Raw genomic sequence first — 55,914 nt, forward strand, 5'->3', positions numbered from 1 at the left:
GGAGGGCCTGGCCGACGGCATGGTGTCGGGCTCGGTGCACTCGACGGCCGCGACGATCCGCCCCGCCTTCGAGATCATCAAGACCAAGCCGGACGCGTCCATCGTCTCCTCCGTCTTCTTCATGTGCCTGGCCGACAAGGTGCTGGTGTACGGCGACTGCGCGGTCAACCCGGACCCGAACGCCGAGCAGCTCGCCGACATCGCCGTCCAGTCGGCCGCGACCGCCGCCCGCTTCGGCGTGGACCCGCGGATCGCGATGCTGTCGTACTCCACGGGCACCTCGGGCTCGGGCGCGGACGTCGACAAGGTCCGCGAGGCGACGAAGCGGGTGCGCGAGGCGCGGCCGGAGCTGAGGATCGAGGGCCCCATCCAGTACGACGCGGCCGTCGAGCCCACCGTGGCGGCGACCAAGCTGCCGGGGTCGGAGGTGGCCGGACAGGCGACGGTGCTGATCTTCCCGGACCTCAACACCGGCAACAACACCTACAAGGCCGTGCAGCGCTCGGCGGGCGCCGTGGCGGTCGGCCCGGTCCTCCAGGGCCTGCGCAAGCCGGTCAACGACCTGTCGCGCGGGGCGCTGGTCAGCGACATCGTCAACACGGTCGCCATCACCGCGATCCAGGCCCAGCCCGCCGCCGGCCCGGCGTCCGCGCCGGCATGACCGGCCGTACGGCCACCGCACGTACGCCCACCCGCCCGACGACCGCCCGCCCGCCCTACGACCGCCCACACGCCCGCACGCCCGTCCGTACGACAGAAAGCACCGCACCGTGAGCGACCCCACCCGTGTCCTCGTCCTGAACTCCGGCTCCTCGTCGGTGAAGTACCAGCTCCTCGACATGCGCGACGGCGCGCGGCTCGCGGTCGGGCTGGTCGAGCGGATCGGCGAGGAGACCTCCCGCCTGGTGCACACCCCGGTGGACGGCGGTGAGCGGCGCGAGCGCACCGAGCCGATCGCCGACCACGAGGCGGCCCTGAAGGCCGTCGCCGGGGAGCTGTCGGCGGACGGCCTGGGCCTGGACTCGCCGGAGCTGGCCGCGATCGGGCACCGGGTGGTGCACGGCGGGCTGAAGTTCTCGGCGCCGACCGTCATCACGGACGAGGTCCTCGCCGAGGTCGAACGCCTGGTGCCGGTCGCCCCGCTGCACAACCCGGCCAACATCACGGGCATCCGCACCGCCCGGGCGCTGCGCCCGGACCTCCCGCAGGTGGCGGTCTTCGACACCGCCTTCCACGCCACGATGCCGGAGCACGCGGCGCGGTACGCGATCGACACCGAGACCGCCGACGCCCACCGCATCCGGCGCTACGGCTTCCACGGCACCTCGCACGCGTACGTCTCGCGGAAGGCGGCCGCGCTGCTGGGGAGGGCGCCGGAGGAGGTGAACGTGATCGTGCTGCACCTCGGCAACGGCGCCTCGGCGTCGGCCGTGGCCGGCGGCCGGTGCGTGGACACCTCGATGGGGCTGACCCCCTTGGAGGGGCTGGTGATGGGTACCCGTTCGGGCGACGTCGACCCCGCGGTCGTTTTCCACCTGGAGCGGGTGGCCGGAATGTCCACCGACGAGATCGACGTCCTGCTGAACAAGAAGAGCGGATTGGTGGGGCTTTGCGGCGACAATGACATGCGGGAGATCCGGCGGCGGATCGACGAGGGCGACGAGCGGGCGCGGCTCGCGTTCGACATTTACATCCACCGGCTGAAGAAGTACATCGGCGCCTATTACGCGGTGCTCGGCCGGGTGGACGCGGTGGTGTTCACGGCGGGTGTGGGTGAGAACGCGGCCCCGGTGCGGGAGGCTGCCGTCGCGGGCCTGGAGGAGCTGGGCCTCGCGGTGGACGCGGGCCTCAACGCGGTGCGCTCCGGGGAGCCCCGGCTGATCTCGCCGGAGTACGCCCGGGTGGCGGTGGCCGTGGTGCCGACGGACGAGGAGCTGGAAATCGCGCAGCAGACCTACTCGCTGGTCACTTCGGAGAGCCATTGAACCGCCGCTGAGCCCCACGATTGAGCGCCGGTCCGCCCATTTGTACATTCCACCAGACGGAATATTCCGCAGTGAAACAAACCGATAGGATCCGCCTTATGCGCCGTTCCAAAATCGTCTGCACACTGGGCCCCGCCGTCGACTCGTACGAGCAGCTGAAAGCTCTCATCGAGGCCGGTATGAACGTGGCCCGCTTCAACATGAGCCACGGATCCCACGCTGAGCACGAGGAGCGGTACCACCGCCTCCGCCAGGCCACCGAGGACACCGGCCGCGCGGTGGGCGTCCTCGCCGACCTCCAGGGCCCGAAGATCCGCCTGGAGACCTTCGCCGAGGGGCCGGTCGAGCTGGTCCGCGGGGACGAGTTCACCATCACCACCGAGGACGTCCCGGGCGACAAGTCGATCTGCGGCACCACGTACAAGGGGCTGCCGGGCGACGTCTCCAAGGGCGACCAGATCCTGATCAACGACGGCAACGTCGAGCTGCGCGTGGTCGAGGTGGACGGCCGCCGCGTCAAGACGATCGTCGTCGAGGGCGGGGTCATCTCCGACCACAAGGGCATCAACCTGCCGGGTGCCGCGGTCAACGTCCCGGCCCTCTCCGGGAAGGACGTCGAGGACCTGCGCTTCGCGCTGCGGATGGGCTGCGACCTGGTCGCCCTGTCCTTCGTGCGGGACGCCGACGACGTCAAGGACGTCCACAAGGTGATGGACGAGGTCGGCCGCCGGGTGCCGGTCATCGCCAAGGTGGAGAAGCCGCAGGCCGTCGAGAACATGCAGGCCGTCGTCATGGCGTTCGACGGTGTGATGGTGGCCCGCGGCGACCTGGCCGTGGAGTACCCGCTGGAGCGGGTGCCCATGGTGCAGAAGCGCCTCATCGAGCTGTGCCGCCGCAACGCCAAGCCGGTGATCGTGGCGACCCAGATGATGGAGTCGATGATCACCAACTCCCGCCCGACCCGCGCCGAGGCGTCCGACGTCGCCAACGCCATCCTGGACGGGGCCGACGCGGTCATGCTGTCCGCCGAGTCCTCGGTGGGCGCGTACCCGATCGAGACGGTCAAGACGATGTCGAAGATCGTCGCCGCGGCGGAGGAGGAGCTGCTCGCCAAGGGCCTGCAGCCCCTGGTCCCCGGCAAGAAGCCGCGCACCCAGGGCGGTTCGGTCGCCCGCGCCGCCGCCGAGATCGCGGACTTCCTGGACGGCAAGGCCCTGATCGCCTTCACCAAGTCCGGCGACACCGCCCGCCGCCTCTCCCGCTACCGCGCCCAGCAGCCGATCCTGGCCTTCACGACGGAGACGTCCACCCGCAACCAGCTCACCCTGAGCTGGGGCGTGGAGTCCTTCGTGGTCCCCCACGTGGACAACACGGACGCGATGGTCGACCTGGTCGACGCCGAGCTGCTGAAGCTCCAGCGCTACAACGCGGGCGACACCATGGTCATCACCGCCGGCTCCCCGCCCGGCGTGCCGGGCACGACCAACATGGTCAGGGTCCACCACCTGGGCGGCGAGTCCGCGGCCTGACGGCGCCTGCACCTGAACAGGGCGGTGGCCCGGTCCTCTCACGGACCGGGCCACCGCCCTTCGCGCTCCCGGCGTATCCCCGGCCCGGCGGAGACCTCCACAAACGGAGGCCCCAAGAGCCCAGGCCGCCCCGGCACTTGGGCCGTACCGCCCGTAACCGGAGGCACCGGCCCACAGGTGTACCCGGCGGTAAGCAGACCCTTCCCCGGCGGTGAAGAACATGTAATGATCGCCGGACCTTCGGGGGGAAGGCAGGGGGAAACCGTGCGTGGGGAGCGCACAAACGCCGGACCGGTCGCACCGACCAGCGCCGCCCGGCACGACCAAGCACACGTCCACGCCATGCCTGGACGCCTGCGGTACGGGATCTTCGCGCATTTCCTCCTGGGCTGACCCATTTGTCGAGCAGACAGGCTGCGAAGTGCGAAGAGTGCCCCTGCCCGGACGAAAGCGCGCCGAACGCGCCGGACCGGCGAAGAGGATTACGTCAGGCGTTGTCCTGGCGACCACGGCCGCCCTCCTGGGCGGCCTGGTGACAGCCGCTCCCGCGGCGGCCGAGGAGCCGGGCGACAACCCGGCCGACCCGTGGCAGCGGACCAACCGCATCAGCCTCGGGTTCGACGCCCGTGAAGACCGCTGCCGGGCGGCCCGTTACATCAGTTTCGGCGGCAGTGAGATGAAGACCACCGCCGCGAAAGCCTTGGCAGGCACGGACGCCGACGTGACAGCTGCGTTGACGGACTCCATGAACGGCTGGGCTCCGCTGAAACAGGCGCACGATCGCGATCAAGCGGCCGACGTGGCCTACGGCTCCCAGTACCAGACCCGTTACGAAAGCCTCAACGCTGCGAACAAGCCGTACGCCTCCGCCAATTCGTCGGGTGGCCGGGACTACCACGCTCCCGAGTTCGCCGCCGGGGTCCTCTCGCTCCTCGGGGGCACGCGACGGGACATCTACCCCAAGGCGTGGGGAGACTGGGTCCCCCGGGCCGGCGACACGGCAAAGAACAAGGCGATCCAGCTCTTCAAGAGTCTGCCGACCCCGCAGGACAACTGGGAGAGCAGCTACCAGTCGTACGCCGGCAGCGAGTTGCTCGGCCCCGGACACGAGGGTGGCAGCGGCGTCGGCTCCGCCAATGACGTGGCGAACTTCCTGCGCTTCGGCGGCTTCCCCAAGCAGGCACCCGAGCCGGACTCCATGGAGTTCCGCTCCGAGGTCGAGCTGCTGAAGATGGCGTGGGCCGGGTGCGACGTCGCCAACCCGATCGACTTCCACCGGGCGCTTTCCGGTGTAGTCATTCAGGCCCACCTCGAGTGGGAGAGCGAGTACACCGCCCAGGCCAAGGCACGGGCGGACATCGTCGCCGCCGAGATCAAGGCCGCCAAGGAGGTCCGCACGGCAACAGCCGCCATGGTGGAGGCCGTCAACCAGGCATGGCGTGCCGATCAGATCCTGTTCTGGCAGAAGTACTGGGCGGCCCGGCCCGACAGCATCCTCCGGCCCAAGCCCGCGGAATTCACCAAGGCCAATGCGGACCTCGCCGCGGCGCGCAAGGCGGCAGCGGCTCAGGTGCCGATCGCCGACAAGGCAGCCGCCGCGGCCAAGGCGGCCTCCAGCGCGGCCACCACCGCCCAGAACGCGGGTTATGCCCTCGCTGACGCGGCCAAGGCCCCCCGTGGACGAGGTCTGCTGTACGCCCAGCAGTCCGCCCAGGTGACGAAGGCTTCCGCCGCTGCCGCCACCGCTGCGGCGAAAGCCGCGCTCACCGCGTCCAATGCCGCGAAGGCCACGGTCGCGGACAGCAGCACGCTCTACGCGCTGAGCAAGACCCAGGCGCACGCCATCAACACCGAGTTCCGCAAGGCCGCGGCGGTAGAGGCGGCTGCCCAGGCCAAGGCGGCTGCCGACGCCGCGGACAAGCAGGCCAAGGAGGCAGCCGCCAACGCGGCTATCGCCAAGAAGGCCCGGGCGACGGCCGAGGCGGCCGAGAAGACCGCGCAGGCGGGCGCCGCGGAGGCCAGGCGCCAGCGCGGCATCGCCGAGGCGGAGAAGGCCAACGCGGCCCGCGAGCATGCCAACGCCACCTCCGAGCGGCAGAAGGCCGCCGCGGCGGCACAGCGCGCCCAGACCGAGCGCGACGCGGCCGGGCGTGCCCGCGGGTCCGCGGAAGCGGCCGGCGCCGCCGCCGCGGAGCAGCGCGAGGCCGCCGAGGCCGCCGAGGCCCGGGCAGCCCTAGCGCGCTCCAGCGCCGAGGCCGCCGAGCGCGACAAGAACGCGAAGGCCTCACGCGCCTCCGCGCTGGAAGCGGCCGCCGCCGCGGCCGAGGGCACCAGCAGTGCGGGCGAGGCCCGCCAGGCTGCGACCGCGGCCCGCGCCGCCGCCAACGAGGCCACGGGGGCCGCGAGCCGGGCTCGGGCAGCGGCCGACGACGCGTCCACCGCCGCGGTGAACGCCCGTGCCGCCGCCACCCGCGCGCAGGCCGCGGCGTCCCGGTCCCGTGCCGCGGCCGACGCGGCGTGGTCCGCCTACTTGACCACCAGCGCGGCGGCCGCCACCGCACACGCCGCAGCCGCCGAGGCCATCGACGCCGCTGCCGCCGCCAAGGTCAACGCCCGCAACGCCGAGGCCGAGGCGAAGAAGGCCCAGGCTGCCGCGGTCAAGGCCCGTCAGGAGGCAACCGCGGCCCAGGCGGAGGCCGCGCAGACGGCCGCTTGGTCCGCGAAGACCGCGGGCTTCGCCTATGCGACCGGCCAGGCCGCCCAGGCGGCCCGGGACGCAGCCAAGGCCGTGACCAAGGCGGCCGACGAAGCCATCGCACTTGGCTCGCCCTACCGTGAGATGGACGCCTCGGCCGCATTTGCGGTGCTGGTGGGCCAAACGTCCAAGACACTGGCCGAGCAGCAGGCCGCCGCCGCCAAGGCGAAGGCCGACGAGGCCGCCAGGGCGGCGGCCGAGGCGAAGGCCCTCGCTGACAAGGCAGCGGGAGACGCGAAGATCGCCGCGCAAGCCGCCGCCGCTGCCGCTGCCGATGCGGTCCGGGCGCTTCAGGCCGTCGCCGCCGCACGTGCCTCGGCCGCTCAGGCGGCCGTCGACGCGGCAGCGGCGAAGAAGGCCGACACCAACGCGCAGAGGTACGACGCCGAGGCCGGCGCGGACGCCATGTACGCCTCCGCCGCGGCGAATGAGGCCGAGTCGGAGGCAGCCGCCGCCGACCAAGAGGCCACCGATGCCGAGCGTGACGCCGCCGGCGCGCGGGCCAACGCCACGGCGGCGGAGAAGGACGCCGGCAGTGCCCGCCAGACCGCAGCACAGGCGGAGACGGACGCCACCGCCGCCGAGACCGCGGCGACCCATGCGGTCGAGGACGCCACGGAGGCCGACAAGGCCGCCGACCGCGCCGAGGCCGAGGAGCGCGAGCGGGAGCGGCAGGCCGTGAAGGAGCGGCTCGAGGCAAACGGCGGCGACACGGGCGCAGACCTCACCCTGGACGAGGAGGAACTGCTCCGGCGCGAGTGCGGCGAGGAGTGCGTCGCGGAATTCCGTGCCGCCAAGGCGCTCGCCGGCCAGGGCATCATCGACTGGCTCAAGGAGAACGGCGGTGAGATCCTCCTGGAGGAGATCGGTTACCGCGATCTGGAGCGCTGCTTCGGCGAGTTCGACATCGAAAGCTGTCTGTGGACGCTGGTGAAGGCCGTGCCGGTCGCCAAGGCGTGGTCGGTCGGCAAGGCCGTCGTCCGGGTGGCGAGCGGCATCGGCGGGTTCTTGGAGAACTCCGTCAAGGCGAAGCGGACGCTCGACAAGTTCCGGAAGATCATTGACGACGCCAAGCAGGGCAAGGGCAACGCCTGCCCGGTGAAGCCCAAGCCCGCGGCGGTGCGCTCCACCTCATTCGCCGCTCCCGCCGGGGCCCCCACCGCTCGCGCGGCTGCGGCCTCGCAGTACCCGGGTGTCGGCACGATCGTCAACCAGGGCGGCATCACCATCCAGATCTATGCCAACGACCACGCCCCGCCGCACGCACACGTCAAGGGCAAGGGCGACCAAGTGCGGATCGGTCAGAACGGCAGGCCTCTGAAGGGCGAGAAGGAGCTGACCCGGCTCCAGAAGGCCGTGGTCGACGCCAACATCCGTACCATCAGGGAGAACATCCGAGTCGCCATGGAAAGGCACAAGGCAAATGGCGGATGCTGAGCCGCCCGCCGAGCTGCGGGACGCCTTGCGGCAATTGCAGGAGCATCTCGGCAGGCCACTGTCCGACGCTTCCGACAGCCACGCGCGCTGGGAGCTGTACCGGGCGGCGCTCGGAACGGAGACGGCCCGGCCCGCCCTGCTGGCCGCCGTCACCGCCGAACCGGACGGCGCGCTCGCCTCGGGAGTCGTCGGCGAGGCTCTGGAAGGTCTGCCCCGCACCCAGCGGGACACCTGGTTGCGCGCTCTCGCGCCTGAGGTCCGCGCCTTCAGCGAGAAGCGGGCGCAGGAGCTGGGCGTCTTGGAGGACATCCGGTCGGGGGCGCTCGCTCCGGACGACGTTTCCGAGCTGATCGGCGACTGGAGCGATTGGCTCCAGCTCCGGCTCGCCACCGAGTCGCGCGACGCCACGGTGCTGCGGTCCCTGGCCGCCTCAGGCCGTACCAAGCGAATCCGCCGCACGGCCGCTGAATCGCTCGGCTGACACATACACAGCGGAGGGTGGTGTTCCCGGTTTAACGGAGCCGGGAACACCACCGGCCCGACCAGTCAGTAGTCCGGCCGACGGGTACGCGACCTCATCCACGGCTCTGCCCATGACAGCGCGGTGCCGGCGGGAAACAGAAACGGCCTCCCCACCGGTGTGGTGGGGAGGCCGTCAAGCAAGCGGTGCCTCGTGAGGCCGTACGGTCAGCCCTCGATGAAGTTCTTCAGGCCCGGCACCGTCAGGTTGCCACCGAACTGGCCGGCTTGGGTGACCTTCACGTTGGTGAAGAAGGCGTACGGGACGTTCAGCGGGGGCGGTGAGTCGGGACTGAACGTGATCGGGATGAGCCCGAAGAGGTTGCCCTTCAGCTCCTCGGTGTACATCGTGACGGTCCCGCCCGTGATCGTGGACTCCGAGCCGGGGCGCGAGGTGACGTGGCCCGTGCGGCCTTCGGAGTGGACCGTGAGCTGGTGCAGGTCCTTGATGTCGACCTCGCTCGCGGTGAACTTCAGCACCTTCTTGATCTTGCCGCTGCCGGTCTTGACCTCGACGATGCCGTGGTAGTCCAGGCCCCGCAGGGTGAGCTTGGTGCTCTCCAGCCGCCACGGGTCGTCCGGGAGCAGCGGGATGCCGGGCTCCAGTTCGGCGGCGGCCAGGGCCTCGGGGTCGGCGGTCGGGCAGGGGAAGCGCGGCTTGGCGCCCTCGGGGATGTCCTCGTCCTTCTTGGGGTCGAGTCCCTTGACGTCCTCGGGGAGTTCCTCGACCTCGGCCCCGGCCTTGTCGGCCGCTTCCTTGATCGCCTCCTTGGCCGCGTCCGCCGTGTCGGTCGCCTCGTTGTCGGTCGCCGTGCCGCTGTCCTTGCCACTGTCCTGGCCGGCCTCGTCCGCCTTGCCGTCCGGCTCGGCGGGCTTGGCGGGCTCGGACGGCTCGGCGGGCTTGGCCGGCGGCTTCGCCGGGGCGGGCGCCGAGGCGGACGGGGTGGCCGACGGCTGCTCCTCGTCGTCGTCCGGGCCGTCGAAGATGTCCTTGATCTTGTCGCCCAGGCCCAGCGGGTCCAGCGGGTTCCTGGTCTCCGTCTCCGTGGGCTCCGGCGCGGGCTGCTCGGGGGCGCCGGCCTTCGGGTCGGTGGTGTCCTTCTCCGGCTCGCCCGCCGGAGCGGACGCCGACGCGGACGGGGACGGGGAGGCCGACGGGGACGCACCGGCGTCCGGCTTGTCGTCCCGCTCCGGCTGCTCCGGCTGCTTCGACGGCTCGTCCGCCCCGGGCGTGCCGGTCGCGCTCTGCGACGGCTCGGGCTTCGGGGACTCGGCCGGCTTCTCCGACTCCGACGGCTCGTCCGACCGCGTCACACACGGACCGGGCGCGAAGGGGATGTCCTTGTCGTCGGCGAGGGCCAGCTTGGGGGTCATGCCGAGGCCGACCAGTACGGCGGTGGGCATCGCGGCCAGGGCCATCGCCTTGCCGGCCGGTGCCTGAAGCTTCGTCAGCAGCGACTTCCTCGGGGCCGCGTGCTTCGGGCCCTTTCTCGTCGGCTGGTTGTCCTCACCCCGCACTGTTCCTCCCGCCGTTGGCGTCGTTCGTGCTCTCGGTGGCGTTGCTCTGCGGGCCGACGGCCGACAGTTCGTCCGTTCGCGCGTGCTCGTGCTCGGGCTGCGCCGGCTGCACGGCCTTTTCCTCGACGCGTACGCCGGGCGCCCAGGAGGCGGACAGCGCGCCGCCGACAAGGGAGCAGAGGAAGCCGATGAGGAACCCACCGATGTTGGCCACCGGCAGGGACACCAGCGCCAGGACGATGGCCGCGATGCCCGCGAACACCCTGACCACGGAGTGGAACCACATGGTCAGGCCGAGCGTGATCAGCAGGATGCCGATGATCAGCGAGCCCGCGCCGGCGGTGGTGGCCATGGCGATGGTCATGTTGCCGAGTCGGAGGTCGGCGTACGGAAGGTAGGCGATCGGCAGGCCGCCGATCATGGTGAACAATCCGCCCCAGAAAGGCCGGTTGCCCCGCCACGCACGGAAGCGCAGCCGCCAGTAGGTGAATCCGCGGGAACCAGTGGACTCGGCGCTCATGGAAAACAGCTCCCTGGAAGCGGTGGTGCTGGAAAGAAGAAGGGGACAGCCCGGGCGGACAGGTTCGCCTCCGCGCTCCCGCCCGCCCGGCGAGTGCTAGTCCTGGAAGCACTCCTTGGTGCCACGGTGGAGCTTGAGGCTCAGATCCGGCAGCTTGAACGTGCCGGCCGTGGTGGCCCACGCCTTCTGCTCGACGTTCCGCAGCGTCACGTCGTCGGCACGCTGACCGAAGCCGAAGGGGTTCGCCCGGGTCTCAGTACCGGGCTGGATGCCCGGGTCCGTCGGGCTCTTCTTCAGAGCACCGGCGGCCACACCGATGTCGATCTGCCTGAACTCGGCGTCGGCCTTGAGGTTCGAGACATCCAGGTAGATGTCCTCCGCCTGGACCTTGTCCTTCCCGGTACCGGCCGTCAGCTCCAGGCTGACGGTGCCGATCAGCGGCACGTGCGGCGTCACGACGGACTGGCACATGTTGGTGATCGTGGCGGTCTTGAAGCCCGACACCGCCACCGGCGCGGCGAACTTCTCACCCTTGAGGTTCTTGCCCTCGGCGTAGCTGCCGTACTGGACGAACTTGGTGCCCGTGAGCTCCGTGGCCCTGACCTTGAACTCCTGGCCGGAGATGCTGAACGACGCCGCCAGCGCTCCCTGAGCCAGACCGATGCCGATCGCGGCCGTCGCGGCCACGCTGGGCACCATGACGACGGCGAACCGCTTCCATCTGGTCCCACCGCGTATCTGGGACTGCATAGATTTCCTCCTTCTCGGACGTACATCTCCGGAGGGGCCGGGGCCCGTCCTGGGATGGGAGAAGTGCTACGTCCTCGGGAAGGAGAGCGCCCGTGGATCAGGCGCGAGCCGCGTCCGGATCACCGGCGATCACCCCCGAGCGACAACCACTGGCCACGCCTTCGCGCAACCCTGCTGGACAGGCCCTGCCGGGTGGGCAGGAACCCCCCTGTCCGGGCCGGCTTCTTCGGGTGCGCCGGCCCACTCGGTGGGGAACCGCACCCGTGAGCGCGGCTGGTTGCCGGGCTGGTACGGGATTGGACCGAGCGTGGCCGATCGTGGTCCATTCACGTCGCCGACACAAGGGGGTTCGTTACTCGCTAGTAACGGCTGCATAACCACGCCACGACGGGGTGATGTCGACCGGGCACACAGGGTGCTACCGACCGGTTCGACAGAAGGGGAAATCGTGCCCAAAAGCCGGACATAAAGAGGGCGTTGATTTACTGGAAGTAACAGCGGCCGCGTTTACCAAGTTTTGGTAAAGCGCGGCCGCCGTTTGTCACTGTGTCGCCAAATCGCCGCGTCCGCGGCGGTCTTTCAGTGCGTCAGAAGAGCACCCGCGCCAGCGCCGCGCGCGCCCGGGTGACCCGCGGGTCGTCGGGGCCGATCACCTCGAACAGCTCCAGCAGCCGCACCCGCGCCGTGTCGCGGTCGTCGCCCGCCGTCCGGGCCACCGTGTCGACCAGCCGCCCGAAGGCGTCCTCGACATGACCGCCCACCAGATCCAGGTCGGCGGCGGCCAGCTGGGCCGGGACGTCGGCCGGGGCGTCCGCCGCGTTCTTGCGAACCGTCTGGGGGTCCATGCCCTGCACCCGCGAGAGCAGTTCCGCCTGGGCGAGGCCCAGCTTGGCCTCGGTGTTGCCCGGGTCGTCGGCCAGCACGTTCTTGTACGCCTGGATCGCCCCGCCGAAGTCGTTGGCGTCCAGCGCCGACACCGCCGCCTCCAGCAGCGCGTCGTACGGGCCGGCCGGCTGCGCCGGGGCCTCGGCGGCGCCCGCCGCGCCGGGGTCGACGGCGATGCCGGTGAGGCCGAACCGCTCCTCGCCCACCTGGATCAGCTGGTCGAGCGTCTGGCGGATCTGCGCCTCGGGCGCCGCGCCCTGGAAGAGCGGCAGCGCCTGACCGGCGACCACCGCGAAGACGGCCGGGATCCCCTGGATCCCGAACTGCTGCATCAGCATCTGGTTGGCGTCGACGTCGATCTTGGCCAGCACGAAGCGGCCGTTGTACTCCGCGGCCAGCCGCTCCAGCAGGGGGCCGAGCTGCTTGCAGGGCTCGCACCACTCGGCCCAGAAGTCGAGGACGACCGGGACCTCGGTGGAGCGCTGGAGGACATCGCGCTCGAAGCCCGCCTCGTCGACGTCGATCACCAGGGCCGACGGGGGCACCGCCCCGGCGCCGCCCTCCCGGGCGGCCTGCGCGCGGGCCTGCTCGGCCTTCGCCTTGGCCTCTCCGGCCGCCTTCACCGCGGCGAGGTCGACGACGCCGCTCATGGACATGTTCCTAGGCTGCATGGGTACATCCTCCCCCCTCCGCGCGCGTAACCGGAAAGCCGTGGCCGAACCGCGCTCACCCGGCGCGCCCCCCGCCGGTGTGCGGGGCGCCCGGACGGACGCGGTCCAGCGCTTTCGCTGCTCGGCGCCGGGTCCCCACCCGGGCGCCTGTGGTGCGGCACCGGGTCCCCACCCGGGTGCCTGTGGTTGTCGCTCGGGCCGCTCAAAGCCTTTCGCTACGGGTCGTAGCGTAACCCCGATCGGCGGTCCGCGGAGCCCGGGGGGAGCGGTGAAGTGGCTCACATGTACGGCCCGGTGGCACCGGGCGTACTCGCCGGTATGGTCGGGCGTCATGTGCACCAGGTCCACCTCTCCGCGCGGCCGTACCGGCGGCCGCCCCCGCTCGGCGGAGGCCGACGCCGCGATCCTGGAGGCGACCCGGGAGGCGCTGGTCGAGCTGGGCTGGTCCAAGCTGACGATGGGGGACGTCGCCGGCCGCGCCGGGGTCGCCAAGACCACCCTCTACCGGCGCTGGGCGAGCAAGAACGAGCTGGTGGTCGACGCCGTCGCGGTCCTCTTCGACGAGCTGGAGCTGCCCGACCTCGGCAGCCTGGCGGCGGACATCGCGGGCGTGGTGGTGCAGTTCGCCGCCCTCCTGGAGCGGCCCGAGACCAAGACGGCGCTGATGGCGGTGGTCGCCGAGTCCACCCGCGACGAGCCGCTGCGCGAACGGATCCGCGCCTCGATCGTGGACCGGCAGAAGCGGCTGGTGGTGGCGGGCCGGCAACGGGCCCAGGAACGCGGCGAGCTGCCCGGCAGCCCGGCGTCCCCGGGCGGCACGGACGACCTGATCTTCGACGTCGTCGCGGGCGCCGTGGTGCACCGGGCGCTGGTGAGCGCCGAGCCCGTCGACCCGGAGTGGGTCCGGCGCTTCACCGCGCTCCTGCTGGGCGGCCTGGGCGCGGCGGCCCGCACCTGACGGGCCTCCCCCGGACGGGTCCGCTCAGACCTGGTAGCGGCCCGGGGCGAACAGGTGCGGGTGGCCGGCCACCCACTCCGACGTCCGCCGCAGGCCCTCCTCCAGCGACGTCTCGGGCACCCAGCCCGCCCACTCGCGGGCGCGGCGGTTGTCCGAGAGCAGCCGCTCCACCTCGCTGCCGGACGGGCGCAGGCGCCCGGGGTCGACCACGATCTCGACGCCCTCCCGCCCCGAGGCGGTGATCAGCCGGCGCGCCAGGTCGCCGACGGCGATCTCCCGGCCCGTACCGAGGTTGACCACCTCGCCGAGGGCCCGGTCGCAGCCGGCCACGGCCAGGAAGCCGCGCGCGGTGTCGGTGACATAGGTGAAGTCCCGGGTGGGGCTGAGCGAGCCGAGCCTGATCTCCCGGGCGCCGGCGTGCAGCTGGGCGAGGATCGTGGGGATCACGGCGCGCGCGGACTGGCGGGGCCCGTAGGTGTTGAAGGGGCGCACGACGGTGACCGGCAGGTCGAAGGCGTGCCGGTGGGACAGCGCCATCATGTCGGCGCCGATCTTGGACGCGGAGTACGGCGACTGCGGCTGGAGCGGGTGGTCCTCGGCGATCGGGACGGTGCGGGCGGTCCCGTACACCTCGCTCGTGGAGGTGTGGACCATGCGCCGCACGCCGTACCGGCGGCACGCCTCGGCGACGTTCTCGGTGCCGGTGACGTTGGTCTGGACGTACGCGCCGGGCGCGTCGTAGCTGTACGGGATGCCGATCAGGGCGGCCAGGTGGAAGACGGTGTCGCAGCCGGCCACGGCGTCCATGACGCGGCCGGCGTCGCGGACGTCCCCGGCGATCGTCTCGACGTCGTCCATCCGGTGGCGGAGGTTGCCCTTGTCGCCGTACGGCTTGTAGTGGACGAAGGCGCGGACGCGGGCGCCGCGTTCGAGGAGCAGGTCGACGAGGGTGGAGCCGATGAAGCCCTCGGCGCCGGTGACGAGGACGGTGCGGCCGGTCCATTCGGTGGTCATGCGGGTTCCTTTGCGTACGAGGCGAGGTGGAGGACCCGCTCGGCGAGCAGGTCCGCGGCGTGGGCGTGCGGGCCGCGCGGGGCGGCGCCGCTCATCGCGGCCAGCCGGCCGGGGTCGGCGAGCAGCGGCTCGACGAGCGCGGCGAGGCGGTCGGCGGTGGTCTCGGCGTCGGGCAGCAGGAGGCCCGCGCCGGCGTCGGTGAGGACCCGGGCGTTGTGGCTCTGGTGGTCGCCGGGGGCGTGCGGGTACGGGACGAGGACGGCGGGGACGCCGGTGGTGGCGAGTTCGGCGACGGTGGCCGAGCCGGCCCGGCACACCACCAGGTCGGCGGCGGCGTAGGCGAGGTCCATCCGGTCGAGGTAGGGCACGGCGCGGGCGACGGGGTTGCCGGCGAGGGCGGCCCGGGTGGCGTCCAGGGCGGCCGGGCCGGTCTTGATCAGCAGGTGGACGCCGGTGCGGTGGCGCCAGCGGCCGGCCAGGCCCAGCGCGGCCTCGGTGAGGCGGCGGGCGCCGAGGCTGCCCCCGTTGAACAGCACCAGCCGCCCGCCCTCGGGGACGCCGAGGGCGGCCCGGGCGGCCGGGCGCAGCGCCTGCCGGTCGAGGGCGGCGAGCGGGGCGGCGACGGGCATGCCGGTGGTGACGGCGCCGGGCAGGTGGCCGGTGTCGAAGGCGACGGCGATGTGCGGGGTGAGGCGGGCGGCGAACCGGTTGGCGCGGCCCGGCACGGCGTTGGACTCGTGGACGAGGCTCGGCAGCCCGGCCATCCGGGCACCGAGGACGACGGGCGCGCTGGGGTAGCCGCCCATGCCGACGGCGACCTGGGCGCCCTGCTCGCGCAGCAGGGACCGGACTTGTGCGCCGGAGCGCAGCAGGGCGGCGGGCAGCAGGTACCGCCGGGCGCCCAGGGCGGGGTCGAAGGGGATCATGTCGACGGTGTGCAGCCGGTAGCCGGCGGCCGGGATCAGCTCGCCCTCCAGCCCGCGGGTGGTGCCGACGAAGGTGACGACCGCGTCGGGCGCGGCCCGGCGCAGGGCGTCGGCGATGGCGAGGCCGGGGTAGATGTGCCCGCCGGTGCCGCCCGCGCCGATGACGACGGAGAGTGGTGTGCGCATGGACCGGGACGGTTCCGGAGCGGCCTAAGAGGGTTCTAAGAGGCCGTTTTGGCAGGCTGTCCGGTATGAGCGCGAGCGGTGCGGGACGTACGAGTGGGGCAAGGGTCCTGGTGGTCGACGACGACCCGGAGGTGCGGGCGGCCGTCGAGGACGGCCTGGCGGTGGAGGGGTACGACACCCGGGGCGCCGGGGACGGTCTGGCGGCGCTCTCGGAGGTGGCCGCCTGGCAGCCGGACGTGATCGTGCTGGACGTGATGATGCCGGTGCTGGACGGGCTGGCGGTGTGCCGGCGGCTGCGGGCGCTCGGCGACCGTACGCCGGTGATCGTGCTGACCGCGCTGGACTCGGTGAGCGAGCGGGTCGACGGGCTGGACGCGGGCGCCGACGACTACCTGGTGAAGCCGTTCGCGCTGGACGAGCTGACCGCCCGGCTGCGGGCGCTGCTGCGGCGCGCCGCGCCGGAACCGGAGGGCGCCGAGCCGCCGTTGGCGTTCGGGGACCTGGTGGTGGACCCGGAGACCCGGACGGGCAGCAGGGCCGGGCGCCCGCTGGAGTTCAGCCGCACCGAGTTCGCGCTGCTGGACCTGCTGCTGCGCCATCCCCGGCAGGTGCTGCCCCGGGAGGTGATCCTGGAGCGGGTGTGGGGCCAGGACTTCGGCCCGGACTCCAACTCGCTGGCGGTGTACGTGGGTTACCTGCGCCGCAAGCTGGAGGCGGCCGGGGAGCCCCGGCTGGTGCACACCGTGCATGGCGTCGGCTACCGGCTGGACGAGTCGTGAGCGCCCGGCGGCGGCTGGGCGCGCGGTGGCGGCGCCGGCGCCCGCTGCGCGCCCGGCTGGCGGTGGCCGCGTCGGCGGCGGTGGCGCTGGTCGCGGTGGGCGTGTGCACGGCCGCGTTCTTCGTCATCCGGTACGCGATGTACGAGCAGCTCGACCTGGCCCTCACCCAGTCGGCGACGCGGGTGCTCCAGCAGGAGCGGGGCGCCGCGCCGGGGGTGCTGGCCGGCGAGTGCCGGTTCCTGTCGGCGCCGGCCTGCGCCCAGGTGGTGCCCGCCCGGGCGGAGGACGACCCGGCGCAGCCGTACCTGCTGCCGGTGGGCGCGCCGGTGCGGGAGGTCGCGGCCGGCCGGCGGGCCGCGTACTACAGCAACGTCACGCTGAGCGAGGGGTACGAGGCCCGGATGCTCACCACCCCGTTCGGGCGGGACCGGGCGCTCCAGGTGGCGCTGCGCTCCGACACGGTGGCCCGGGGCGTGCGGCAGGCGGCGGGGCTGCTGGCGGCGGTGGGCGGCGCGGGGGTGCTGCTGGCCGCCGCCCTCGGGTACGGGGTGTCCCGCACGGGCCTGGCGCCGGTGGCCCGGCTGACCGCGACGGCGGAGCGCATCACGGCGACCCGCGACCCCCGGCACCGCATCGAGCTGCCGGCCGGCCCGCCGGGGCGGGAGGACGAGGTGACCCGGCTGGCGGCCAGCTTCAACACCATGCTGGACGAGCTGGAGCGGTCGGTGACCTCGCAGCGCCGCCTGGTCGCGGACGCCTCGCACGAGCTGCGCACCCCGCTCACCGCGTTGCGGACCAACGCCGAGCTGCTGGCCCGCTCCGACCGGCTCTCCCCCGCCCAGCGGGAGCGGGCGTCGGCGGCGCTGGGCCGCCAGCTGCGGGAGGTGACGGGCCTGGTGGGCGACCTGATCGAGCTGGCGCGGGACGAGGAGCCGCGCCCGCTGCTGGAGGAGGTCCGCCCGGCGGCGCTGCTCGACCACGCGGTGGGCACCGCCCGGACGCACTGGCCCCGGGTGGGCTTCACCCTGCGGACGGACGCGGCCGGGTCCGCCCTGGCGCTGCCGGGGGTGCCGTCGCGGCTGTCCCGGCTGCTCACCAACCTGCTGGACAACGCGGCCAAGTTCACCCCGCCCGGCGGGCCTCCCGTCGAGGTGGAGCTGGCCGGGCGGGAGCTGACGGTGCGGGACCACGGCCCCGGGATCGCGCCCGGGGACCTGCCGTACGTCTTCGACCGCTTCTACCGCGCGGAGGCGGCCCGCGCCCTGCCCGGCTCGGGCCTCGGCCTGGCGATGGCCCGCCAGATCGCCCGGGCGCACGGGGCGGAGCTGACCGCGGAGAACGCCCCGGGCGGCGGCGCCCTGTTCCGGCTGGTGTTCCCCGCGCCGGGCGCCGGGGGCGCTACAGGGGCCGGTACATGACGTGCAGCCCGACGTACCCGGCCGCGGGGTGGTGGAAGGCGTCCGGGACGGTGCCGACGACGGTGAACCCGAGCTTCTCGTAGAGCCGTACGGCGTGGACGTTGGTTTCCACGACCGCGTTGAACTGCATGCCCCGGTAGCCGGCCGCCCGGGCCCACTCCAGGGTGTGCTCGACCAGCGCGCGGCCGACGCCCCGGCCGCCGTGGGCGGGGTCGGTCATATAGCTGGCGCTGGCGATGTGCCCGCCGTTGCCGGCCTGGTTGCGGTTCATCTTGGCGGTGCCGACGACCCGGCCGGTCTCGTCGTCCACGGCGACGACCGTGCGGTGGGGGGCGGTGAGCAGCCACCAGCCGCGGCCCTCCTCCTCGTCCAGATCGAGCGGGAAGGTGAAGGTGTCCCCGGCGGCGACGATGGTGTGGAAGAAGGGCCAGATGGCGGACCAGTCGTCCGCGGTGGCCTCTCGGATGGTGAGGTGCATCGGGCCAGCATGCCCGCCCTTGACCTCAAGCGCAGTCGAGTTTCTTCGGTGACGTCATGACCACGATCACGGAGTACTCGACCGAGGAACTGGCCGCCCAGCCCGCCGGGGCGTGGACCGGTCTCGCGTACCGCGCCGTCGTCGGCGCCCTGCGCGCGGCGCTGGCCGAGGAGGACCTGACCCAGCCGCACTGGTGGACCCTCAACCACGCCGCCGGGGCGCCCGGAACCTGGACGCGGGCGGCGCTGACGGCGCGGCTGCTGCGCTACGACGACCAGGACACCGACTTCGGCGCGGTGTACGACGACCTCGTCGCCCGCGGCTGGCTCACCGAGTCGCCGGAGGGGACGTTCACGCTCACCCGCGAGGGCGAGGCGGGGCGGGAGCGCGCCCGGGTGCGCAACGCCCGCGTCCTGGCGCGCGCCCACGAAGGCATCGCCGCCGAGGAGTACGCCACCGCCGTGAACGTCCTGCGCCGGCTGGTCGCCAACATGGGCGGCGACGCGGACCTGCCGTAGCGGCGGGCCGGGAGGCCGGCCGCGTCAGGCCTTGGCGACGGCCGGCCGGGCGTCGGCGAGCAGCGGCTCCACCTCGCGGCTGACCTTGCGCTCGACGAAGAACGCGGCGAAGGGGATGGTGCCGGACAGCAGGATCCACAGCAGCTTGCCGAACGGCCACCGGGCCTTGGAGCCCAGGTCGAAGGCGAAGATCAGGTAGATGATGTAGAGGACGCCGTGGGTCTGGGAGACCATGAAGGTCACGTCCTCGCCCGTGTCGAACCCGTACTTCGCCACCATGCAGGTGCAGAGCACGAGCAGCATCACGGCGGTCACATAGGCCATGACCCGGTAGCGGGTCAGCACGCTCCTCTTCATGGCGTCGAGCGTAACCGCACGTTCCGGGCGATCTTCGGCCGGGACCCCGGGTCGGGCCCCGCCGCTCACTTCTCCTCGAAGTCGCGTGCGGCGATCCGCAGCGGGCGGAGCGTCGCGAAGATCTCCGCGCACTCCTCGGCGTCGTACACGCCCAGGCCGAAGTCCATGGCCATCAGGTCCGCCGTGGCCGCCTCGACGACCTCGCGGCCCTTGCCGGTGATGGAGGCGAGCGTGCCGCGCCCGTCGTTGGGGTTGGGGCGCTTGGCCACCAGGCCCGACTTCACCAGCCGGTCCACTGTGTTCGTCACGGACGTGGGGTGGACCATCAGCCGCTCGCCGATCTTGGACATCGGCAGCTCGCCCTCCTTGGAGAAGGTGAGCAGCACCAGTGCCTCGTAGCGCGCGAAGGTCAGGCCGTAGGGCTTGACCACGGCGTCGACCTCCGCGAGGAGGATCTGGTGGGCGCGCATGATCGAGGTGATGGCGGCCATGGAGGGGACGGGCCCCCAGCGCCGCTGCCAGAGCTCGTCGGCTCGGGCGATGGGGTCGAACGGGAGACTGAGCGGTTTCGGCACGCCGTCGACCATACCGAGAGGTCACATGCTGGTCAGCCCCGTCTCGCGGTTCGGTACCGGTGGCGGTGGGGGGCGGTGTCGCACCCCGCGGAATTGTGACCGTTATGTCACGATTGCCCGGCCCGTTTGTCCCTGGTCACCGTGATACGAGGGGGCTGGATGTCCGGCCACACATCGCTCCGCGCCCGTACCGCCCGCCGCCTCCTGGCGGTCGCCCTGTCCGCCGGCGCCCTGGCCGCCACCGGCTGCCTGCCGGGCGGCCCCGGCGCCGCGAGCCCCCGGGGCGAAGGGGGCCCCGCCCAGGCACCGGTCGGGCGCAGCCGGCCCGCCGCGGACGGCCCGTTCTGGGTCGACCCGCAGAGCGCGGCGGCCAAGCAGGTCGCCGCGTACGAGGCGGAGGGCCGCACCGACGACGCCGAGGTGCTGCGGCGCATCTCCGAGCGGCCCGCCGCCCAGTGGCCCGCGTGGAACGACCCGGCCACCGACATCACCCGGGCCGTGCGGGGCGCGGCGGCGGCGGGCGGCCGGACGGTCGTCCTGGTCGCGTACAACATCCCGCACCGCGACTGCGGCTCGTACTCGAAGGGCGGCGCGGCGGGCCCCGAGGCGTACCGGCAGTGGATCGACACGTTCGCCGGGGCCGTCGGGGACGCCCCGGCGGTCGTGGTCCTGGAGCCGGACGCGGTGCCGCACATGATCGACGGCTGCACCCCCGTCCAGCACCACGAGGAGCGCTACCGGCTGCTCGCCGAGGCGGTGGACCGGCTGAAGCGGCAGCCGCGCACCACCGTCTACCTGGACGCGGGCAACCCCGCCTGGATCAAGGACCCGGGCAAGCTGGTGGAGCCGCTGCGGCGCGCCGGGCTGGCGAAGGCGGACGGCTTCGCGCTGAACGTGTCGAACTTCCAGACCACCTCGTCCGTCACCGCCTTCGGCAGCCAGCTGTCGGCGCTGCTCGGCGGCGCCCGGTACGTCGTCGACACCAGCCGCAACGGCGCCGGCCCGCTGGAGGGCGACGGCGAGGAGGCGTGGTGCAACCCGCCCGGCCGGGCGCTGGGCACCCCGCCCACCACCGCCACCGGCGACGCGCGCGTGGCCGCCTACCTGTGGATCAAGCGGCCGGGCGAGTCGGACGGCACCTGCCGGGGCGGCCCGGCGGCGGGCACCTGGTGGCCGGAGTACGCCCTGGGGCTGGCCCGCCGCGCGAAGGCGTGACGGGGCGCCTCAGGGCACCTGGACCCACTTGGCGACCGAGGGCCGGCCGTCCTTGTCGACCACGAACAGCATGTACCAGCCGGGCGGGACCAGGGTCCGGTCCGTGGGCGCGGTGACGGTGACCGTGCCCTTGCCCCGGGTGAGGTCCAGCGCGACGGACCGCTGCTCCACGTCGGTGGTGTGCGTGACCGCGCTGGGCCGCATCAGCCGCGCGGTGGCGATCCGGGCGGCGTCCGCGGTGCGGAAGGTGGCCCGGCCCCGGGCGTCGAGCCGGGTGGGCCCGGGCCCCAGTGCCGGCCGGGCCTCGGCGCCGCCACCGTGCAGATAGGGCGGGGTGAAGACCTCCACGCGCTGCTCGAAGGTGCCCAGCTTGGTGTTGTCCTTGTCGCTGAAGAGCGGGTCCGAGCCGAAGGTGGCCACCCGTCCGTCCGGCAGCAGCAGGGCCTCCGAGTGGTAGTTGCGGCCCACGGTCGGCTCGGCGGCCTCCCGGAAGGAGTCGCTCTTCGGCTCGTAGAACTGCGCCTTGAGGATGTCGCTGCCGCTGCGGCCGCGGTACTGCTTCGACCCGCCGGTGGTGAAGACGGTGTCGTCGGGCAGCAGGACGCTGCTGAGGTAGCGGGTGCCCTGTGGCAGGGAGGCGCCGGTGCGGAAGGAGGGGGTGGCGGCCTTGAGGTCGATCAGCGCGGTGCGGGCGGTGGACAGTTCGGACTCGCCCACCCCGCCGCCGCCGAGCACCATCAGCTTCTGGTCCTGGGCGGGCGCCAGCAGCAGGGAGGCGGAGGTCTCCAGCTGGTCGGGGTCGGTGATGCCCCTGATCGGCTGGAAAGTGTTCTTCTTCAGGTCCCACAGCCCGGGCAGGCGGCCCTTGGTGGCGGGCCCGTAGCCGGCGTTGGAGCCGGTGTAGAAGAGCTTGCCGCCCTGGGTGAGGAAGAGCGCCGGGTAGGTGGGGAAGTACCGGAAGGGACCCTTGGTCCACTTCTTGGTCCTCGGGTCGTAGATCTCGTTGTCGCCGGGGACCACGTCGCCGACGTCGTTGAGGCCGGAGACGGCGAGCACCTTGCCGTCCTGGAGGGTGACCAGGGTCGGGTACCAGCGGGCGTCCTTCATGGGGGCGACGGGTACGTACTTCTCGGCCCTGGGGTCGAACTCGTACGCCGCCTTGATGCCCTGGAAGTCCTGCTTCTCGGTGGTGAGCCGCTGGGCGATGCCGTAGACGTTGTCGGCGTCCTTGCCCTTGAGGCCGAGGACCTTGTACTGGGCGGCCTCGGTGGTCAGCGCCCGGGGCCCCTCCTTCCGGGCCTCGACGAAGACCCGCGCCTCGGCGGCGGTGACCTTGGTCTCCCAGGGCTTCATCTGGCCGCTGGTGAAGTACGAGATCTTGAAGTTCCGTTTGGCCTTGGGGACGGTCACGTCGAACTTCGAGACGTACTCGACCCCGGTGGGCGAGCGGAAGACGGTGCCCTTCTTGAGGGTGACGGCGCGGTCCGGGCTCTCGTTCTTGACGCGCATGCCGCCGCCCGCGCGCTTGACCTCGCCGTCGAGGACCTCGTAGCGGGCGGTGCCGCCGGCGACCAGGAGGCGCCCGTCGGGGAGCTGGCTGTGGCCGGCGCAGAAGAAGTCCTCCGGGGTGGGGATCTTCTTGAAGGTGTTCTTGACCGGGTCCCACAGGACGGTGTCGAAGGTGCCCGCGTCGAACTTCTTCTGGTTGTTGCCCGAGCCGGCGATGAGCAGCACCTTGCCGGTGTGGAGCAGCGCGGCGTGGATGGCGTTGAGGCGGACGCCGCCGGGCACGTCGAGCTGCTGCCAGGAGCCGTACTTCGCCCGGTAGCCGGGCTGGGCGATCTTGTAGGCGTGGTACTTCTCCTGGGCGAAGGAGAGCGCGGCCGGCGCGTTCAGGCCCGCGAGCAGCAGCACCGCGCCACCGCCCAGCAGGGTCTTCTTGAGCTTCTTCGACGGCCGGTAGGCCATGGGTCAGTTCCCTCCTGTCGTCGTGGCGAACGCGGGCTCGGGCTCGTCGCCGGCCTGGGCGGCGACCTTCGCGCGTGCCGCCGCCGCCACCGCGGAGGCGGTACGCCGCTGCGGGCGGCGGAACCGGCCGCGTGCCCGGCCCTCCTGGAGGCGGCCCCAGCCCCAGACGGCGACCGGGGCCAGCGCTATGCCGAGGGCGAGCACCGCCCAGGTGCGCATCGCGGCGTGGGTGTGGCCGAGGACGACGGAGACGGCGAGCGAGAGGGCGAGCACGCCGGCCCAGAACAGGTGGATGCGGAAGGTGGCGAGCCGGTCGGGGCTGGCCTCACCGCCCTTGGGCGTGACGACGAAGCGGCCGTCGGTGCGGACCAGTGCCGCCCACAGGGAGGCGAGGTAGATGGGCGCGCAGAGCGCCGACATCGCCATGCCGGCCAGCCCGCCGGACCCCTCGGGCTCGTGCGGGGAGACGTTGTGGCGGCGGTTCCACAGGTAGAGCCCGATCTGGAGGGCGGCGGCGTCGCTGTAGAGCATCAGCCAGACGGAGGAGGACACCTGGGTGCCGGAGGCGCCGAACCAGAGGAACAGGACGCAGGAGAGGATGCCGAGGAACCAGTTGACCGCGGTCATCGGGTAGTAGACGAGCATCAGCGTGTAGTTGAGCAGCCGGCCCGGGGGGAGCCGGAAGAAGCCCTTGGCGTACTGCCGGAAGAGGGTCTCGTAGGTGCCGCGCGACCAGCGCAGCTGCTGGGTGAAGAAGTCCGTCCAGGAGGCGGGGCCCTCGCCCACGGCGAGGACGTCGGGGGTGTAGACGGACCGCCACAGCCGGCCGGTGAGCGGGTTGACCGCGCGGTGCAGCTCGAAGCCGGTGGCCATGTCCTCGGTGATCGAGTCGTACAGTCCGCCGACCTGGACGAGGGCCTCGATGCGGACGACGTTGTTGGTGCCCACGAACATGGGGGCGTGGTAGCGGTTGCCCGCGCGCTGGATGAGGGCGTGGAAGAGGAACTGCTGGGACTCGGCGGCCTTGGTGACCGGCGAGGTGTAGTTCCCGTACACCTGGGGGCCGACGACGAAGGCGATGTCGGGGTCGCGGAAGTAGCCGAGGGTCCGCTCCAGGAAGTTGGGCAGCGGGACGTGGTCGGTGTCGACGGAGGCGAAGAAGTCGTAGGCGTCGCCGTGCGTGGCGATCCACGCGTTGTAGTTGCCGTGCTTGGTCCTGGCCTTGTGGGCGCCCTTGGGGCGGTTCCAGGCGGGTACGCCGGCCCGGGTGAAGTGGTGGACGCCCAGCTCGCGGCAGAGGGCCTTGGCCTGCGGGTCGTCGCCCTCGTCGAGCAGCCAGACGTCCAGCGGCCCCTGGTGGGTGACGCGGACCGCCGCTTCGAGGGTGGCGCGGACCATGGACAGCGGCTCCTTGCCCGGTACGTAGGTGGTGAGGAAGGCGACCCGGGTGCCCACCTCGGGGACGACCGGTACGGGGTCGCGGGCGACCATGGTGGCGTGGGCGATGGAGGCGACGTTGACCAGCATGAACAGGCAGATCAGCCCGATGGACACCAGCATCACGGCGTCGAACCGCACCAGCCAGACGTCCCCGCCCTCGCGCCGGGTCCAGTGCGTGGGCCACACCAGGTAGGCCAGCAGGGCCGCCGACAGCAGCGGGGCGAGCGTCATCAGCGCGACGGCTCGTATTCGGCGCGGTTCCCGGGCGAGCAGACTGCGGTACCGCACCTGACAGGCCGCCGGATCCGGTTCCGTGAGGGGACCGGCGAGTCGGCTGTAGGTGTCGTAGTCGTAGCCTTCCGGCCGCACGGTGCCTCCACCTGTCGAGCGGGTCGGTATATCCCTACAAAAAGGGAGATGCGACACCGTGTCGACCGGGGGCGTCCGAGCGGGGGGTTTCCCGGCCGGGGCGTTTGAGGGCCCGCCCGGAGGCGGCCGGCGGGGCCCGTACGGAGGCGGTTCGCGGCGTACGGACACGAAGAACCCCGGCCGCGCGAGGCGGCCGGGGTTCCCGGGTTCCGGTCTGCTGCGGGTCAGGCGGAGAGGTGGCGCTCCACCGTCTCGACCTTGGAGGTGAGCCCGTCGGTGACGCCCGGGCGGATGTCGGCCTTGAGGACCAGGGAGACGCGGGGCGCGCGGGCCTCGACGGCGGCCACGGCCCGCCGTACGACGTCCATGACCTCCTCCCACTCGCCCTCGACCGAGGTGAACATCGCGTCGGTGCGGTGCGGCAGCCCGGACTCGCGGACCACGCGGACGGCGTCGGCGACGTACTCGCCGACCTCCTCGCCCACGCCGAGCGGGGTGACGGAGAAGGCGACGATCACGCGTTCACCGTGCCCTCGCGGCGGGCGCGGGAGGCGATGACCGCGTCGTCGGCGGCGCGGCGCAGCCTGCGGTCGGCGTAGAAGCCGCCGAAGGGCACCACGGACAGCAGGAAGTAGACGGCGGCGGTCTTCACGTCCCACTTGGTGCGGTTCCAGGCGTCCAGCCAGAAGAGCACGTACAGGACGAACAGCACGCCGTGGATCGCGCCCATGACCGGGACGGCGTTGAACTCCGTCGTGCGCTTCAGCACCGAGCAGACGAGCAGCAGGATGAACGACACGGCCTCCGGGGCGGAGACCAGTCGGAGGCGGTGGAGGGAGGCGGCGGTCTTGATGTCCACGGGGCGGCTACCTTCGGCGTCGGTCTGGGGGCGACAGTCGCCCGGCCACCAATCTTGTGAATCGGTGCACAAGCGACCCGTTCATTGTGACAGGCGGCCTCGCCGGCCCGATGTCAGGGTCGGGATCCTCCCCAGGTCCCTGTCCGCGCCCCGGAGCACCGGTTACCGTCGTCGCGTGGCAACGTTCCGACTCCAAGGCAGCAAGGTGCTGGCCGTCGACATGACCGGCGACGCCGTGAAGGCGAAGAACGGCTCGATGGTCGCGTACGACGGCCGGATGGCCTTCAAGAAGATGTCCGGCGGCGGCGAGGGCCTGCGCGGCATGGTGACCCGCCGCCTCACCGGCGAGCAGATGGAGATGATGGAGGTGACGGGGCAGGGCACCTGCTTCTTCGCCGACCGCGCCTCCGAGATCAACCTGGTTTCCCTCCACGGCGACAAGCTGTACGTGGAGTCCAGCAACCTGCTGTGCGCCGACGCCTCCCTGCGCACCGGCACCAGCTTCACCGGGCTGCGCGGCGGGGCGAGCGGGACCGGGCTGTTCACCACGACGGTGGAGGGCACCGGGCAGGCGGCGATCATGTCGGACGGGCCGGCCGTGGTGCTGCGGGTGACACCGCAGTACCCGCTCTCGGTCGACCCCGGCGCGTACATCGCCCACCAGGGCGATCTGCGGCAGGACTTCCAGTCGGGCGTGACCTTCCGCACCCTCGTCGGCGAGGGCGGCGGCGAGGCGTTCCAGATCCGCTTCGAGGGCGACGGCCTGGTGTACGTCCAGCCCAGCGAGCGCAACACGGTCGGAGGGGACGTCTGATGCCGTTCCGCGAGGTCAATTCGAAGATGGTCGAGGCGACCCTCTCCCCCGGACAGAAGATGTTCAGCCAGCGTGGCGCGATGCTGGCCTACCGCGGGGACGTCACTTTCACGCCGAACATGGCCGGCGGCCAGGGCGGCGTGATGTCGATGATCGGCCGGCGGGTCGCCGACGAGGCCGCGCCGCTGATGACCGTGGAGGGCAGCGGCACGGTGATGTTCGGGCACGGCGGCCACCACATCCAGGTGATCCGGCTGTCCGGCGAGACGCTGTACGTCGAGGCCGACCGGCTGCTCGCCTTCGACGGCACCCTCCAGCAGGGCACCATGTTCATGGGCTCGCAGGGCGGTGTGATGGGCATGGTGCGCGGCCAGGTGACCGGGCAGGGCCTGTTCACCACCACCCTCAAGGGCCATGGCGCGGTCGCCGTGATGGCCCACGGCGGGGTCGTCGAGCTGCCCATCGCGCCCGGCCGCCCCGTGCACGTCGACCCCCAGGCGTACGTCGCCCACCACGGCGACGTGCGCAACAAGCTCTCCACCGCGCTCGGCTGGCGCGACATGGTGGGGCGCGGCTCCGGCGAGGCGTTCCAGCTGGAGCTGAGCGGCAGCGGTGCGGTCTACGTCCAGGCGTCGGAGGAGAAACTGTGAGCACGCCCGTCATCCACGATCCGTCGACCCTGCCGAGCGACGACAACGTCAACGCGTACACCTTCTGCGTGGAGCTGAAGGGCTCCCAGTGGTTCCTGCAGAAGGGCAAGATGATCGCCTACTACGGGCGCATCGACTTCAACGGCGTCGGCCACGGCCGGCTGGACCGGCTGGTCCGCTCCAGCTTCCACTCCCCGCTGCACGCGAGCGACTGGGTGGTGGCGGAGGGCAGCGGCAAGATGCTGCTCGCCGACCGGGCCTTCGACGTCAACTCGTACGACCTGGACGACGGCAACCTCACGATCCGCGCCGGCAACCTCCTCGCGTACCAGCCCTCCCTGGCCCTGAAGCAGTCGATCGTGCCCGGCTTCCTCACCCTGATCGGTACGGGGAAGTTCGTGGCGGCCTCCAACGGCCCGGTGGTCTTCATGGAGCCGCCTCTGCGGGTGGACCCGCAGGCGCTGGTCGGCTGGGCGGACTGCCCCTCGCCCTGCCACCACTACGACCACGGCTACATGACCGGTGTGATGGGCGGGCTGCGCGCGCTGACCGGGCTCGGGGGCGCCTCGGGCGAGGAGCACCAGTTCGAGTTCGTGGGCGCCGGGACGGTGCTGCTGCAGTCCTCGGAGGCCCTGATGCCCGAGCGGGCGACGGGTGCGGTGCCGCACGAGCCGGGCGTGCCGGGCGCCGGCGCCCCGGGGTCGGGATCCGGCCAGGGCGGGCACGGCTCCACACCGCGCCTTCCCGGACAGCTGGGGGACCTCCAGCGTCGCTTCGGACTGTGAGCGGTAGTCTGCTGAGTGTGACGCCCTCGAACGTCTGCGCCCTTGTGGGGCGGATGCGAGGACGGGGGGCCGGAGTGCCCGGCGTCACGACCCCTCATTCGTCCAGAATTCAACTTCTTAGGTAGAATCCATATATGGAGACCGAGACGGCCACCAACTGGCTGACCGATGCCGAGCAGTGCGCCTGGCGCACCTATCTGGACGTCAACAGGCTGCTGACGTACCAGCTGGAGAAGGACCTCCAGCCGTTCGGCCTGACCAACAACGACTACGAGATCCTGGTCAACCTCTCGGAGGCGCCCGACCGCCGCCTCCGCATGAGCGACCTGGCCGCCGCCACGCTCCAGTCCAAGAGCCGGCTCTCCCACCAGATCACCCGGATGGAGAACGCCGGTCTGGTACGCCGGGAGAACTGCGAGTCCGACCGGCGCGGGCTCTACGCCGTCCTGACCGAGCACGGCATGGAGACCATGCAGAAGGTCGCCCCGCACCACGTCGACTCCGTGCGCAAGCACTTCATCGACCTGCTGGACCCCGAGGCTCTCGACGCGCTGCGCCAGTCCCTCAAGCCCGTCGCCGAGCAGCTGAGGGGCCTGCGCGGCAAGCCCTGACCCCCGAGAGGGCCCGCCTCACGGCTGGTCGAGCGCGGGCAGCCGCAGGGTGAACAGCGCCCCGCCCGACGGGGCGGCACCCGCCGTGAGCGTCCCGCCGTGGCGCACGGCCACGTCCCGGGCGATGGCCAGCCCCAGCCCCGCACCGCCCTCGTCACGGCTGCGGGCGTCGTCCAGCCGGACGAACCGCTCGAAGATCCGCTCCCGCTCGGGCTCCGGCACGCCGGCCCCGTCGTCCGCGACGGTGAGCACGACGTGCCGGCCCGCGCGGCGCACCTCCACCACCACGTCCGCCTCCGCGTGCCGTCGCGCGTTGTCCAGCAGGTTGCCCAGCACCCGCGCCAGCTGCCCGCGCGACCCGTCGACCACGGCCGCCCCCGGCCCCTCCGCCGCGCTCTCCGCATCGACGCGCACCGGCACCCGGTCGCCCGCCGCACGCTGGGCGACCTCCTCCCGCGCCAGCGCCGCCAGGTCGACCGGCCCCCGCCCCGCCCGCTCCCCCGCGTCCAGCCGGGCCAGCAGCAGCAGGTCCGCGGCGAGCTGCTGCAGCCGTACGGTGTCGGCGACCGCGCCCGGCACGTCCAGCAGCTCCGGGTGCGCCGCCCCCACCTCCAGCTGGGTGCGCAGGCTGGCGATCGGGCTGCGCAGCTCGTGCGAGGCGTCCGCGACGAACCGCCGCTGGCGCTCCACGCTCGCCTCCAGCGCCGCCAGCGTCTCGTTGGTCGTCCGCGCCAGCCGGGCCACCTCGTCGCGGGTGCCCGGCTCCGGCACCCGCCGCGACAGGTCCGCCGACGCCGTGATCGCCGCCATCTCCGCCCGGATGCCCTCCACCGGCTTCAGCGCCCGCCGGGTCACCAGCCAGGTCACGCCCGCCACCACCACCAGCAGCAGCGCCATCGCGGCGATCATCGCGTCCCGCACGCCCGCCACCGTGGCCTCCTCGGTCGCCAGCGGCGCGCCCGCGTAGACGGTCACCTCGCCGCGCGGCCCGTCCGCCCGCACGGCGGCGAAGCGGTACGTGGCCCGCTCGCCGTCGACGGTCACCTCGCCCGTCGAGTGGTCCGCCTCCTCCGACACCTCGCCCGCCCCCGGCTCCCCGCCGCCCGGCACGGCCCGGGTCCCGGAACTGCCCGTGCCGGAGATCGCCTCGATGTCGTCGCTCACCGCCACGACCCGGCCCGCCCCGTCCACCACCTGCACCGGGTGCTCCTCGGTGTCGTCCGGCAGGTCCAGCCGGCCGAACGGGGTGCCCCCGGCGACCTGCGAGGCCACCGAGCGGGCCGACACCTCCGCCTGGAGCTCCGCCTGGTTCACCAGGTTGCCCCGCAGCACGGCCAGCAGCGCCACCCCGGCCACCACCAGGGCCAGCGCGACCACGAGCGTCGCCCCCAGCGCCGTACGCGCGCGTACCGACCTCACCGCGCCTCCAGCCGGTACCCGGCGCCCCGCACCGTGGTGATCGTGCCCGTGCCGAGCTTGCGCCGCAGCGCGCTCACGTACACCTCGACGATGTTGGGGTCGCCCTCGTACGCGAAGTCCCAGACGTGGTCCAGGATCTCCGTCTTCGACACCACCTCGCCCGCCCGGGTGATCAGCTGCTCCAGCACGGAGAACTCCTTGGCCGTCAGCGCGACTTCCTCCTCCGCCACCCGCACCCGCCGGGCGGCCGTGTCCACGGTGAGCGCCCCCGCCCTGAGCACCGGCGACGGCGCCCCGCCGCTCCGCCGCAGCAGCGCCTTCACCCGGGCCAGCAGCACCACGTACGAGAACGGCTTGGTCAGGTAGTCGTCGGCGCCCGTGTCCAGGCCCTCCGCCTCGTCGTACTCCCCGTCCTTCGCGGTCAGCATCAGGATCGGCACGTCGTGCCCGGCCGCCCGCAGCGCCGCGCAGACGCGGTAGCCGTTCATGCCGGGCAGCATGATGTCCAGGACGACCAGGTCGTACGACCCGGTCCCCGCCAGGTGCAGCCCCTCGGCCCCGTCGTGCACCACGTCCACGGCGAACCCCTCGGCACGCAGCCCGGCGGCGAGCGACAGGGCGAGCCGCTTCTCGTCCTCCACGATCAACAGGCGCATGCGTTCAGGGTCCCAAACGGAAGCTGAAGAAGCCTTCAGCCGGTTTCAGGCTGCGTTCAGCGAGCCGGTCGCACGGTGGTGGACGTACGAAACAGCCCGACGTCCGGGAGGACACCCATGAAGCGCAAGCGCACCACCCTCGCCGTAGCGGCCGTCGCCACCGCGGCGCTCCTGACGGGCGGCACGGCCGCCGCGTTCGCCTCGTCCGCCTCCGGGAGCGAGGCCCCCGTGAAGGCGCCCAAGGTCACGGCCGAGCAGGCCCTGAAGGCGGTCGAGGGCCACGGCACGGTCGTCTCGCTCGACCTCGACGACGACGCCCCCGAGGGCAAGCAGTCGTGGGAGGTCGAGCTGGTGAAGGACGGCACGACGCAGGAGTGGACGGTCGACGGCACGACGGCGAAGGCGGCGCAGGAGAAGCCGGACGCGGACGACGCGGACGACGCGTCCGACAAGGACGACTGACCCACGACCCGCAGCCGGCCGACGGCCGGGGTGGGGCCGTGCCCCCTCCTACCCACGACCCGCAGTCGGCCGACGGCCGGGGTGGGGCCGTGCAGGGTCGCCCCCGCAGCGGATCGGCGGCGAGTAACGGTCACCCTTTCTGGCTGGGTGCCCCGCCGACCGCGAGGAGGTGAGCCCGGAGGGGCCCCGCCCCCACCCACCGGCACCGCTCCGGGGCGCACCCCAGGAACAGGCACCGCACCGGTCCGTTGTGCCCACCCGTTCCGCCCCAGCGGAACGAATGCCCACAACGGAACGGGGTCGGCGCCGCCCCGGGGGCACCGTTGTGCCCACCCTCCCCCAAGCTCTCGGCTTCGCTCCGCAGGGGGAACCCCCATCGCCCCAGCGGGACGACTGCCCACAACGGTGGGCCGGCGGGGCGCCCGCCCCCGGCCGCGCCCCGTCAGGGGGCCGTCAGGTCGCGGACCAGGGCGTCCGACGCGGTGTACGGGTCCGTCTCGCCCGTCGCCACCCGCTCCGCCAGCGCGTCCAGGCGGCGGTCGCCCCGCAGGTCGCCGATCCGCTCGCGCAGGGCGGTCACCGCGAGCGTCTCCACCTCGCGGGCCGCCCGCGCGCGGCGGCGCTCCGCGAGGACGCCCCGCTCCTCCATCCACGCGCGGTGCTTCTCCAGCGCCTCCACCACCTCGTCCACGCCCTCGCCCCGGGCCGCGACCGCGCGGACGATCGGGGGCCGCCAGTCGCCCGGGCGGCGCGCCTCGCCGAGGCCGAGCATGTGGTTCAGGTCCCGGGCGGTGGCGTCGGCGCCGTCCCGGTCGGCCTTGTTGACGACGTACAGGTCGCCGATCTCCAGGATCCCCGCCTTGGCGGCCTGGACGCCGTCGCCCATGCCGGGGGCGAGCAGCACCACGGAGGTGTCGGCCTGGGAGGCGATCTCCACCTCGGACTGGCCGACGCCCACGGTCTCGACGAACACCACCTCGCACCCGGCGGCGTCCAGGACGCGGACGGCCTGGGGGGCGGCCCACGCGAGGCCGCCCAGGTGGCCCCGGGTGGCCATGGAGCGGATGTAGACGCCCGGGTCCGACGCGTGCTCGGACATCCGCACCCGGTCGCCGAGCAGCGCGCCGCCGCTGAACGGCGACGACGGGTCGACGGCGAGCACACCGACCCGCCGGCCGGCCCGCCGGTACGCGGTGACCAGCGCCGACGTCAGAGTCGACTTGCCGACACCGGGCGAGCCGGTGAGGCCGACGACGTACGCGTCGCCGGTCAGCGGCGCGAGCGCCGCCATCACCTCACGGAGCTGCGGGGACGCCCCCTCCACCAGCGAGATCAGCCGGGCCACCGCGCGCGGCCGGCCCTCGCGCGCCTGCGCGACCAGGGCGGGGACGTCCACCGTCACGGGACGCGGACGATCAGCGCGTCGCCCTGGCCGCCGCCGCCGCACAGGGCCGCCGCGCCGACGCCGCCGCCGCGCCGCTTCAGCTCCAGCGCGAGGTGGAGGACGAGCCGGGCGCCGGACATGCCGATGGGGTGGCCCAGGGCGATGGCGCCACCGTTGACGTTCACCTTTTCCGGGGACACGCCCAGGTCCTTCATTGACTGGACGGCGACGGCCGCGAACGCCTCGTTGATCTCGATGAGGTCGAGGTCCGAGACCTGGAGGCCCTCCTTCTTCAGGGCGTGCGCGATGGCGTTGGACGGCTGGGACTGGAGGGAGTTGTCCGGTCCGGCGACGTTGCCGTGGGCGCCGATCTCGGCGATCCAGTCGAGCCCCAGCTCCTCGGCCCTGGCGCGGCTCATCACGACGACGGCGGCGGCGCCGTCGGAGATCTGCGAGGACGAGCCGGCGGTGATGGTGCCGTCCTTGTCGAAGGCGGGGCGCAGCTTGGCCAGGGACTCGACGGTGGTCTCGGGCCGGATGCCCTCGTCCTTGGCGACGACGACCGGGTCGCCCTTGCGCTGGGGGATCTCGACGGGCGTGATCTCGGCGTCGAAGACGCCGTTCTTCTGGGCGGCGGCGGCGCGCTGGTGGGAGAGGGCGGCGATCTCGTCCTGGGCCTCGCGGCCGATGTTCAGCCGGGTGTTGTGCTTCTCCGTGGACGCGCCCATGGCGATGTTCTCGAAGGAGTCGGTGAGGCCGTCGTACGCCATGGCGTCGAGCATCTCGATCGCGCCGTATTTGTGGCCCTCGCGGGACTTGGGCAGCAGGTGCGGCGCGTTGGTCATGGACTCCTGGCCGCCCGCGACGACGACGTCGAACTCGCCGGCGCGGATCAGCTGGTCCGCGAGGGCGATGGCGTCGAGACCGGACAGGCACACCTTGTTGATGGTGAGCGCCGGGACGTTCATGGGGATGCCGGCCTTGACGGCGGCCTGGCGGGCGGGGATCTGGCCGGCGCCGGCCTGGAGCACCTGGCCCATGATCACGTACTGCACCTGGTCACCGCGGATGCCGGCCCGCTCCAGCGCGGCCTTGATGGCGAAGCCGCCGAGATCGGCGCCCGAGAAGCTCTTGAGGGAGCCGAGCAGACGGCCCATGGGCGTGCGTGCGCCCGCGACGATGACGGAGGTGGTGCCGGTCGTTCCAGACATGAGGCGCGGCCCCTTGGTGTGGTGAAGTGAACGAGGGTTTACTGCCAATGTACTGAGCGGCTCCGGTACGGGTCACCGGGCGGTCGGTGTGACGGCTGGCACGTTGCGTAACCACCGGGCCCGCGCTGCACTGGTCCCATGCTGACGCGAATCGACCACATCGGGATCGCCTGCCTCGACCTCGACCGGACCGTCGAGTTCTACCGTGCCACGTACGGCTTCGAGGTGTTCCACACCGAGGTCAACGAGGAGCAGGGGGTGCGCGAGGCCATGCTGAGGATCAACGGCACCTCCGACGGCGGCGCCTCCTACCTCCAGCTCCTGGAGCCCACCCGGGAGGACTCGGCGGTGGGCAAGTGGCTCGCCAAGAACGGCGAGGGCGTCCACCACATCGCCTTCGGCACGGCGGACGTGGACGGGGACGCCGCCGCGATCCGCGAGAAGGGCGTGCGCGTGCTGTACGACGAGCCGCGCACCGGTTCGATGGGGTCGCGCATCACCTTCCTGCACCCCAAGGACTGTCACGGGGTCCTCACCGAACTGGTCACCTCCGCCGGAACGTCCTCGGTGGAGCACTGACCTCCCCATTCCCGGCCCGGTAGAGTGGGCGGCTCCGGGCCGGGGCCGGATCGGGGCCGTGCCGCGGCGTCGTGGTCGAGCCATTCGATCTGACACCATTCCCCGGGGGGCCGTTCGCCGGCGAACGGTGCTCGTACCAAGAGTTGCGACCAGGGGACGGATGGGACCGCGCAGTGCGGGGCTACGAACGCCAGGAGAGCCACCGGGCTGACGACCACCTTTCGCGGTTCGAGGCCGAGATGGACCGGCTGAAGACCGAGCGGGAGAAGGCCGTCCAGCACGCCGAGGACCTCGGTTACCAGGTCGAGGTGCTGCGCGCCAAGCTCCACGAGGCGCGCCGCACGATCGCGTCCCGGCCCGCGTACGACAGCGCCGACATCGGTTACCAGGCCGAGCAGTTGCTGCGGAACGCCCAGATCCAGGCCGAGCAGCTCCGCTCGGACGCGGAGCGCGAACTGCGCGAGGCGCGGGCCCAGACGCAGCGGATCCTGCAGGAGCACGCCGAGCACCAGGCGCGTCTCCAGGCCGAGTTGCACCAGGAGGCGGTGCAGCGGCGGCAGCGGCTGGACCAGGAGCTGTCGGAGCGCCGCCAGACCGTCGAGGCGCACGTCAACGAGAACGTGGCGTGGGCGGAGCAGCTGCGCGCCCGTACCGAGGCGCAGGCCCGCCGGCTGATGGAGGAGTCCCGCGCGGAGGCCGAGCAGGCGCTCGCCGCGGCCCGCGCGGAGGCCACCCGGCTGGCCGAGGAGGCCCGCCGGCGGCTGGGCGCCGAGGCGGAGACGGCCCGCGCGGAGGCCGAGGCGATCCTGCTGCGCGCCCGCAAGGACGCCGAGCGGCTGCTGAACGCGGCGTCCACGCAGGCCCAGGAGGCCACCAGCCACGCCGAGCAGCTGCGCAGCGCGACGACCGCCGAGTCGGACCAGGCGCGCCAGCAGGCCGCCGAGTTGAGCCGGTCCGCCGAGCAGCGGATGGCCGAGGCGGAGGAGCGGCTGCGCGAGGCCCGGGCGGAGGCCGACAAGGTCCTCGCGGAGGCCCGGGAGGCGGCGGCCAAGCGGCTGACGAGCGCCGAGTCGGAGACGGAGCAGCGCACCCGTACGGCCAAGGCGGAGATCGCCCGGCTGGTCGCGGAGGCGACGAAGGAGTCCGAGGCGCTGAAGGCGGAGGCCGAGCAGGCGCTCGCCGACGCCCGCGCGGCGGCGGAGAAGCTGGTCTCGGAGGCGTCCGAGAAGGCGCGTACGGCGGCGGCGGAGGACTCGGCGGCGCAGCTCGCCAAGGCGGCCCGTACCGCCGAGGAGGTGCTGTCCAAGGCGTCCGACGACGCCCAGGAGACCACCCGCAAGGCGTCCGAGGAGGCGGAGCGGATCCGTCGCGAGGCGGAGGCCGAGGCGGACCGGCTGCGGGCCGAGGCGCACGACACGGCCGAGCAGCTCAAGGGCGCCGCGAAGGACGACACCAAGGAGTACCGCGCCAAGACGGTCGAGCTGCAGGAGGAGGCGCGCCGGCTGCGCGGCGAGGCCGAGCAGCTCCGCTCGGAGGCGATCTCCGAGGGCGAGCGGATCCGCGGCGAGGCCCGGCGCGAGGCGGTCCAGCAGATCGAGGAGGCGGCCCGTACCGCCGAGGAGCTGCTGACCAAGGCGAAGGCGGACGCCGACGAGCTGCGGACGGCCGCGGCGGCCGAGAGCGAGCGGCTCCGTACGGAGGCGGTCGAGCGGGCGACGGGGCTGCGCAAGCAGGCCGAGGAGACACTGGAGCGCACCCGCGAGGAGGCCGAGCGGCTGCGCGCCGAGGCCGAGGAGCAGGCCGAGTCGGTACGGGCCGCGGCCGAGCGGGCCGCCGCCGAGCTGCGCGAGGAGACCGAGCGGGGTGTCGCGGACCGGCAGGCGGAGGCCGCCGAGGAGCTGACGCGGCTGCACACCGAGGCGGAGGGCCGGCTCGCCGCCGCCGAGCAGGCGCTGACCGACGCCCGCGCGGAGAGCGAGCGCATCCGCCGCGAGGCCGGCGAGGAGGCCGAGCGGCAGCGCGCCGAGGCCGCCGAGCGGATGCGGTCGCTGCAGGCGCAGGCCGAGCAGGAGGCGGAGCGGCTGCGTACGGAGGCGGCGTCGGACGCGTCCCGGGCGCGGGCGGAGGCGGAGAACGCGGCGGTACGGCTGCGTTCGGAGGCCGCCACCGAGGCGGAGCGCCTGAAGGCGGAGGCGCAGGAGTCGGCCGACCGGGTGCGGGCGGAGGCCGCCGCGGCGGCCGAGCGGGTGACGGCGGAGGCCGCCGAGGAGCTGGCCGCCGCGCGTACGGAGGCGGAGCGCCGCCGCCGGGAGGCGGAGGAGACCCTCGGCGCCGCGCGCTCGGAGGCGGACCAGGAGCGGGAGCGGGCGCGCGAGCAGAGCGAGGAGCTGCTGGCGTCGGCGCGCAAGCGGGTCGAGGAGGCCCAGGCCGAGGCGCAGCGGCTGGTCGAGGAGGCGGACCGGCGGGCCACCGAGATGGTGTCGGCGGCCGAGCAGACGGCGCAGCAGGTGCGGGACGCGGTCGCGGGGCTGCACGAGCAGGCCGAGGAGGAGATCGCCGGGCTGCGGTCGGCGGCCGAGCACGCGGCGGAGCGGACGCGGAGCGAGGCGCAGGAGGAGGCGGACCGGGTCCGTTCCGACGCGTACGCCGAGCGGGAGCGGGCCGCGGAGGACGCGGGCCGGGTGCGGGAGCGGGCGCAGGAGGAGTCGGAGGCCGCCAAGGCGCTCGCGGAGCGCACGATGGCCGACGCGATCGAGGAGTCGGAGCGGCTGCGGGCCGACACCGCCGAGTACGCCCAGCGGATGCGTACGGACGCGTCGGACGCGCTGGCGTCGGCGGAGCAGGACGCGGCGCGGGCCCGGGCGGAGGCGCGCGAGGACGCCAACCGCATCCGGTCGGAGGCGGCGGCGCAGGCGGACCGGCTGGTCACCGAGGCGACGGGCGAGTCCGAGCGGATGACGGCCGAGGCGGCCGAGCTGCTGGCGGTGGCGGAGCGGGACGCGGCGCGGCTGCGCGCGGAGGCCGAGCAGGTCAGGGCGGACGGCGAGGCGCGCGCGGAGGAGCTGCGGGCCGCCGCCCGGGCGGACGGCGAGCAGGTCCTGGACGAGGCGCGGAAGGCGGCCGACAAGCGGCGGGCGGACGCGGCCGAGCAGGCGGACCAGCTGGTGGGCGAGGCCGCCGCCGAGGCCGAGCGGATCGGCGCGGAGACCGCGGAGCGGGTCGAGCGGCTGGTCGCCGAGGCGGCGGCGGAGGCGGAGCGGCTGCGGGCGGAGGCGACCGGTGAGGCGGAGCGGCTGCGGGCGGAGGCGGCCGAGACGGTCGGGTCCGCGCAGCAGGCCGCCGAGCGCATCCGGGTCGAGGCGGAGCGGCTGCGTACGGAGTCGGAGGCGGCGGCCGAGCAGGTGCGCTCCGAGGCGCGGTCCGAGGCGGACCGGGTGGTCGACGAGGCGCGCCAGGCGGCGGCCAAGCGGCGGGCGGACGCGGCCGAGCAGGCGGACCAGCTCATCGCCAAGGCGCAGGAGGAGGCGCTGCGCGCCACGGCCGAGGCGGAGTCGCAGGCCGACACGATGGTGGGCGCGGCGCGCAAGGAGGCGGAGCGGATCGTCGCCGAGGCGACCGTGGAGGGCAACACCCTGGTGGAGAAGGCCCGTACGGACGCCGACGAGCTGCTGGTCGGGGCGCGGGGCGACGCGACCGCCATAAGGGAGCGGTCGGAGGAGCAGCGCCGGCGTACGGAGGCGGAGGTCGAGGAGCTGCACGAGCGGGCCCGCCGGGAGAGCGCCGAGCAGATGAAGGCGGCGGGCGAGCGGGTCGACAAGCTGGTGAAGGCGGCCACCGAGCAGCGGGCGGAGGCCGAGGAGAAGGCCAAGGAGCTGCTGGCGGAGGCCAATTCGGAGGCGAGCCGGGTCCGTATCTCCGCGGTGAAGAAGGCGGAGGGGCTGCTCAAGGAGGCCGAGCAGAAGAAGGCCACGCTGACCCGCGAGGCGGAGAAGATCAAGGCGGACGCGGAGCGCGAGGCCGAGAAGATGATCTCCGACGGGAAGCGCGAACTGGAGGTGCTGGTACGGCGGCGGGAGGACATCCAGGCCGAAATCTCCCGTGTCCAGGACGTGCTGGAGGCGTTGGAGTCTTTCGAGACGCCCGCGGGGGGTACGAAGGACGGCGGGGTCAAGGCCACGGCGGCGGCAGGCGTTACCCGTTCGAGTGGCAAGTCAACCGACGAGTAAGCCACTCAAAAGGCTGGACATTCTCCGGTTTGAACGGGCATCCGCTCGAAGACACGCCGTGTGGACCCCTAGGATTCCCCCTAACACCTCACCGGTCTCATTCGACAGGAACCCCATGAGCGACACTTCCTCCCCCTTCGGCTTCGAGCTCGTGCGGCGTGGTTACGACCGCGGTCAGGTGGATGACCGCATTACCAAACTCGTCGCCGACCGAGACAGTGCTCTGGCCCGCATCACCTCTCTGGAAAAGCGCATCGAGGAGCTCCACCTCGAGACGCAGAACGCCCAGGCCCAGGTCAGCGACGCCGAGCCGTCGTACGCCGGTCTCGGTGCCCGCGTCGAGAAGATCCTCCGCCTCGCCGAGGAGGAGGCGAAGGACCTGCGTGAGGAGGCCCGTCGCGCCGCCGAGCAGCACCGCGAGCTGGCCGAGTCGGCCGCGCAGCAGGTGCGCAACGACGCGGAGACGTTCGCGGCGGAGCGGAAGGCGAAGGCCGAGGACGAGGGCGTCCGGATCGTCGAGAAGGCCCAGGGCGAGGCCAACTCGCTGCGCGCCGAGGCGCAGAAGGACGCGCAGTCGAAGCGCGAGGAGGCGGACGCCCTCTTCGAGGAGACCCGGGCGAAGGCCGCGCAGGCCGCCGCCGACTTCGAGACGAACCTCGCCAAGCGGCGCGAGCAGTCGGAGCGGGACCTGGCGTCGCGCCAGGCGAAGGCGGAGAAGCGTCTCGCCGAGATCGAGCACCGGGCGGAGCAGCTCCGCCTGGAGGCGGAGAAGCTGCGGACGGACGCGGAGCGCCGGGCCCGTCAGACGGTGGAGACGGCGCAGCGCCAGGCCGAGGACATCGTGGCGGACGCGAACGCGAAGGCGGATCGTATCCGCAGCGAATCGGAGCGCGAGCTGGCGGCGCTGACGAACCGCCGCGACTCCATCAACGCCCAGCTGACCAACGTCCGCGAGATGCTGGCCACGCTGACCGGTGCGGCGGTGGCCGCGGCCGGTTCGCCGGCGGACGACGAGCCGGTGTCGCGCGGCGTCCCGGCGCAGCAGACCCGCTAGTCGCTCGCGCCACGGGCCTCCAGGGCCCCGTGGGACTTCCCGGTGCGCCCGAGGGCGCCGGGGAAGCCCCGCGGGGCCCTTCGCGCGCCCGGGCGGACGACGGCGGGGCGCCGGAAAGGCGTGTCATTCCGGTGGCGGTGCGCCCCGGGCGCCCGTAGCGTGGACGGGTGATCGAGCTCGAGGGGCTGACGAAGCGTTTCGGTAAGAAGACGGCGGTCGACCATCTCTCCTTCCAGGTCCGCCCGGGCGTGGTGACGGGCTTCCTCGGCCCGAACGGCGCGGGCAAGTCGACCACCATGCGCATGGTGCTGGGCCTGGACCACCCGACGAGCGGCACCGTCCGGATCGACGGCAGGCACTACCGGGAGCTGGACGAGCCGCTGAAGTACATCGGCGCGCTGCTGGAGGCCCGGGGGCTGCACGGCGGGCGCACCGCGTACAACAACCTGCTGTGTCTGGCGCAGTCCAACCGCATTCCCGCGAAGCGGGTCTCCGAGGTGCTGGAGCTGGTCGGTCTCACCGCCGTGGCCCGGAAGAAACCGAAAGGTTTTTCGATGGGTATGGGCCAGCGGCTGGGAATCGCCGCCGCTCTCCTGGGTGATCCGCAAATTCTGATGTTCGACGAACCCGTCAATGGTCTGGACCCCGAGGGAATTCACTGGATCCGCAATCTGATGAAGGCGCTGGCGGCCGACGGACGGACGATCTTCGTTTCCAGCCATCTGATGAGCGAAATGGCCCTGACCGCCGAGCACTTGATCGTCATCGGGCAGGGGAAGCTGCTCGCGGACACGAGCATGGCGGATTTCATCCACCAGAACTCGCGCAGTTATGTACGGCTGCGCTCCCCGCAGCCCGAGCAGGTGCGGGACGCGCTCGCCACCGCCGGGCTGACCGCCGTCGACGGGGCCGAGGGCGCGCTGGAGGTCGACGGCGCCACCACCGAGCAGGTCGGTGAGCTGGCCGCCGCCCGGGGGATCACCCTGCACGAGCTGAGCGCCCAGCGGGCGTCGCTGGAGGAGGCGTTCATGCGGATGACGGCGGGCGCCGTGGAGTACCACGCACACGCGGCGGGCGAACCGGCCGGCCCCCAGTGGTCGAAGGAGGTCTGACCATGGCGTCGGCACCCGCGGTCCTCCAGTCGGAGTGGACCAAGATCCGTACGGTCTCCTCGACGGTCTGGACCCTCGCCAGCGCGCTGGTGGTCACCGTCGCGATGGGCGCGGCCCTGTCCGCCCTGGTGAACCAGACCTTCGAGGAGATGCCCGAGATCGAGCAGGCGACCTTCGACCCGACGGTGGTCAGCTTCTCCGGGATGCTGCTGGGCCAGCTGGCGATGGTGGTGTTCGGGGTGCTGGTGGTCGGCACCGAGTACAGCACCGGCATGATCCGTACGTCCCTGGCCGCCGTGCCGCAGCGGGCGACCTTCCTCTTCAGCAAGATCGCGGTGGCCGGGGTGCTGGCCCTGGTCGTGGGCCTGGCCACCAGTTTCCTGACCTTCTTCCTCGGCCAGGCCCTGCTGGGCGAGCACCGCACCAGCCTGGGCGAGGAGAACGTGCTGCGCGCGGTGGTCGGCGGCGGGCTCTACATGGCCCTGATGGCGGTCTTCTCGATGGGCGTCGCCGCGATGCTGCGGTCGACCGTGCTGTCGCTGGGCATCCTGGTCCCGTTCTTCTTCCTGGTCTCCCAGATCCTCACCGCCGTGCCGAAGGCCAAGGAGGTCGCCGAGTACTTCCCCGACCAGGCGGGCTCCACGATCATGCAGGTGGTGCCCGGGGCGCTGGGCAGCGATCCGGCCCCGTACAGCCCCTGGGGCGGCATGGGCATCATGGCGCTCTGGGTGATCGCGGCCCTGGTGGGCGGCTACCTGGTGCTCAAGCGCCGGGACGCCTGACGCGCCGCCTGTCACCCCGGACCCCGTCGCCCGGCACCGGCGCCCGGCGCCCGGCGCCCGGGCCGGCCTCCGCGAAATCTCCCCGCCTCCGGCTTCCGTGGAACCGTCAAGGTACGGATACCCTCTTACCTCTTACGGGGGCCGTGCGTCAGCATGCCGCGGGCCCGACGACGTGACCACCTGTCGATGGGGCTGGAGAATGATCGAGGCAGTCGGCCTGACGAAGCGCTACGGCGCCAAGACGGCCGTGTACAACCTTTCCTTCCAGGTCAGGCCGGGGACCGTAACCGGCTTCCTGGGACCGAACGGCTCCGGCAAGTCGACCACGATGCGCATGATCCTCGGGCTGGACCGGCCGACGGCGGGCCATGTGACGATCGGCGGGCACCCCTTCCGGCAGCTGCCGAACGCGCCGCGCCAGGTCGGCGCGCTGCTCGACGCCAAGGCGGTGCACGGCGGGCGCACCGCGCGCAACCATCTGCTGTCGCTGGCCCAGCTCGCCGGCATCCCGGCCCGCCGGGTCGACGAGGTCCTCGGGGTCGTCGGCCTCCAGGACGTGGCCCGCAAGCGGTCCAACGGCTTCTCGCTGGGCATGGGGCAGCGGCTCGGCATCGCCGCCGCGCTGCTCGGCGACCCGCAGGTGCTGCTCTTCGACGAGCCGGTCAACGGCCTGGACCCCGAGGGCATCCTCTGGGTGCGCAACCTGATGAAGGCGCTGGCCGCCGAGGGCCGTACCGTCTTCGTCTCCTCGCACCTGATGAGCGAGATGGCGCTGACCGCCGAGCACCTCATCGTGATCGGCCGCGGCCAGCTGCTCGCCGACATGAGCGTGAAGGACTTCATCTCGGCCAACTCCGCGGACTTCGCCCGGGTGCGTACGCCGCAGACGGAGCCCGAGCAGCGGGAGAAGCTGGTCGGCGTGCTCGCCGAGGCGGGCGGGCAGGTCCTGTCCGAGCCGGACGGCGCCCTGCGGGTGACCGGGCTGCCGCTGCCCCGGATCAGCGACCTGGCCTTCGACTCCGGCGTACGCCTCTGGGAGCTGTCGCCGCACCAGGCGTCGCTGGAGGAGGCGTACATGCGCCTGACCCAGGGCGCCGTGGACTACCGGTCGACGACCGACCAGCGGGCCGGGCTGATGGCGCCGCCGGCCCCGGCGGGCCAGCTGCCGCCGCAGCAGCAGGCCGTCCCCGAGGTGCCGCAGCAGGGCTGGTACGCCCCGCCGCCGCCCGGACAGAACCCGTACGCGGGCGGGCAGCCGGCCGTCGTGCCGCCGGCCGTGCCGGTGGCTCCCCCGGCGCAGCCGCCCGCCGCCCCCGCGCCCGCCCCCGCAGACCTGAGCAAGAGCGAGGACGCCCGATGACCACCGCGCCCCACCCGCCGCAGCAGCACTACAACTCCCCCATCCCGGTGCGCCGCGCCCACCTCGGGGACGCCCTCGCCTCCGAGTGGACCAAGATCCGCTCCGTGCGCTCCACCATGTGGACGCTCGGCGTGATGATCCTGCTCATGGTGGGCGTCGGGGTGCTCAGCATCGTGGCGATCAACGCGACCGACGTGGACATGGGCGGGGAGTCCGCGCTCCCGCTGGGCTTCAACGGGGTGCTGCTCGGCACCATCTGCGTGGTCACCCTCGGGGTGCTCACCATCGCCTCCGAGTACGGCACCGGCATGATCCGTACGACGCTGACCGCCTGCCCGAGCCGCAGCCGGGTGCTGGCGGCGAAGGCGATCGTCTTCTTCCTGCTCACGCTGGTCGTCACGGCGATCACCGCCGCCGTGGTCGCGGCGCTGCAGACCTCGATGATCGAGGCGGGCACCGCGACCGGTGAGGAGTGGGTGCGGGCGACGGTCGGCGCCGGTCTGTTCACCGCCGTCCTCGGCCTGCTGGCGCTGGGCGTCGGCGCCCTGGTCCGGCACTCCGCCGGGGCGATCACCATCATGATCGGTGTCATTCTGCTGCCGCTGGTCGCCGCGATGTTCATGTCGTCGCTGCCGAAGGTGCAGGAGTTCCTGTTCCAGTACTCGGTGCCGAGCCTGCTGATCGCCTTCTACAGCGACGAGGGCCTGACCGCCGGCGGACCGCACGGCTGGACGCCGCTGTGGATCCTCAGCGGGCTGGCCGCGGTCGTGCTGGCCGGCGCGTTCCTCGCCACCGAGAAGCGCGACGTCTGACGCGCGGCGCCCGTCCGCAGACGCGCTCAGTGGCGGGGCGCGTTCCGGGACCGCTGCACCCGTGTGGTGCGGCGGTCCTTCGCGTTCCAGCACGCCTTGTGCCAGTGGCGGCGGTCGTCCACGCCGCCGTACTCCGGCCAGGCCACCACGTGCGGCACGGTGGCGGGGATCTCCTGGTCGCAGCCGGGGCAGCGGTACCGCTTGCCCGCGGCGCTCGCCCCGGCCACATGGCGGACCGACCACTCCTCGTCCTGCCACGACTCGGTGCGCTGGAAGCCTCCGTACCGGTCGCCCGACCCGCCGCCGGTCTCGTTCGGCTTCTCGCCGCCACGGGGGCGGTTGCGACGCGGGGACACGGAACACCTCACTGGGGCGGACGCGGTTGTGTGCCCGTCCAGCCTAAGGGCCCCGGCCCCGGGTATCCGCACGGCCGGGGAGGCGCGGGCGGTGCGGGTTACCGGAAAATCGCAACAACTTCCCCGTGAGCCGTTGCCTTTGGCACCTGCCAGACGTTGTTGCCGATGAGGGGAGCCGCGTCGGCCGGTCAAGGAGGCAGAAGGCGATGCGTGTCGGAAGTTTTGTACTGGCGGCCCAGTTTCCCGGCCAGGGGCAGGGGGAGGCACTGCACCGGGCGGTGCGGTCGGCGGAGGTGGCCGAGGAGGCCGGACTGGACTCGGTGTGGCTGGCCGAGCACCACTTCGTGCCGTACGGAGTGTGCCCCTCGGCGGTGACGTTCGCCGCGCTGCTGCTGGGCCGGACGCGCCGCATCCGGGTCGGCACGGCGGTGAGCGTGCTGCCGACGGCCCATCCGGTGGCGCTGGCCGAGCAGGCCGCGCTGCTGCACATCACCTCGGGCGGCCGGTTCACGCTGGGCGTGGGCCGGGGCGGGCCATGGGTGGACCTGGAGGTGTTCGGCTCGGGCCTCGCGGCGTACGAGTCGGGCTTCCCCGAGTCGCTGGACCTGCTGCTGCGCTGGCTGCGGGAGCCCAGGGTCGCGGCGGACGGGCCGCGCCACCGGTTCCGCGAGGTGGCCGTCGTCCCGAGGCCGCGGGAGCTGATCGACGGCGATCCGGTGCCGGAGACGGTCGTCGCCTGCACCTCGCCGCGGAGTGTGCGGCTGGCCGCCGAGCGCTGCCTGCCGATGCTGCTGGGCATGCACTGCGGCGACGAGGAGAAGGCCGAGGCCGTCGGCGCATGGCGGCGCGAGGCGCTGGCCGCGGGCCACGACCCGGACGAGGTGGCCCGGGTGGCGGCCGGGCATGTGTCGGCGGGCGTGGCGCAGCTCGCGGACCGTACGGAGGACGCGGTGGAGACGCTGGCGAAGGCCCTGCCGGGCTGGCTGCGGCAGGGGCTCGACGCCCATGTGACGGTGGACGGCCGGCACCGCGCGATGCGCGACCCGGTCGCGTACACGGAACTGCTCTGCGGGCTGCATCCGGTGGGCACCCCCCGGCTCGCGGCGGACCGGCTGGCGGCGACCTCGGAGCGGACGGGCATCACCCGCTTCGCCCTGCTGGTCGAGGGCTCCGGGGACCTCGCGGCCACCGAGGAGAACGTGCGGCGGCTGGGCGCGGAGGTGCTGCCCCGGCTGGTGTGACGGGCTCCATGCTGCCGCCCCTGCACCCCGCGCACCTCCCCCGGCGCGGAGCGGCAGCACAGGACGTCAGCAGTCGCGCAGGGTCGGCGACTGGTTGAGCAGCTGCGCTCGTACGGAGGTGAAGCGGGCGAGCCGCTCGTCGACCGCGGAGTCCAGCGGGAACACCGCGACGCGGTGGCAGTTCTGGAAGGCGAGACGGACGCCGAAGTGCCGCTGGAGCGCACCCCGGATGGCGTCACTCGCCAGCGCGCGCAGCAGCTGGCCGCGTGCCTGCTCGTCCGGCGGCGGCGTCTGGTTGTCGGCGAACGCTCCGCCGTCCACCTTCAGCTGGGCCACCAGAGAGCTGATCATCTCCCATGCGTAGGGCAGGGAGGTCCGGACGCAGTCGACGAAGTCGGCTTCGTCGACCTCGCCTCGCTCGGCCTGTTCCAACAGCGCCGGTGAGACGTCGAGCGACATGGGTTCTCCTCTCGCGACCCCGGGCCCGGGGTCTTACGGGCAGGGAAGGAGGACACCCCCCGCACGACACGCTGCGTGCACGAGCGGCGACCTCCCGCGTCCACCGTAAGCGCGCTGTCCGGAGCGCACCAGGAGATTGGGTGCACAACCGGCCATGGGAGATGGGGAGTTTAGGACCGAATCGCGCGGAAGAGCGGGTGTCTTGTAGCGTTGCCGACCATGCGTCTCGTCATCGCCCGCTGCTCCGTGGACTACGCGGGCCGGCTCACCGCCCACCTGCCCTCCGCGCCCCGTCTGATCCTGGTCAAGGCCGACGGCAGCGTGTCCATCCACGCCGACGACCGGGCGTACAAACCGCTCAATTGGATGTCGCCGCCGTGCACCCTCAAGGAGGGTGATGACCGTGTGTGGACGGTCGTGAACAAAGCGGGCGAGAAACTGATCATTACGATGGAGGAAATCCTCCATGACTCGTCCCACGAGCTGGGTGTCGACCCCGGGCTCATCAAGGACGGCGTGGAAGCGCACCTCCAGGAGCTGCTCGCCGATCGGATCGAGACACTCGGCGACGGCTACACCCTGATCCGCCGTGAGTACCCCACCGCCATCGGGCCGGTGGACATCCTGTGCCGGGACGCGGACGGCACCACCGTGGCCGTGGAGATCAAGCGGCGCGGCGAGATCGACGGCGTGGAGCAGCTCACCCGCTATCTGGAGCTGCTCAACCGGGACCCGCTGCTGGCGCCGGTGAAGGGGGTCTTCGCGGCGCAGGAGATCAAGCCGCAGGCGCGGGTCCTGGCGACCGACCGCGGCATCGGCTGCCTGGTGCTGGACTACGACGCGCTGCGCGGCATCGAGGACGACAAGCTGCGGCTGTTCTGAGCCGCCGCCCGGTCACGGCAGCACGGCCCCGGTCTCGTCCGGGGCCGTACGCGTGTCAGGCCGCCGTTCCGGTCGGGGCGGGGGCGCCGGTCGTCGCCGGGGCGCTCTGGGTGGCGCCGCCCGCCCCGCCGCCCCCGGCCTCGGAGCCGCCGCTGCTGGTGCCGCCCCCGGCGCCGCCGGTCGGCTCGCCCGTGGTGCCGCCGCCGCTCGGGTCGCCGTTGGCACCGCCGCCGGCCGGGTCGCCGTTGGCGCCGCCGGTCGGGTCCGTACCGCCCGTGGGGTCGGTGCCCCCGGTCGGGTCGGTGCCGCCGGTCGGGTCGGTGCCCCCGGTGGGGTCCGTGCCGCCCGTCGGGTCGGTGCCGCCCGTGGGGTCGGTCCCGCCGGTCGGGTCGGTGCCGCCCGTGGGGTCGGTGCCCCCGGTGGTGGGCCCGCCGGTGGTGGGGCTGGACGTGCCGGGACCGGAGGTGGTGGGCGTGCCGCCCGTGGTGCCGGACGGGTCGTCGGACGGGCCGGCCGGGGTGCTGGCGCTGGAGCTCTCGCCGGGCTCGGCCGAGGAGCCGGGCGTGCCGGAGGTGCCCTGGCCCCGGCCGGGGTCCCAGCCGCCGCCGGTGCCGCCGTCGCCGGGGTCGCGGGTGGAGCCCTGGTCCGGCTCGTCCGCGCCGGTGCCGCCGGTGCCGGTGCCGTCCCCGGTCGTACGGTCGGAGGTCACCCGGTCCGACCCGCCGCCCCCGTCGCCGGAGCCGGAGGTCGCGCCCAGGGTCACCACCGTGCCCAGGACGGCCGCCAGCAGGGCGCCCGCGCCGGCCGCGACCAGGTTGCGCCGGGCACCGAGCAGGACCGTGCGCCGGGCCAGGGGCCGCCGCGCCGCCGGGGCCGGGGCGCCCGGGAAGCCGGTCCCCGCGCTCGGGGTGTCGCCGCGGCCGGCGAGCACGTCCGGCGCGGCTCCGGCGGTCACCGCCGGGGCGGCCGAGCCGTCCTTGTGCAGGGGCACCGTCCGGACGCCCGCCGGCGGGGACACCGGTTCCTGGGGGCGTACCGCGGGCGCCGGGAGCATCCCGCGCTCGTGGTCCGTGACCAGGGCCAGGGCACGCCGGCCCGCGACCGTGCCGCGCTTGTCGGCGAGGGCGCCGCGCATGGCGATGGACGCCTCCAGCTCGGCGCGGGCCCGGTCCAGGTTGCCGGCGCACAGCGCGAGGACGCCCAACTCGTGGTGGAAGTACGCCTCTTCGGCCACTTCGCCGGCCAGCCGGGCGGCCTCCGCGCCGGTGCGCAGCGCCCGTTCCCACGCGCCCCAGTGCGGGGCGGCGGCGAAGGCGGGCGCGGCGCTGCGGGCGAGGACGACCGCGGCGGCGGCGTATCCCTCGTCCTCGTCGTCCCCGTCCCGGTCGGCCGGGGCGGCGGTGTCGGCGGCGCCGAAGACCCCGGACCCGCCGGCGCCCGGCCCACTGGACCCGCCGGTGGTGCCGGTGTCGGCGGCGGCCTGGGCCAGCGCGGTGAGCGCGGCGAGGACGGCGTCCGCCTCGGCGGCGGCCCGCTCGGGGCCGACGGAGGGGTGGCCGACCCACCAGGCGTAGTGGCGGGCGGCGTCGAGGGCGCGGTCGGCGGCGCCCTCGGCGTACCCCTGGGCGGCGAGTTGGGCCGTCACTCCGGCGGCGAGCCGGTAGCGGGTGCCGACCGGGGTGAGCAGTCCGCAGCGCAGCAGGTCGCCGATGGCGGCGTCGGCGTGGGTGTCGTTGGCGAGCGCCGGGAGGTGCGCGGGGTGGGGCACTTCCCCGCCGAGCGCGACCGCGAAGCGCAGGGTCTCGCGGGCGGGTTCGGAGAGCCGGGAGGCGAGCAGCGGGGCGGGCGCCGCGCCGTCGCCGAGGCTGGGCAGCGGGGCCTCGCGGACGTCGGTGAAGACGCTGTCCTCGTCGTCGTCCTCGCCGGACGGGCGGACACCGAGGCCGTCGCGCTGCCGCAGCAGGGCCCCGGCCTGGACGAACCGCAGGGGCAGGCCCTCGGACTCGAACCAGAGGTCGGCGGCCCAGTTCGCCTCGTCCTCGGTGAGCGGGCGGTCGACGGTGCGCTCCAGCAGCTCCAGCGCGGAGTCCCGGTCCAGTCCGGAGAGGGCGACCTCTTCGAGGTGGGAGCCCTCGGAGGGCGCTTCGGTGTCGGGGGTCGCGGCGAGCAGGAAGGCGCACTCGGGGGTGGCGTCGAGCAGTTCGTCGAGGGCCGCGCCGCCGAATTCCAGGTCGTCCAGGACGACGACGGCGCCGATGCCCCGGACGGCGGCCGGGAGTCCGGCGCGGCCGGGGCGGTGGGCCGGGGCGTGGTGGACGGCGGCGAAGAGTTCGTACAGCAGCTCGGTGGGCGTGCGGTGGTGGCCGGAGAGCCGGACGACGCCGTCGGGTGCGAGGCCGGCGCAGTCGGCGGCGACGGCGTCGAGCAGTACGGTGCGTCCGGAGCCGGCGGGTCCGGTGAGCCGTACGGAACGGCCGCGCGAGAGCAGCCGGACCAGTCGCTCGCGCACCTCTTGGCGCTCCAGGAGCGGCAGCGGCGGTGCGGCGGGGCCGGGGGGCACGGGCGGGCCGGCGGCGCGGGTGTGGTCGGCGCGCTCCTCGGGGGTGCGGCGCGCGGGGGGCTCGGGCCGGCGCCCGGGCGGGCACGGTTCGATCTCGCTGCCGTCTATGGGGTTGACGGTGAGCAGGAGGTCGCCGGTGACGAGCTGTGCGGTACGGGCGGGGCCGGGGTGGGCCGCGCCCTGGGCGAAGGCGGGTGAGGGGCCGCCGTCACGGGGGCTGCCCGGGCGGCTGTCGCCGTCGTCGTGACCGAAGTCCTCGGGTGCCCGGTTGATCGGGTCCATGGTGAAAGCCCCCAAGAGCGTGATGCGCGGAAAGCCCCTCCCGGCCTCGTCGCACGCCCGCTGTCGCTTCTGGTCCGGTGCCCGCCGGGTGGGTCCGTCGTGCGGCGAGCGACCCGAACCCTAGGCGTTCGCCCAGTATGAATGAAGAGCCGGGGTGGCAGGCGTCCAAGACGTCACGGTCTTGTGAGGATTGGGCGCTCCCGGCCGGTTTTCCGAGCCCGTACCGTTACACCCGGGGCAACGTTTCGGCGGCGATGCCGCCCTCGATGGCGAGGATGCGGTGCAGCCGGGTGGCCACCAGCAGGCGCTGCATCTGGGGCGGTACGCCCCGCAGCACCAGCCGGCGGCCGCAGCGGCCCGCTCTGCGGTGGGCGCCCATGATGACCCCGAGGCCGGTGGCGTCCCAGGAGTCGAGGCCGGTCAGGTCGAGCACCAGGTCGCCGGCTCCGTCGTCGACGGCCGAGTGCAGGACCGTACGGGCGTCCGCCGCGCTGCGGACGTCGAGGCGGCCCCCGACGACCAGCTCGGCGTGGTCGCCCCTGATGTGCATATGCGCTCCCCGAGAGTGCGTCGTCTTCGCGTCTTTCGTCGTCACGTACTTCTATGCAACAACTGACTGCCTCACCGCCGGACCAGTTGCGCCTTGTAAGCGAACCGATACCGAATTCACCCCGAGGGGTGATGGTGAGGGGGTCGAGACGGCTCAGTGCTTGTAGAAGCCCTGCCCGCTCTTGCGGCCGATGTCACCCGCGTCCACCATCCGGCGCATCAGCTCCGGGGGTGCGAACTTCTCGTCCTGGGACTCGGTGTAGATGTTGCCGGTGGCGTGGAGCAGGATGTCCACGCCGGTGAGGTCGGCGGTGGCGAGGGGCCCCATGGCGTGGCCGAAGCCGAGCTTGCACGCGATGTCGATGTCCTCGGCGGAGGCGACGCCCGATTCGTACAGCTTCGCGGCCTCGACGACGAGGGCGGAGATGAGACGGGTCGTCACGAACCCGGCGACGTCGCGGTTGACGACGATGCAGGTCTTGCCGACCGACTCGGCGAACTCCCGCGCGGTGGCGAGGGTTTCGTCACTGGTCTTGTAGCCGCGGACCAGCTCACACAGCTGCATCATCGGTACGGGCGAGAAGAAGTGGGTGCCGACGACGCGCTCGGGGCGCTCCGTCACGGCCGCGATCTTGGTGATCGGGATGGCGGAGGTGTTGGAGGCGAGGACGGCGTCGTCGCGGACGAGCTTGTCGAGCGTACGGAAGATGTCGTGCTTGACGTCGAGCTTCTCGAAGACGGCCTCGACGACGATGTCGGCGTCGGCGACGGCGTCCATGTCGGTGGTGGTGGTGATGCGGGCGAGGGCGGCCTCGGCGTCGGCGGCTTCCAGCTTGCCCTTGGCGACGAACCGGTCGTACGAGCCCTTGATGCCGTCGGTGCCGCGGGTCAGGGCGGCGTCGGTGACATCGCGCAGGACGACGTCCCAGCCCGCCTGGGCGGAGACCTGCGCGATGCCGGACCCCATGAGTCCGGCTCCGATGACGGCGAGCTTCCTGGCCACGATCTTCCCCTTAACACCCGTTTATGTATCGGCTCTTCGCGGAGGTTAGCGGGCGCGCGGGGCCGTGTGGCGCCGAAGAGATGCGCGTCACGTCTCAGATGACGGACATCACACGGACCGGACCGCGTACTCCAGCACCTTGCGCCCCATCAGTTCCTCCATCTCGTCGAGGAGTCCGAGCGCCTCCCGGGCCACCTCGGCGACCTCGCGGCGCTCGGCCATCTCGGTGCCGATCCAGCCCATGAGCGTGCTGTGCACCCAGGAGAGCTGTCCGGCGACGAGCGACGGCATCGGGTCGCCGGGGGGCGCCCCGGTCTCCTGGGCGAGGGTGGCGGTGAGGTCGGCGAGGGCCTCCTGCTGGATGGCCCAGAGCCGGGAGCGCAGGGCGTGCGCCTCGGTGATGACCCGCATGAAGTCGGCCCAGCCGGCGAAGAGCCCGATCACGGGCGACTGGCCGACGACGGCGGCGCGCAGTTCGCGCAGCACCGCGTCGGCGGCGGACTCGCCGGGGCGGCGGCCCCGTACGTACCGGGAGAGCCGGTCGACCACGTCCTCGCCGCGGTCGAGGAACAGGTCCTCCTTGGCCGGGAAGTAGTTGTAGACGGTGTTGACGGAGACGTCGGCGGCCGCGGCGATCTCGGCGATCGTCACCGTGTCGAAGCCGCGCTCCAGGAACAGGCCGGTGGCCACGTCGGAGATGTGCTGCCTGGTCTGCCGCTTCTTGCGCTCTCTCAGTCCCTCCGCCATGGCGTGATCCTACCTTCGCTGGCGCGACCCAAAACTTGGAGCCATTGCAAAAATTAAGTGACTCTGTTTTTCTGGGGCCATGCCCCTCATCACCACGGCCGGACTGGCCCACACCTTCCGCACCCGAGGCGGCCCCGTCGAGGCCGTCCGCTCCATCGACCTGACCGTCGACGCCGGCGAGATCCTGGGCTTCCTCGGCCCCAACGGCGCCGGCAAGACCACCACCCTGCGGATGCTCACCACGCTCCTCGCGCCCACCGCCGGCACCGCCACCGTCGCCGGGTGCGACCTGATCGCCGACCCCGCCGGCGTACGCCGCCGCATCGGGTACGTCGCCCAGTCCGGCGGCACCGACCCCTCGATCCCCGTCCGCGAGGAGCTGGTCACCCAGGGGCGGCTCTACCGCCTCTCCCGGTCCGCCGCCGCCGACCGCGCCGCCGAACTGGCCCGCGACCTCGACCTCACCGAGCTGCTCGACCGCCCCTGCGGAGCGCTCTCCGGCGGCCAGCGGCGGCGCCTGGACATCGCGATGGGGCTCACCCACCGCCCCGAGGTCCTCTTCCTGGACGAGCCGACCACCGGCCTCGACCCCGCGAGCCGCGCCGGGCTGTGGCGGCTGGTGCGCCGCCTGCGCGACACCCACGGCACGACCGTGTTCCTCACCACCCACTACCTCGACGAGGCCGACGCGCTCTCCGACCGGCTCGTCGTCGTCGACCGCGGCACGGTCGCCGCCGAGGGCACCCCCGCCGCCCTCAAGGAGCGGTACGCCGGCTCGCCCGACGCCTCCCTCCAGGACACCTTCCTCGCCATCACCGGGCGCGCCCCCGCCCCCACCGACCCGGCCCCCGTGGCCGTCTAGGAGACACCCCGTGCTGCTCCACGACACCGCGCTGGTCTTCGGGCGCTACGCCCGCCAGACCCTGCGCTCCCGCTTCCAGCTGCTCTTCGGCGTCCTGATGCCCCTGCTGCACCTGCTGTTCTTCGGCCCCCTGCTCACCGGGCTCCCGCTGGGCGCCACCGGTGACTCCTGGCAGGTCCTCGTGCCCGGCCTGCTGCTCCAGCTCGGCCTCTTCGGCGCCTCGTTCGCCGGGTTCGCGATCATCATCGAGAACCAGACGGGCGTCGTCGAACGCCTGCGCGTCACCCCGGTCAGCCGGCTCGCCCTGCTCCTCGGCCGGGTCCTGCGCGACGCCGCGGTCTTCGTCGTCCAGGCGGTCCTCCTGGTCCTGGCCGCCCTCGTCATGGGCCTGCGCGCGCCGCTGGGCGGCATCCTCGTCGGGTTCGCGTTCGTCGCGGCCCTCACCGTGGCGCTGGCGTCCCTCTCGTACGCGCTGGCGCTCAAGGTGTCCAAGCCGCAGGAGTTCGGCCCGATCGTCAACGCGGTCAGCATGCCGTCGATGCTGCTCTCCGGGCTCCTGCTGCCCATGGCCCTGGCGCCCGCGTGGCTGGACGCGCTCTCGCACCTGATGCCGTTCCGGTACCTCGTGGACGCGGTCCGCGCGGGATACGTCGGCGACTACACCGGTACGGCCATGCTGTACGGCGTCCTGGTGGCCCTCGCCTTCGCCGCGGCGGCCCTGACCGTGGGGACGGGCGTCTTCCGGAAGGCGGGCTCCTCACTAAGGTGACCCCATGGTCAATCTGACGCGCATCTACACCCGCACCGGCGACAAGGGCACGACGGCGCTCGGCGACATGAGCCGGACGTCCAAGACGGATCTGCGGATCGCGGCGTACGCCGACACCAACGAGGCCAACGCGGTCATCGGCACCGCCATCGCGCTGGGCGCCCTCGCCCCCGAGGTCGTCAAGGTCCTCGTCCGGGTCCAGAACGACCTGTTCGACGTGGGCGCGGACCTGTCGACGCCGGTGGTCGAGGACCCGAAGCACCCGCCGCTGCGGGTGGAGCAGTCGTACGTCGACAAGCTGGAGGAGGACTGCGACCGGTTCCTCGCGGAGCTGGAGAAGCTGCGCTCCTTCATCCTCCCGGGCGGCACCCCGGGCGCGGCGCTGCTGCACCAGGCGTGCACGGTCGTCCGCCGCGCGGAGCGCTCGACGTGGGCGGCGCTGGAGGTGCACGGCGAGTCGATGAACGCGCTGACGGCGACGTACCTGAACCGCCTGTCGGACCTGCTGTTCATCCTGGCGCGCACGGCGAACAAGGAGGTCGGGGACGTCCTGTGGGTCCCGGGCGGCGACCGCTGACCCCACGCGTTGTGGGCAATCGTTCCGCTGGGGCGATGGGGGTCCCCCCTGCTCGAGCGAAGCCGAGAGCTTGGGGGAGGGTGGGCACAACGGTGCCGGTGCGGTGCGTCCCCACCCGTTGTGGGCAATCGTCCCGCAGGGCGGGACGGGTGGGCACAACGGGTGCCCCCGGGGCGGTGCTAGTTCCGGGGGTGCGCCCCGGGGCGGTGCCTCCCGGTGGGTGGGGGGCGGGGCCCCTCCGGGCTCACCTCCTCGCGGTCGGCGGGTCACCCGCCCGGTCGGGTGACCGTGCGACGCCGCCAACCGCTGCGGGGGCGACCCTGCACGGCCCCACCCCGGCGCGTCGCCGACTGCGGGACGGTGGGGGAGGGGCGCGGCCCTATGCCGGTGCGTCGCCTACTGCGGGCCGGTGGGGGGCAGCCCGCCGTTCAGGGGCGGTCCACGCGGATCGGGGTGCGGTCCGCGGGGGGCGGCGCCGGGGCCCGGCGGGGCCAGATCGCGTACGTCGCCGCGACGACCCCGTGAATCCCCGCCGTCCGCCACGCCACGTGCATCCAGCTCTCCAGCGACCCCGTCCGGCCCGGGTCGCCCACGTACAGGATCGCCAGCCACAGCAGCCCCGTGGCGACCGCCGCTCCCAGCAGCGTGCCCAGCCAGAGGCGGGCCTCGTACCGGGCGCGGGGCATGCCGTAGCGGGGCGGCGGCACCGGGCGCGGCCCGCCGCCGAGGCGGTGCGCGGCGTGGCCGTCGAGCCACTTCACCGTGCGGTGGCCGTGGCCCACGGTGTAGCCGATGTACAGCGCGGCCAGCCCGTGCCGCCAGCTCGGTTCGGCACCGTTCTTCAGGTCCATCGCGGTGACGACGAGCAGGACGACCTCCAGCAGCGGCTCGCACAGCAGCAGCGCCGCCCCGGTCCGGGGCATTCTCAGCAGGTAGCGGGTGGCGAGGCCGGCGGCCAGCAGCACCCAGAACCCCACCTCACAGATCACGATGAGCGCGACGACCACGGCACTCTCCTTTCGGTACCCCTCCAGGCTCCCGGCGCCCGCGCGCCGCGGCGTCGTCGCGGGTGACGAATCGGCACTGCATCGTTCGATGTAGTGCCGTGGCCGCGCCGTTCCGCCCGTACGGGGACGTCCGGGCGCGCCGCACCGTGTTGGATGGACGTGTGAGCCTCCCCCGCCCCCTGGTGCACCGCGACGACGTGCTGATCGCCGCCGCCGGCCTGGCCTGCGGCCTGCTGCTGTGGTCGTTCGGGCTGCACTCGCGGGGGACGAGCGTCCCGGTGCCGGTGGAGGGGCCGGCGGTGCTGGTCCCGCTGTTCGTGGTGACCGCGCTGGCGCTGGTGCGCCGGAGCATGCCGCGTACGGCGCTGGTGGTCGGCACGCTCGCGGTGGTGGCGGACCAGTTCACCCGGGGCAGCCTCATGACGGTGGTGATGTTCGCCGACCTGGTGTACGCCGCGGTGGTGTACGGGCCGCCGGCCTCGGCGCGCCGGATCCCGGTGACCACCGGGATGATCACGATCGCGGTGACGCTCGGGTTCCTGGCGTGGTTCCGCACTCCGGAGGCGCTGCTGATCGGCGTGGTCACGGCGCTGATCACGTTTCTGCCGGCGGTCTCCGGGGTGGTGGTGCGCAGCCACCGCGAGGCGGCCGACACGGCTCGGCTGCGGGCGGAGCAGACGGCGCTGCTGGCGGAGATGGACCGGCGGGAGGCGGTGACCGCGGAGCGGTCCCGGATGGCGCGGGAGCTGCACGACATGGTGGCGAACCATCTGTCGGCGATCGCCATCCACTCGACGGCCGCGCTGTCGCTGGACGATCCGAAGACGTCGCGGGACGCGCTGGGCGTGATCCGGGAGAACAGCGTGGAGGGGCTGGCCGAGATGCGCCGGCTGATCGGCCTGCTGCGGGACTCGGGCGGGCACGACGAGCCGGCCCCGGCGCCGACGCTCGACGGCCTGGACGCCCTGGTGCGCCAGGCGGAGGTGAACGGCGGGGCGAGCGGTCTGACGTTCCGGCTGGCCGACGAGCGGGCGCCGGAGGCAGCGCGACCGGGGGCGCAGGGGGCGCCGGGTG

52 protein-coding genes (2 of these 52 running past the window's edge) are annotated in these 55,914 nt (G+C 73.2%); 28 read left to right on the top strand and 24 right to left on the bottom strand.

Annotated elements, in window-relative coordinates:
- The 5 genes from pta to ACF08D_RS11900 all read left to right on the top strand — a co-directional run.
- Nucleotides 1-661: the end of a phosphate acetyltransferase gene (gene pta / locus ACF08D_RS11880; protein WP_392222453.1), read on the top strand. It extends 1,433 nt beyond the left edge of the window; only the last 661 of its 2,094 coding nucleotides appear in the window; its start codon lies beyond the left edge, outside the window; its stop codon occupies nt 659-661.
- A gap of 109 nt (nt 662-770) precedes the next feature.
- Nucleotides 771-1,985 carry an acetate kinase gene (locus ACF08D_RS11885; protein WP_392222454.1) on the top strand — a complete coding sequence of 405 codons (1,215 nt, stop codon included), beginning with the start codon at nt 771-773 and terminating at the stop codon, nt 1,983-1,985.
- Between the two features lie 98 nt (nt 1,986-2,083).
- Nucleotides 2,084-3,514 carry a pyruvate kinase gene (gene pyk / locus ACF08D_RS11890; RefSeq protein ID WP_392222455.1) on the top strand — a complete coding sequence of 477 codons (1,431 nt, stop codon included), beginning with the start codon at nt 2,084-2,086 and terminating at the stop codon, nt 3,512-3,514.
- Between the two features lie 532 nt (nt 3,515-4,046).
- Complete coding sequence (locus ACF08D_RS11895; protein WP_392222456.1) at nt 4,047-7,706, top strand: hypothetical protein; 3,660 nt, start codon at nt 4,047-4,049, stop codon at nt 7,704-7,706.
- A complete protein-coding gene (locus ACF08D_RS11900; protein ID WP_392222457.1) occupies nt 7,693-8,187 on the top strand; it encodes a hypothetical protein in 495 nt (164 codons plus the stop codon). Before ACF08D_RS11895 ends, ACF08D_RS11900 begins: the two co-directional genes overlap by 14 nt.
- A gap of 206 nt (nt 8,188-8,393) precedes the next feature.
- On the opposite strand, the gene ACF08D_RS11905 is transcribed toward ACF08D_RS11900, so the two are convergent.
- From ACF08D_RS11905 to ACF08D_RS11920, 4 genes are all read right to left on the bottom strand, one after another.
- Nucleotides 8,394-9,743 carry a hypothetical protein gene (locus tag ACF08D_RS11905; RefSeq protein ID WP_392222458.1) on the bottom strand — a complete coding sequence of 450 codons (1,350 nt, stop codon included), beginning with the start codon at nt 9,741-9,743 and terminating at the stop codon, nt 8,394-8,396.
- Nucleotides 9,733-10,263 (bottom strand): DUF6114 domain-containing protein, encoded by a 531-nt coding sequence (locus ACF08D_RS11910; RefSeq protein WP_392222459.1) that lies wholly within the window; start codon nt 10,261-10,263, stop codon nt 9,733-9,735. The genes ACF08D_RS11905 and ACF08D_RS11910 overlap by 11 nt, the downstream gene beginning before the upstream one ends.
- A gap of 96 nt (nt 10,264-10,359) precedes the next feature.
- Complete coding sequence (locus ACF08D_RS11915) at nt 10,360-11,013, bottom strand: DUF6230 family protein (RefSeq protein ID WP_392222460.1); 654 nt, start codon at nt 11,011-11,013, stop codon at nt 10,360-10,362.
- 587 nt (nt 11,014-11,600) lie between these two features.
- Nucleotides 11,601-12,569 carry a tetratricopeptide repeat protein gene (locus tag ACF08D_RS11920; protein WP_392222461.1) on the bottom strand — a complete coding sequence of 323 codons (969 nt, stop codon included), beginning with the start codon at nt 12,567-12,569 and terminating at the stop codon, nt 11,601-11,603.
- 331 nt (nt 12,570-12,900) lie between these two features.
- Between ACF08D_RS11920 and ACF08D_RS11925 the strand changes: the two genes are divergently transcribed.
- Nucleotides 12,901-13,527 carry a TetR/AcrR family transcriptional regulator gene (locus ACF08D_RS11925; protein WP_392222462.1) on the top strand — a complete coding sequence of 209 codons (627 nt, stop codon included), beginning with the start codon at nt 12,901-12,903 and terminating at the stop codon, nt 13,525-13,527.
- 24 nt (nt 13,528-13,551) lie between these two features.
- Here the strand turns inward: ACF08D_RS11925 and ACF08D_RS11930 are convergent, their stop codons facing one another.
- Together ACF08D_RS11930 and ACF08D_RS11935 are read right to left on the bottom strand one after the other, a co-directional pair.
- Entirely contained in the window at nt 13,552-14,541 is a 990-nt protein-coding gene (locus ACF08D_RS11930; protein WP_392222463.1) for an SDR family NAD(P)-dependent oxidoreductase, read from the bottom strand.
- Nucleotides 14,538-15,653, bottom strand: coding sequence for a glycosyltransferase (locus tag ACF08D_RS11935; RefSeq protein ID WP_392222464.1), 1,116 nt, complete (start codon nt 15,651-15,653; stop codon nt 14,538-14,540). Before ACF08D_RS11935 ends, ACF08D_RS11930 begins: the two co-directional genes overlap by 4 nt.
- 65 nt (nt 15,654-15,718) lie before the next feature.
- Between ACF08D_RS11935 and ACF08D_RS11940 the strand changes: the two genes are divergently transcribed.
- Nucleotides 15,719-16,432, top strand: a complete 714-nt coding sequence (locus ACF08D_RS11940; RefSeq protein ID WP_392222465.1) for a response regulator transcription factor — start codon at nt 15,719-15,721, stop codon at nt 16,430-16,432.
- The gene (locus ACF08D_RS11945) at nt 16,429-17,850 is read left to right on the top strand and encodes a sensor histidine kinase (RefSeq protein ID WP_392222466.1); all 1,422 of its coding nucleotides are present in this window, start codon (nt 16,429-16,431) and stop codon (nt 17,848-17,850) included. Before ACF08D_RS11940 ends, ACF08D_RS11945 begins: the two co-directional genes overlap by 4 nt.
- Here the strand turns inward: ACF08D_RS11945 and ACF08D_RS11950 are convergent.
- A complete protein-coding gene (locus tag ACF08D_RS11950) occupies nt 17,831-18,328 on the bottom strand; it encodes a GNAT family N-acetyltransferase (protein ID WP_392222467.1) in 498 nt (165 codons plus the stop codon). The two genes, ACF08D_RS11945 and ACF08D_RS11950, sit on opposite strands and share 20 nt — an antisense overlap.
- Nucleotides 18,329-18,384: 56 nt before the next feature.
- Between ACF08D_RS11950 and ACF08D_RS11955 the strand changes: the two genes are divergently transcribed.
- Nucleotides 18,385-18,846: a MarR family transcriptional regulator gene (locus ACF08D_RS11955; protein ID WP_392222468.1), complete on the top strand. Its 462-nt coding sequence runs from the start codon at nt 18,385-18,387 to the stop codon at nt 18,844-18,846.
- 24 nt (nt 18,847-18,870) lie between these two features.
- Here the strand turns inward: ACF08D_RS11955 and ACF08D_RS11960 are convergent, their stop codons facing one another.
- A complete protein-coding gene (locus ACF08D_RS11960; RefSeq protein WP_392222469.1) occupies nt 18,871-19,203 on the bottom strand; it encodes a DUF3817 domain-containing protein in 333 nt (110 codons plus the stop codon).
- Between the two features lie 65 nt (nt 19,204-19,268).
- Nucleotides 19,269-19,778: a MarR family winged helix-turn-helix transcriptional regulator gene (locus tag ACF08D_RS11965; RefSeq protein WP_392222470.1), complete on the bottom strand. Its 510-nt coding sequence runs from the start codon at nt 19,776-19,778 to the stop codon at nt 19,269-19,271.
- A gap of 159 nt (nt 19,779-19,937) precedes the next feature.
- Between ACF08D_RS11965 and ACF08D_RS11970 the strand changes: the two genes are divergently transcribed.
- The gene (locus ACF08D_RS11970; RefSeq protein WP_392222471.1) at nt 19,938-20,993 is read left to right on the top strand and encodes a glycoside hydrolase family 6 protein; all 1,056 of its coding nucleotides are present in this window, start codon (nt 19,938-19,940) and stop codon (nt 20,991-20,993) included.
- Nucleotides 20,994-21,002: 9 nt separating this feature from the next.
- Here ACF08D_RS11970 and ACF08D_RS11975 read toward each other — a convergent pair whose 3' ends face one another.
- The 4 genes from ACF08D_RS11975 to ACF08D_RS11990 form a co-directional block, all read right to left on the bottom strand.
- Nucleotides 21,003-22,961 carry a galactose oxidase-like domain-containing protein gene (locus tag ACF08D_RS11975; protein ID WP_392222472.1) on the bottom strand — a complete coding sequence of 653 codons (1,959 nt, stop codon included), beginning with the start codon at nt 22,959-22,961 and terminating at the stop codon, nt 21,003-21,005.
- Between the two features lie 3 nt (nt 22,962-22,964).
- Nucleotides 22,965-24,770, bottom strand: coding sequence for a glycosyltransferase family 2 protein (locus ACF08D_RS11980; RefSeq protein ID WP_392222473.1), 1,806 nt, complete (start codon nt 24,768-24,770; stop codon nt 22,965-22,967).
- 224 nt (nt 24,771-24,994) lie between these two features.
- Nucleotides 24,995-25,288 carry an MTH1187 family thiamine-binding protein gene (locus ACF08D_RS11985; protein WP_392222474.1) on the bottom strand — a complete coding sequence of 98 codons (294 nt, stop codon included), beginning with the start codon at nt 25,286-25,288 and terminating at the stop codon, nt 24,995-24,997.
- Nucleotides 25,285-25,629 carry a DUF3817 domain-containing protein gene (locus ACF08D_RS11990; protein WP_392222475.1) on the bottom strand — a complete coding sequence of 115 codons (345 nt, stop codon included), beginning with the start codon at nt 25,627-25,629 and terminating at the stop codon, nt 25,285-25,287. Before ACF08D_RS11990 ends, ACF08D_RS11985 begins: the two co-directional genes overlap by 4 nt.
- Nucleotides 25,630-25,804: 175 nt before the next feature.
- On the opposite strand from ACF08D_RS11990, the gene ACF08D_RS11995 reads away from it, so the two are divergent.
- From ACF08D_RS11995 to ACF08D_RS12010, 4 genes are all read left to right on the top strand, one after another.
- Complete coding sequence (locus tag ACF08D_RS11995; protein ID WP_392222476.1) at nt 25,805-26,443, top strand: AIM24 family protein; 639 nt, start codon at nt 25,805-25,807, stop codon at nt 26,441-26,443.
- Nucleotides 26,443-27,093, top strand: a complete 651-nt coding sequence (locus ACF08D_RS12000; RefSeq protein WP_392222477.1) for an AIM24 family protein — start codon at nt 26,443-26,445, stop codon at nt 27,091-27,093. Before ACF08D_RS11995 ends, ACF08D_RS12000 begins: the two co-directional genes overlap by 1 nt.
- Entirely contained in the window at nt 27,090-27,878 is a 789-nt protein-coding gene (locus ACF08D_RS12005; RefSeq protein ID WP_392222478.1) for an AIM24 family protein, read from the top strand. The genes ACF08D_RS12000 and ACF08D_RS12005 overlap by 4 nt, the downstream gene beginning before the upstream one ends.
- 134 nt (nt 27,879-28,012) lie before the next feature.
- Nucleotides 28,013-28,489 carry a MarR family winged helix-turn-helix transcriptional regulator gene (locus ACF08D_RS12010; protein ID WP_392222479.1) on the top strand — a complete coding sequence of 159 codons (477 nt, stop codon included), beginning with the start codon at nt 28,013-28,015 and terminating at the stop codon, nt 28,487-28,489.
- An 18-nt stretch (nt 28,490-28,507) separates the two neighbouring features.
- Here ACF08D_RS12010 and ACF08D_RS12015 read toward each other — a convergent pair whose 3' ends face one another.
- Nucleotides 28,508-29,908, bottom strand: a complete 1,401-nt coding sequence (locus tag ACF08D_RS12015) for a sensor histidine kinase (protein WP_392222480.1) — start codon at nt 29,906-29,908, stop codon at nt 28,508-28,510.
- The gene (locus ACF08D_RS12020; RefSeq protein ID WP_392222481.1) at nt 29,905-30,564 is read right to left on the bottom strand and encodes a response regulator transcription factor; all 660 of its coding nucleotides are present in this window, start codon (nt 30,562-30,564) and stop codon (nt 29,905-29,907) included. Before ACF08D_RS12020 ends, ACF08D_RS12015 begins: the two co-directional genes overlap by 4 nt.
- 117 nt (nt 30,565-30,681) lie before the next feature.
- On the opposite strand from ACF08D_RS12020, the gene ACF08D_RS12025 reads away from it, so the two are divergent.
- A complete protein-coding gene (locus ACF08D_RS12025) occupies nt 30,682-31,026 on the top strand; it encodes a PepSY domain-containing protein (protein ID WP_392222482.1) in 345 nt (114 codons plus the stop codon).
- Nucleotides 31,027-31,468: 442 nt separating this feature from the next.
- Here the strand turns inward: ACF08D_RS12025 and meaB are convergent, their stop codons facing one another.
- The gene (gene meaB, locus ACF08D_RS12030) at nt 31,469-32,422 is read right to left on the bottom strand and encodes a methylmalonyl Co-A mutase-associated GTPase MeaB (RefSeq protein ID WP_392223177.1); all 954 of its coding nucleotides are present in this window, start codon (nt 32,420-32,422) and stop codon (nt 31,469-31,471) included.
- A 2-nt stretch (nt 32,423-32,424) separates the two neighbouring features.
- On the bottom strand, nt 32,425-33,621 hold the full coding sequence (locus ACF08D_RS12035) for an acetyl-CoA C-acetyltransferase (protein WP_392222483.1): 1,197 nt from the start codon (nt 33,619-33,621) through the stop codon (nt 32,425-32,427).
- A gap of 138 nt (nt 33,622-33,759) precedes the next feature.
- On the opposite strand from ACF08D_RS12035, the gene mce reads away from it, so the two are divergent.
- The 7 genes from mce (at nt 33,760) to ACF08D_RS12070 (ending at nt 43,546) form a co-directional block, all read left to right on the top strand.
- Nucleotides 33,760-34,200 carry a methylmalonyl-CoA epimerase gene (mce, locus tag ACF08D_RS12040; protein WP_392222484.1) on the top strand — a complete coding sequence of 147 codons (441 nt, stop codon included), beginning with the start codon at nt 33,760-33,762 and terminating at the stop codon, nt 34,198-34,200.
- Between the two features lie 173 nt (nt 34,201-34,373).
- A complete protein-coding gene (scy, locus tag ACF08D_RS12045) occupies nt 34,374-38,426 on the top strand; it encodes a polarized growth protein Scy (RefSeq protein ID WP_392222485.1) in 4,053 nt (1,350 codons plus the stop codon).
- Between the two features lie 115 nt (nt 38,427-38,541).
- Nucleotides 38,542-39,480, top strand: a complete 939-nt coding sequence (locus tag ACF08D_RS12050; protein ID WP_392222486.1) for a cellulose-binding protein — start codon at nt 38,542-38,544, stop codon at nt 39,478-39,480.
- A gap of 167 nt (nt 39,481-39,647) precedes the next feature.
- Complete coding sequence (locus ACF08D_RS12055) at nt 39,648-40,592, top strand: ABC transporter ATP-binding protein (RefSeq protein ID WP_392222487.1); 945 nt, start codon at nt 39,648-39,650, stop codon at nt 40,590-40,592.
- Nucleotides 40,593-40,594: 2 nt separating this feature from the next.
- Entirely contained in the window at nt 40,595-41,374 is a 780-nt protein-coding gene (locus ACF08D_RS12060) for an ABC transporter permease subunit (RefSeq protein WP_392222488.1), read from the top strand.
- A gap of 199 nt (nt 41,375-41,573) precedes the next feature.
- Nucleotides 41,574-42,734 carry an ATP-binding cassette domain-containing protein gene (locus ACF08D_RS12065; RefSeq protein ID WP_392222489.1) on the top strand — a complete coding sequence of 387 codons (1,161 nt, stop codon included), beginning with the start codon at nt 41,574-41,576 and terminating at the stop codon, nt 42,732-42,734.
- Nucleotides 42,731-43,546: an ABC transporter permease gene (locus ACF08D_RS12070; RefSeq protein WP_392222490.1), complete on the top strand. Its 816-nt coding sequence runs from the start codon at nt 42,731-42,733 to the stop codon at nt 43,544-43,546. Before ACF08D_RS12065 ends, ACF08D_RS12070 begins: the two co-directional genes overlap by 4 nt.
- A gap of 26 nt (nt 43,547-43,572) precedes the next feature.
- Here ACF08D_RS12070 and ACF08D_RS12075 read toward each other — a convergent pair whose 3' ends face one another.
- On the bottom strand, nt 43,573-43,902 hold the full coding sequence (locus ACF08D_RS12075; RefSeq protein ID WP_392222491.1) for an ATP/GTP-binding protein: 330 nt from the start codon (nt 43,900-43,902) through the stop codon (nt 43,573-43,575).
- Between the two features lie 206 nt (nt 43,903-44,108).
- On the opposite strand from ACF08D_RS12075, the gene ACF08D_RS12080 reads away from it, so the two are divergent.
- The gene (locus ACF08D_RS12080) at nt 44,109-45,143 is read left to right on the top strand and encodes an LLM class flavin-dependent oxidoreductase (protein WP_392222492.1); all 1,035 of its coding nucleotides are present in this window, start codon (nt 44,109-44,111) and stop codon (nt 45,141-45,143) included.
- 66 nt (nt 45,144-45,209) lie between these two features.
- Here ACF08D_RS12080 and ACF08D_RS12085 read toward each other — a convergent pair whose 3' ends face one another.
- Complete coding sequence (locus tag ACF08D_RS12085) at nt 45,210-45,602, bottom strand: SCO5389 family protein (RefSeq protein WP_392222493.1); 393 nt, start codon at nt 45,600-45,602, stop codon at nt 45,210-45,212.
- Nucleotides 45,603-45,821: 219 nt separating this feature from the next.
- On the opposite strand from ACF08D_RS12085, the gene nucS reads away from it, so the two are divergent.
- Nucleotides 45,822-46,484 carry an endonuclease NucS gene (gene nucS, locus ACF08D_RS12090; protein ID WP_392222494.1) on the top strand — a complete coding sequence of 221 codons (663 nt, stop codon included), beginning with the start codon at nt 45,822-45,824 and terminating at the stop codon, nt 46,482-46,484.
- A 55-nt stretch (nt 46,485-46,539) separates the two neighbouring features.
- On the opposite strand, the gene ACF08D_RS12095 is transcribed toward nucS, so the two are convergent.
- The 4 genes from ACF08D_RS12095 to ACF08D_RS12110 form a co-directional block, all read right to left on the bottom strand.
- Nucleotides 46,540-49,326, bottom strand: coding sequence for an ATP-binding protein (locus ACF08D_RS12095; RefSeq protein ID WP_392222495.1), 2,787 nt, complete (start codon nt 49,324-49,326; stop codon nt 46,540-46,542).
- 226 nt (nt 49,327-49,552) lie between these two features.
- Entirely contained in the window at nt 49,553-49,876 is a 324-nt protein-coding gene (locus tag ACF08D_RS12100) for an STAS domain-containing protein (protein WP_031073773.1), read from the bottom strand.
- Between the two features lie 153 nt (nt 49,877-50,029).
- Nucleotides 50,030-50,878: a 3-hydroxyacyl-CoA dehydrogenase family protein gene (locus ACF08D_RS12105; RefSeq protein ID WP_392222496.1), complete on the bottom strand. Its 849-nt coding sequence runs from the start codon at nt 50,876-50,878 to the stop codon at nt 50,030-50,032.
- A gap of 108 nt (nt 50,879-50,986) precedes the next feature.
- Nucleotides 50,987-51,625: a TetR/AcrR family transcriptional regulator gene (locus tag ACF08D_RS12110; protein WP_392222497.1), complete on the bottom strand. Its 639-nt coding sequence runs from the start codon at nt 51,623-51,625 to the stop codon at nt 50,987-50,989.
- A gap of 79 nt (nt 51,626-51,704) precedes the next feature.
- On the opposite strand from ACF08D_RS12110, the gene ACF08D_RS12115 reads away from it, so the two are divergent.
- Genes ACF08D_RS12115 through ACF08D_RS12125 form a run of 3 tightly spaced genes read left to right on the top strand, consistent with a single transcriptional unit; the run spans nt 51,705 to nt 53,833 of the window.
- A complete protein-coding gene (locus tag ACF08D_RS12115; RefSeq protein ID WP_392222498.1) occupies nt 51,705-52,487 on the top strand; it encodes an ABC transporter ATP-binding protein in 783 nt (260 codons plus the stop codon).
- 10 nt (nt 52,488-52,497) lie between these two features.
- The gene (locus ACF08D_RS12120) at nt 52,498-53,256 is read left to right on the top strand and encodes an ABC transporter permease (protein WP_392222499.1); all 759 of its coding nucleotides are present in this window, start codon (nt 52,498-52,500) and stop codon (nt 53,254-53,256) included.
- A 4-nt stretch (nt 53,257-53,260) separates the two neighbouring features.
- Nucleotides 53,261-53,833, top strand: a complete 573-nt coding sequence (locus ACF08D_RS12125; protein WP_392222500.1) for a cob(I)yrinic acid a,c-diamide adenosyltransferase — start codon at nt 53,261-53,263, stop codon at nt 53,831-53,833.
- 428 nt (nt 53,834-54,261) lie between these two features.
- Here ACF08D_RS12125 and ACF08D_RS12130 read toward each other — a convergent pair whose 3' ends face one another.
- Nucleotides 54,262-54,840: a hypothetical protein gene (locus ACF08D_RS12130; protein ID WP_392222501.1), complete on the bottom strand. Its 579-nt coding sequence runs from the start codon at nt 54,838-54,840 to the stop codon at nt 54,262-54,264.
- A gap of 161 nt (nt 54,841-55,001) precedes the next feature.
- Between ACF08D_RS12130 and ACF08D_RS12135 the strand changes: the two genes are divergently transcribed.
- A protein-coding gene (locus ACF08D_RS12135; RefSeq protein ID WP_392222502.1) for a sensor histidine kinase crosses the window boundary here: on the top strand, nt 55,002-55,914 show its 5' portion. It continues 368 nt past the right edge of the window; the window shows 913 of its 1,281 coding nt (coding positions 1-913); the start codon lies at nt 55,002-55,004; its stop codon lies beyond the right edge, outside the window.

Source organism: Streptomyces sp. NPDC015131 (assembly GCF_043079975.1).
Classification (GTDB): domain Bacteria; phylum Actinomycetota; class Actinomycetes; order Streptomycetales; family Streptomycetaceae; genus Streptomyces.

Excerpts from the sequence above, each read along its gene's own strand:
- pyk (WP_392222455.1), top strand. The coding sequence starts at position 2,084 with ATGCGCCGTTCCAAAATCGTCTGCACACTGGGCCCCGCCGTCGACTCG.
- ACF08D_RS11900 (WP_392222457.1), top strand. The coding sequence starts at position 7,693 with ATGGCGGATGCTGAGCCGCCCGCCGAGCTGCGGGACGCCTTGCGGCAA.
- ACF08D_RS11910 (WP_392222459.1), bottom strand. The coding sequence starts at position 10,263 with ATGAGCGCCGAGTCCACTGGTTCCCGCGGATTCACCTACTGGCGGCTG.
- ACF08D_RS11915 (WP_392222460.1), bottom strand. The coding sequence starts at position 11,013 with ATGCAGTCCCAGATACGCGGTGGGACCAGATGGAAGCGGTTCGCCGTC.
- ACF08D_RS11920 (WP_392222461.1), bottom strand. The coding sequence starts at position 12,569 with ATGCAGCCTAGGAACATGTCCATGAGCGGCGTCGTCGACCTCGCCGCG.
- ACF08D_RS11925 (WP_392222462.1), top strand. The coding sequence starts at position 12,901 with ATGTGCACCAGGTCCACCTCTCCGCGCGGCCGTACCGGCGGCCGCCCC.
- ACF08D_RS11930 (WP_392222463.1), bottom strand. The coding sequence starts at position 14,541 with ATGACCACCGAATGGACCGGCCGCACCGTCCTCGTCACCGGCGCCGAG.
- ACF08D_RS11935 (WP_392222464.1), bottom strand. The coding sequence starts at position 15,653 with ATGCGCACACCACTCTCCGTCGTCATCGGCGCGGGCGGCACCGGCGGG.
- ACF08D_RS11940 (WP_392222465.1), top strand. The coding sequence starts at position 15,719 with ATGAGCGCGAGCGGTGCGGGACGTACGAGTGGGGCAAGGGTCCTGGTG.
- ACF08D_RS11950 (WP_392222467.1), bottom strand. The coding sequence starts at position 18,328 with ATGCACCTCACCATCCGAGAGGCCACCGCGGACGACTGGTCCGCCATC.
- ACF08D_RS11955 (WP_392222468.1), top strand. The coding sequence starts at position 18,385 with ATGACCACGATCACGGAGTACTCGACCGAGGAACTGGCCGCCCAGCCC.
- ACF08D_RS11960 (WP_392222469.1), bottom strand. The coding sequence starts at position 19,203 with ATGAAGAGGAGCGTGCTGACCCGCTACCGGGTCATGGCCTATGTGACC.
- ACF08D_RS11970 (WP_392222471.1), top strand. The coding sequence starts at position 19,938 with ATGTCCGGCCACACATCGCTCCGCGCCCGTACCGCCCGCCGCCTCCTG.
- ACF08D_RS11975 (WP_392222472.1), bottom strand. The coding sequence starts at position 22,961 with ATGGCCTACCGGCCGTCGAAGAAGCTCAAGAAGACCCTGCTGGGCGGT.
- ACF08D_RS12000 (WP_392222477.1), top strand. The coding sequence starts at position 26,443 with ATGCCGTTCCGCGAGGTCAATTCGAAGATGGTCGAGGCGACCCTCTCC.
- ACF08D_RS12010 (WP_392222479.1), top strand. The coding sequence starts at position 28,013 with ATGGAGACCGAGACGGCCACCAACTGGCTGACCGATGCCGAGCAGTGC.
- ACF08D_RS12020 (WP_392222481.1), bottom strand. The coding sequence starts at position 30,564 with ATGCGCCTGTTGATCGTGGAGGACGAGAAGCGGCTCGCCCTGTCGCTC.
- ACF08D_RS12025 (WP_392222482.1), top strand. The coding sequence starts at position 30,682 with ATGAAGCGCAAGCGCACCACCCTCGCCGTAGCGGCCGTCGCCACCGCG.
- ACF08D_RS12035 (WP_392222483.1), bottom strand. The coding sequence starts at position 33,621 with ATGTCTGGAACGACCGGCACCACCTCCGTCATCGTCGCGGGCGCACGC.
- mce (WP_392222484.1), top strand. The coding sequence starts at position 33,760 with ATGCTGACGCGAATCGACCACATCGGGATCGCCTGCCTCGACCTCGAC.
- ACF08D_RS12050 (WP_392222486.1), top strand. The coding sequence starts at position 38,542 with ATGAGCGACACTTCCTCCCCCTTCGGCTTCGAGCTCGTGCGGCGTGGT.
- ACF08D_RS12060 (WP_392222488.1), top strand. The coding sequence starts at position 40,595 with ATGGCGTCGGCACCCGCGGTCCTCCAGTCGGAGTGGACCAAGATCCGT.
- ACF08D_RS12065 (WP_392222489.1), top strand. The coding sequence starts at position 41,574 with ATGATCGAGGCAGTCGGCCTGACGAAGCGCTACGGCGCCAAGACGGCC.
- ACF08D_RS12070 (WP_392222490.1), top strand. The coding sequence starts at position 42,731 with ATGACCACCGCGCCCCACCCGCCGCAGCAGCACTACAACTCCCCCATC.
- ACF08D_RS12080 (WP_392222492.1), top strand. The coding sequence starts at position 44,109 with ATGCGTGTCGGAAGTTTTGTACTGGCGGCCCAGTTTCCCGGCCAGGGG.
- ACF08D_RS12085 (WP_392222493.1), bottom strand. The coding sequence starts at position 45,602 with ATGTCGCTCGACGTCTCACCGGCGCTGTTGGAACAGGCCGAGCGAGGC.
- nucS (WP_392222494.1), top strand. The coding sequence starts at position 45,822 with ATGCGTCTCGTCATCGCCCGCTGCTCCGTGGACTACGCGGGCCGGCTC.
- ACF08D_RS12095 (WP_392222495.1), bottom strand. The coding sequence starts at position 49,326 with ATGGACCCGATCAACCGGGCACCCGAGGACTTCGGTCACGACGACGGC.
- ACF08D_RS12100 (WP_031073773.1), bottom strand. The coding sequence starts at position 49,876 with ATGCACATCAGGGGCGACCACGCCGAGCTGGTCGTCGGGGGCCGCCTC.
- ACF08D_RS12110 (WP_392222497.1), bottom strand. The coding sequence starts at position 51,625 with ATGGCGGAGGGACTGAGAGAGCGCAAGAAGCGGCAGACCAGGCAGCAC.
- ACF08D_RS12115 (WP_392222498.1), top strand. The coding sequence starts at position 51,705 with ATGCCCCTCATCACCACGGCCGGACTGGCCCACACCTTCCGCACCCGA.
- ACF08D_RS12125 (WP_392222500.1), top strand. The coding sequence starts at position 53,261 with ATGGTCAATCTGACGCGCATCTACACCCGCACCGGCGACAAGGGCACG.